The following is a 57,671-nucleotide window of genomic DNA, read 5'->3' as shown; positions in this document are numbered from 1 at the left end:
GTGGCGCAGGATGCTGAAGTAGAGTGCCGTGAAGAAGTCGGCGCAGCCCAATGAGCCTCCAGGGTGTCCGCTCTGGCAGGCATGCACCTGCCGGACGATATCGCGGCGCACCTGTGATGCGATGCGCTGGAGCTCGGCGACGGAAACGCTGGCGGATTCGGCCACAGCAGGAATGGGGTGCATCGTGGAGGCGCCTCAAAAGTAGCTGGGTGCCTCGGCGGGCTTGGTCGTGTGAAGAACTTTTGAAAAGAGGCGGAGTGCCATAGGTGCGCTTTCGAGCCGCCGCAGGCAACGCGGACCATGGGATGAGTGGTCATGGCCTTGTCCGGTGCTAGTGGTTTTGGACCGGTTCGTCAGGAAGCGGGGGCCTACGGGTTCCCGCTTCTGCTTTTGGTCACTGGCCAGGCGCACCGGCCACGGTGGGCCGATGCGCCCTGAGGGCCCGGAACGCAACAGCCCCCGCGCTGTTGGGCGCGGGGGCTGCGATCAGTTGCGTTGGCCGAGCTTACTTCTGGATCACCAGTCGCTCGTTGTAGCTATCGGCGCCTGCGGTGATGCTCACCATGTACAAGCCATTGGCGAGGCTGCCGTTGAGGTCGAGCACGGTGTTCACGAAGCCGTCCTGCACCGCGATGGTGCGGGCCATGGCGCGCTTGCCATAGGCATCGAAGATGTCAACGCTCACGGTCTCCACGCCTTCCTCCACGCTGCTCACGCTCAGGATGAGCTGATCGCCGCGGTTCGGGTTCGGGTACATGCCCACGGTGCGCTCGGATTGGCTGGCTTCACCTGCACCGCCGTCCTCCTGCGCCATGCCGAAGCTGCAGTTCGTGGTCAGCAGGCACATGTCGCCCCAGAGCGGATCGGTCACGCTGTTCGGATCCGGGGTCACCACGCACCAGGTGCTGCCGTTGTTGAAGCTGACGCGCACATCCACCTCGTAGGTCTTGTTGCAGGTGAGCCCAAGGGTGTTCACCCAGTACTGGCCGGTGGCGCTGGTCTTGATGATCACCACGTTCTCGGCCGGCAGGCGGAAGCGGAACTGGTAGCGGTTCGCGTTCACCCAGTTGCAGTTGGCATTCCGGCGACGCACGTTGCGGGCATGCACGAGCTGGGTGGAGCCGATACCGCGGCTCTCTCCGCAGCTCAGGTATTGGTTGCCGGGCAGGTCCATGAGCTTGGTGCGCGGGCACGCGGCCAGTGCATCATCCACGATCAGGCGGCAGGCAGAGCCCCAGTTGTTGTACACGCCGTTGATGCGGCCGCGCACCTTCACGTTGTACAGCACGTTCTGCTGCAATTGGTTGCCGGCCCAGCCGTTGAGCAGGAAGTGAGCGGCGCGGGTGGCGCTGGCGGGCAGGCCGTTGCTGGTGTTGTGGCTCTGGAAGCGCTTGAAGCTGTAGCCGCCGTTGGGGGCGTACCACCAGGCCTGATAGCCGCTGTTGGCATTGTTCACGCCGTATTGGGCGCTCACGGCCGCATTGTCATTGGCCACCATGTACTCGCCGCCGCAGGGGCTCACCCTCCAGTCGAGCTTGTCGCAGCTGGTGTAGATCAGGCGGTCATCGCCCAAGGGCAGGCAGAATCCTTCGTTGCCCGCGATCTGGCTCACGCTGCCGCTGGTGAAGCCGCCGTTGCCGTACTGGTCGCGGCTGTTGTCGATGATGCGGCGCAAGGCACCATCTCCTTCGCGCAGCACGTAACCGCCGCCCAGGATGCCATCACCACCGGCGTCCATCACCACCAGGTAGTAGCAACCGTCAGGCAGGCAGTTGAGGTTCGATACCACCGCGTTGCTCGGCAACGAATTGGGGCCCACGTAGTACATGAGGGTGTTGGTGCCCTCCTGCCGGAACTCGTAGGAGATATCGTCGCCGTTCGCATCGGTCTGCACCTCCAGGGTCACCTCGTTGGTACCGTAGTACACGGTGATGTCCTCGGTATCGGTGCAACCCAAAGAGCTAACCTCGATGTTATAGGTCGTGGTGGCATTGATGTCGATGGCCGTCACGCTGGGCGTATTGTCAATACCGCCCAGGAAGGAGCCGCCGGTCCACGCGTACACCAGCTGGTCCACGCCGCCCGTGATGTTGATCACGTAGTCCTCCGTCTCACCGAAGGATCCAAGCGCACAGGGGTCCACCTGGGCGTAGGTGGTGCCATAGACGCAACGCACACGCATGCGGGTCGGGCCATTGAATGCCGTGAGCGGGATGGTCACGTTCCCGGTGGTGGTTTGCGCAGGGGGGGCAGGCTGTACCACAAGGCGCTCCAGCACGCGCTCCGTATTCTCAAAAACACCGTTGCGGTTGTAATCGATCCACACCGAGAGGTTCTCATCGTCACCGTCTGTGGTCACGCTGATGGGATAAATGGAGCCAGCGACCACGTTGCCCTGCGGCGTGCTCAGGTCGATGTACCCAGGGGCGTTATCGCAGAGTGAGGTCCGGTTGATGCCAGCGAAGTTCACGTTCGCCACATAGTCAGGGAAGGTGCAGCCCGTGACGCCGTATGTTGGGGTGCAATACGTCCCGCTCGGCATTGTCGCGGTCACGCTCAGCACACTGTTGTCACCTGGGCAGACCGTGATGGGCTGCGCTCCGAAGCTGGTGATGGTCGGTGCTGGATTGGCCGTGAGGGTGTAGCCCGCAGGCGCTGATGGGCAGCCATTGAAGGTGGCCACTACGCTGTACACACCGTCGTTGGCGCTGGTGATATCGTTCAGCGTCACGCTCTGCGTGGTCTGCCCGCCAATGGGTGCAGGTCCGCTCCAGAGCCAGCTGGTCGGTGTGCCCGAGACCGTGTTCGCCGTGAGCACGATGTCGTAACCAGCGCAGGTAGGCTGATCAGGAGTCACGTTCACAACCGGGGTCTCAATCGAACTCACCGCTGCAGTGGCCAGGAAGCTCGCGCCGCAATCATCGGACACCAGGCAGGTCCAATCGCCCACGATGTTGGCCGCCTGCGTCTGCGCGGTGCCCATCGGGTTGTTGACTGGATCGTACCACTGGTAGGTGAAGGGTGCTACGCCATCGTCGGCATTGGCCGTGAGCAGCACGCTGCTGCCTGTGCAGTAAGAAGCCGCGCCCGGTGTGATGCTCGCTGAGGTCAGCGGGTCGCCCACGGTCACGAGCACATCGGTGCTGCCCGGGCAGGGGAAGGCATCGCCTGTGGCGGTCACCGTGAAGTTGGTCGTCGCCGCCACACCGCTGGCCATTGGGTTGCTGATGAAGGCATTGTCCAGGTCATCAGCAGGCGTCCAGCTGTAGCTCGCACCGGTGATCTCTGGTGAGCGCCAGCGGAACACGGTCCCCACCACCGGTACCGTCACCGATGAATTGAAGGTGCAACGCTGCGCGTTGGTCGCACCAGCGGTGGTGGTGTTCCAGTTCGTCGTTGTCGTACGGTTATTGAACTGCGTGTTTACGGTTCCGCCCAAGCCTACGTCGGCCGTGTTCGAAGTGGCGTTCCATGTCATCGGGCCGAAGTGCACCTCGACGAAATTGGTGCTTTCGTGCAAGCGGATCTGGAAATTGATGTTGTCACCGGTTCCACCGGTTCCGAACTTCTTATAGCCGAGGAACTGGATCACGCACACCTGATTGGGCGAGGTGCCAATGGTCTCCACACGGAGCGACGCGCCGGCTTGCGCCTGAATGTCTCGGCCGAAGCCCGCCACACGGTTGCGCAAGTGGGTAGGCGTGGTGACAGCGGTGCTCGCGAGCGGCGTGTATGCACTCGTCGAGTTCATGGCCACCGACGGTGTCAAGGTCGATTGGCCGAAGCTGATCCAGCCGTTGTTATTCACTCCAATGCGGTCGTACACCGTGCCGTTGAAGGTGAAGCTGAATCCGATCGGCGTTCCGGGACCGGTGACGGCGCTTGTCAGCGGAGTCGCAGGGTTGGTGAAGTACTGGTCATCCGAAGTGGTATTGCCGAACAATACGCCACCGCTGACCGGCGTCCAGCTTCCGATGAACTGCTCGAAGGCATAAGCCGGTACCGCGGGCGGCGTAGCGCTCACGGCGGTGGCTTGCAGCTGCGTGCTGCCACCGGGGCAGATCACGGCGGGATCGGCGGAGGCGATCACCAGCGGAGGCGCCGGGATGGCCAGGATGTTCGTGACGCCCAGGTTGCGGATGCACGCATCGTCATCCTCGTTCACCAGCCACACCTGCACGGCATCGCCCGGCGCGAAGGGCCCGAGCACTTCCACGTGCGGCGCGTTCAGGCCCGAGATGTCGATCGGGGTGCCGCCGTTCACCGCGTAGCGGATCCCCGCGGTGGCGCCGGTGCCGTCGAAGTCGAGGCTCACCGTGATCTCGCTCGTGCAGACATCATAGGTGGCCGTGCCATCGGGGTTCACGCAGGGCGGGGTGCAGATCACCTCGAACTGCCAGGTCGTCTGCTGGTTGTCCTGGCAACTGTTGCTGCCATCGGAGTCGATCACCAGCATGATCGTGTCGGTGCTTGATTCGATGGTGAGCTGCGGGGTTCCCAGGTCCGCGAAGGAGCCGGAGACCAGGCCCGGGCTGAAGTTCTCATCGGTTCCCGCGTAGGTGCGGATGATGTCGTTCGGGTCCATCGTGCCCGCGATGAAGGTCATCGTCAGGGTCTGGAATTGATCATCGGCGATGAAGATGAACACGCGCGGATCGTTGTTGCCGTAGCAATGGTTGATCGATACCGTGTTGCCGCAGACCACCTCGATCGGGCAGTTGCCGAAGAAGGTGCCCAGATCGAGTTCCGCGATCGTTCCATTGGTCACCGTGATGGAGACCGCATCGCCCGCTTGCAGGAAGCTTCCAGATGTGGGGATGATGTTGGTTCCGAGCGAGGCCGGGACGACCACAGGCGGCCCTGCGTTCACGGAGTACACGATGTCGGCGCTGGAGCCGCTGCCGAAGCTCGAGAGGTTCACATCGATGGTGAAGGTTCCCGCGCCGCAATCGTCGATGATGCTCACCGAGGCTTCAGCCGGTTCGGGAGGTGGTTGCACCGTGAAGCAGTAATCCTCGGTCTCACCCCAGGTGTAGGCCGTGTGCGCGTAGTTCGTAGCGTTCGGGAAAGTTGCTTCCACCAGCACCACGCGCATCCGGGTAACGCCGAGCGTGGCCGTAAGGGGAACCGTGAAACTGCCGGTCTGCACGTTCACGCCACTGGCGGCAATGGGTTGCGAGAAGACCTCTTCGTCAAGATCGAGCCAGTCGCCATCCTGGTTCCAATCCACATAGATCTTCACGCCATTGCCCCACGTTCCACCGCACAAGGTTCCCTGGCCGACGGTGAAGGGCACCGAGGTGCCTTGGCCTGCGACAGGACCTGCCACAGCGCCCGTGAAATTGCTGTATAGGCTGGCAGAAGAGCCAAGGCCTGGAGCAAGCGCATTGCATAGTGTGGGGTTCGACATGGTACCCACCGTGCAAACGGTGATGTCCTCATCAGCCGTGTTGCCGGCAATGCCCACCAGGTTATAGGTGCCGCAGACGCACAGGTCGCTGACCAGGTTCACCAGCACCGAATTGCTTGGCGTAGGGCCGCCGCCCGGGTTGTTGCACGTGATCACGCACCGGTAGTACTGGCTGGCGGTGGTGAGAGTGGCTACTTGCGTCGTTCCGGTGCCCAAAGCCTGCAGGTTGGTCGTGAACCCGGCGTCGTCGGCGCTCTCCCATTGGTAGGTGAAGCCGGTGCCGCTGATGGGGTCTTGCAAGCTCAAAGTGAAATTCGTTCCGGCGCATGCACTGCTCAAGGTACTGAGCGCGGTATTCACAGCCGGCGGCGCATCGCACGGCACTGGAACGGTCACCGTGAAGCAATAGTCCTCGGTCTCACCCCAAGTGTAGCCCGTGTGGGCGTAGTTCGTTGCGTTCGGGAAGCCGGTTTCCACCAGCACCACGCGCATCCGGGTAACGCCCGGAGTAGCGGTCAAGGGCACGGTGAAGGTGCCGTTCTGCACGTTAATGCCGGATGCGGCTGCGGGTTGGGAGAAGACTTCTTCATCCAAATCCAGCCAATCGCCGTCCTGGTTCCAGTCCACGTAGATCTTCACGCCATTGCCCCATGTGCCTCCGCACAGGGTGCCTTGTCCCACACTGAATGGCACCGTGGAACCTTGGTCCGCAACAGGGCCAGCAACGATGCCTGTGAAATTGCTGTACAGACTAGCAATGGAGCCCGCTCCCGGAGCCAGTGCATTGCATACTGTGGGGTTCGACATGGTACCCACCGTGCAAACGGTGATGTCCTCATCGGCTGCGTTCCCGGCTATCACACCTGTGACGGGATAGGTACCGCATAAGCACACACCCGTAGCCATATCCACGAAGAGCTCCGTGGCAATGGTCTCATCGAGGGTCGTGCTGCAGGTTATGGTGCAGCGGTAATACTTCGCCGAGGACTGGTTGGTCACTTGGGTGTTGCCCGTGCCCAAGCTGGCCAGGTTCACGGTGAAGGCGGCGTTATCGGCGCTCTCCCATTGGTATTCAATGCCGGCCTCTGCGTATGCATTCGCCAAGCTAAGCGTGAAGTTCACCCCGTCACATGCCGCGCCCGGTCCGGTAACGGTGTTGGCAGCAGGCGGTCCGGCGCAGATGGGATAGGTGCTGTACCAAGCGAAGTACTCATCGCCGCTGGCGATCGGGCCAGGAGCCGTGGTGGCGGTGGTGCGGTTGCCGGATGCGGCCAATGGGCCTGCGCCGGTGGCCACGCTACGCGGCGTCCAAGGGCCGGTGAGCGCATTGCTCTGTGCAATGAAGAGGTTCGGCTGGTCGGCGAAGGGCCCCAGGTTATCCACGGCGTTGTAGGCCATGCGCAAGCTGGGGTTGTTCCCGAAGAGGCCGCCGTTGGTCTCCACGCGCATGGCGCGCGTGCCAATGGCATTGGTGCCGCTCGGTGCGCCCACGTGCGTGGCCTTCACCGAGGTCACGGTGGAGCCGTCCGTCGCTTGCGTACCAGGAGCAACCGTGCCCATGTTCAGCAGGTTGTTCAGGAAGCCGATTCCGTCGTAGCTGTTGAAGGGGAAGTTGCGCGTAAGGGCGGTGGTGGATCCGAAGAAGCGGTGGGTGATGGAGCCGTCCTCCACATAAGCGGCAGCGCTACCGGCGGTGCCTGCGTAGGTCGGGTGATCGAAGGCCAGCGTGTTGCCGTTGAGGTCGATCGGTCCCGTGAAGGTGGGCATCGGAGCAGAAGCGTACAGGGTCAGGTTGTCCGTCAGGCTCAGGCCCAATCCAGCTGAGTTGGTCAGGCTATGCGCGTTGATGCGCCGGTTGGTGGGGATGAAACTGCTTTCGGTATGGGCCACGTTCGTGGGCGCCGGGGCGAACCAGTTATGGATCAGGTTGTAGAGGCTGGCACGTGAAACGAGCGTAGCGTTGGTGGTGGCGCCGCCGGCTCCCGTGGCCGGGTTCAGGCTCACGGTGGGAGCAGCCAAGTAACCGAAGCCAGGGTTGGTGGTGGTCACGCTCACCAGCATGCCCGTGGTGGCATCGATGTTCGCGCTGAAGGTGGGAAGCGCTGAGGCTGGGAATTCAGCCGTAGCACCCGTGCCACCGCCACCCGTGATGGTGATGGTGGGCGGGGAGAGGTAGCCGGTGCCGCCACCGGTGATGCTCACCGAGGTGACTTGGCCGCGGGTCACCACAGCAGTTCCAGTGGCTTGGGTGATGGCACCACCACCGCTGAAGGTCACCGTGGGGTTAGACGTATAGCCGCTGCCACCAGCGGTTACCAGGTTCAAGAACAAGGTCGGTAGCGCGACACCGATGTTGGGCGCCGAGGTGTAGCCCACGCCACCGTTGGTGACCGTGACGCGAACGCCTTGGTCTGAGGGAATGTTGATGCCGCCGGACACGGTGCCCATACCGCTCTTCTGGCCTTGGCAAATGGTGCCGAACATGTAGCTGCTCCTCAAGTGGGCTACAGCCGTGGCGCCTGAGCCGGTGCCGCCTGCGATCGTCACCGCAGGGGCCACCCGATACCCGTTGCCGGGATCCGTGATGGTGATGGAGCGGAGGGTGCCGGTCACATCATCGATGTTGGGCGTGGCAGTAGCCGTGGTGCCGCCGGCCGGGGCGGCCGTGAAGGTGATCGTAGGGGGGGTGGCGCTGTTGTACCCGGTGCCCATGGCGTTCACCACCACGGTTGATACGCTGCGGTTGATCAAGGCGCCGTTGCTACGGGCCGTGTTGTCGATGCTGATCTTGCCATTGGTGGTGAGCGTGCCGGCCGTGTGGCCGAGGTTGTTCGTCACCAGGTCCTGGGTGGTGGTGATCTCGCTATTTCCCGTAGTGGCGAAGAGCAGATTCGGGATCATGCCGCGGCCATCGAGGTCGCTCATGAATGTACCAGTGCCGGTGAAGGTCTGCGGGCCACCGGAGCCGTTGAACCAGAGCACGGTTCCACCGGCTGCCAGATGGCAGAAGCCGTTGTTCGTGAATGTGCCGAGGATGTTGATCGTGGCGCCGCCCGTGGTAAGCGCTGCGGTTCCGCCGCCGGTGTTCGCGATGAACTCGCCACCTGGATCAACCGTGAGGTTGGTCGCAGTGAACGTATTCACCGTGGCAGAAGGAACCGTGGTCGTGAGCCATTGCAGCTTGCCGGCCACCGTCACGTTGCCATACACGAGGCTCTGGTTCACCACCATGGTGGAACCAGCGGGAATCAGCACATCGTTGCCGCCAGCAGGCACCACACCGCCCACCCAGCTGTCTGGGCTGTTCCAAAGGCCTCCTGGAATAGCAGCGGTAAAGGCACCGGGCACGTCTGAGGTCATCAGCACATTGTCAATGGCATGCGGGACGGCCGTGCCGCAGCAGAAATCGGTCTTCCAGGAAATGAACACCCTGAATGTGGTTCCGGCAAGCGCGGCTGGGAAAGTCGCATTCAGTGTATTCACCGTCCCAGGCAAGGATCCACCGACCGTGTTCGCCACGAAGGTGGCACCGGTGATTCCTGGCGGTATCGTGTTGTTCCCGTTCACACCATAACCATTATCGTTCGGGGTCAGGCTGGTTGGTCCATAGAAGACCTGCACCATGTCATATCCCGATTCACCACCACCATGCCAGTTGAAGGACATGGAGATGATCGACTCGCCAGCGGGAACAGTCACATCACGGTATATGAAGGCTGCCGCTTCCGCCGTGAGATCATAGGTGTAGTTCGTCACTACCCCATCGTTGTTGGCCCAAGCGCAATTGTTGACGAATGGGGGCGCCGTGAGCGGATAAGCGATCGTTGGTTGGGTGCCAACGATCCACTGGTTGTTGGCCGCATTGAAAGTCGACCAGTTGTTCGCGGCCATTGAAGGCCCTAAATCGAAATCACCGCCGTTGAACGGTCCGATGAGGGTGGTCTGCGCGAAAGCAGGGCTAAGGAGCGCCACGAAGGCCAGCAGCGAGGCGATCCTCGTCCACCATGCCTTGCGTGTTGAGGTAATGTTCGGAGTCTTCATTGGTTTTGGTTTTGTCGTCCAGGGCTTGGTAAGGGGTCAGCGGGGTTATTCGGGAGTGGGTTCGGCCAGCGGCTCAGGTTCGGTGAACACTTGCAGCGATACAGGGCCCTTGTGCTCCTTGGGCTCCTTGGGTTCTTCTTTGCGGGCCGGGGCATCGGGCGATGAAGGGGCCTTGCTCAGGTCCTGCTTCACCTCGCGGTTCAGCGCAGGCGCGCCACCCTCTTGGTCGAGGGCCGGTTGGTCAGAATCCGCTTTCGCGGGCGAATCTTCTTCGGTGCGGCTTTGGGCCATGGAGGCACCCGCCATGAATAGCAGGGCTGCTGCGAGTGCAGTGGGTCGAAGGGTGCCGGGGTGCGCGAGGCGAAGGAGTACGGCTTTGATCATTCGGGTCTTGGTTTGGGCTGAATGCGCGGTTACACGTTGGGACTGCCGCTCGAGAAGATTCCGGTAACGTCCATCAAGGGGACGTGGCATGAGTGCCGATGCACCTGCGCTGCGTTCAGTTCGCGATTGGCCATTCGGGGTGGTCAATATTAGAAGTTGCTTACGCCAGTACCAACAAGAATATTTTTTTCAACCGGAGGCAACTCATGGGCAATGGCTGATTTCCCCTGCCAACAGCGGCGGCGGGACCGGATCGCTCCAGTCCCGCCGCGCCATTGGTTCATCTGTTCCGCCCTAGGGCTGCACCACCACGCGTTCGGTGAAGGTGATTCCCTGAACGTTCAACGTGGCCATGTAAAGCCCTGCGGAAAGCCGGCCGTCGAGGGAGACGGTGCTGTTCAGCATGCCCTCTTGCACCGGGATCGTGCGGCTCAGCACCAGCTTGCCGAACGCATCGTGCATCTCGAAGCGGACCTGTTCCGCATCCGCAGGCAGTCCACTGAAGCTCACCACGAGCTGATCGCCGGTGTTCGGGTTCGGGTAAAGGCTCATGCGCTGCTCCGTGGCCGCCGCGCCGCTGCCTTCCTGGGCCATGCCGAATGCGCAAGGCACGGTGAAGAGCTCGCACACATCGCCCCAGGCCGGATCGGTCACGCTGCTCGGGTCAGGCGTGTTCACGCACCAGGTGGATCCGTTGTCGAAGCTCGCACGAACGTCCACTTCGTAGGTCTTGCCGCAGACCAGGCCTGCGGTGTTCACGAAGTATTGTCCGGATGGGCTGGTCTTCAGGATCACCACGTTCTCCGCCGGGATCCGGAAACGGAACTGGTAGCGGTTGGCATTCTGCCAGGCGCAATTGTTCTTCATGCGGCGCACGTTTCGGGCATGCACGCGATAGCTGGTGCCGATGCTCCTGGTCTGGCCGCAGCTCAGGAACTGGTTGCCGGGCAGGTCCATGAGCTTGGTGCGCGGGCACTGGGCCAGCGCATCGTCGATGATCAGGCGGCAGGCATAGCCCCAGTTGCTGTACACCCCGTTGATGCGGCCGCGCACCTTCACGTTGTAGAGCACGTTCTGCTGCAGCTGATTGCCCGTCCAGGCATTCAGTTGGAAGTGGCAGGCGCGCACCGCGTTGTTGGGCAGGCCGTTGCTGGTGTTGTGGCTCTGGAAGCGCTTGAAGCTGAAGCCGCCATTGGGCTGGTACCACCACATCTGGTAGCCGCTGGTCGCTGCATTCGGTCCGCCGTACTCGGCGCTTACGGCTGCATTCTCATTGGCCACCACGAATTCCCCGCCGCAAGGGTTCACCTTCCAATCGAGCTTATCGCAGCTGGTGACCACCAGGCGATCGGTGCCCAAGGGCAGGCAGAATCCTTCGCCGCCCGCCACCTGGCTCACGCTGCCGCTGGTGAAGCCGCCGTTGCCGTACTGATCGTAGAGATTGTCGAGCAGTCGTGCGCCGTTGAGCACGCGCAGCAGGTAGCCGCCACCGGTGATGCCGTCGCCGCCATCATCCTCCACGCGCAGGTAGTAGCAGCCATCGGGCAGGCAGGTGCCCACCGAGAGGTCGCTGGGGCCGGGCAGGAACTCCACGCCGCTCTGCACCAGGATGTCGGTGCCTTCCTGATGGAGGAACCAGCTCACGGTGCTCACGCCATCGAGCTGCAGCTCCAGGGAGAGGTCGGTGGTGCAGACCTGCCCCGCGCAAACGCAGTTGGCATCGTACGCATCGAGAACCGTGTTGGCATTGCCATCGTCGCATGCGGTGCCCGGGTTGGCGCCCCCGCCGAACACGCCGTTGCAATCGGGCTCTTCCACGCAGATCGTGAAGTCGCCGTTAACGCCCGCCCAGCCATAGACGCGCACCAGGTAGGTCTCCCCGATGTTGAGGCTGCCCACGGTGAGCACCTCGGTCTGGCCGTTCACGGTGGCATCCACGCAGGCTACGGTAGTGCCGTTGCACGCACCGCTGCGCAGGTCAACGATGGCATCGAATGCCACCAGCCCAGCTACCGTTACGCGGTGGGTGATGCGGGTGGCCACGAAGCTGTACCAAACGTCATTGGCGGCCGAGCTGGTGAAGGTTGAGCAGGTGCTGGGCGCTGCGCTCTGGCTGGCGCCGATGGTGGAGCCCGGAGTGGGCACACAGGTGGCGCCGGGGGTGAGCCCGATGGCATTGGCGCAGTCGTCGTTCGCCGGAGCGGGGATCGGGCAAAGCACCTCGAAGGCCACGGTGCGGCCTGTGGTGTTCTCCGGATCCCAGAGGATGTAGTAGGTGTTGCCGGCCACGAAATTCAGCGGCACGCCGCCCAAGCCCACATCGGCGGCCACGTTGCCGATCCCGGCCAAATCGCTCAGGTAGTTCCAGCCGGTATTGTCGCAAGTGCCCACCTGCTTCCAGTAGAAGTCGATGAAGTTGCCGCCGGTGTACTGGATCACATTGATGATGTGGACCCCGGTAACGGTGGCGCTGAAGGTGAAGATGCGCTCGACGCCGGGCGTCTGGTAGGGCCCGCCGAGGGTGTTGTTGCTCCAAGCCCCGGTCCCTGATGGCGCGGCAACCGGTCCCGTGCTCACGCCGCAGGCCGCGATGTTGGCGATGCTGGCGCAAGGATCAGGCGGCGGCACGCCGGCGCTGACGCAGATGGTGAAGTTGCCGCCCTGCGGCGCAACCGACGCCATGCGCAGCCAGTAATCGGTGTTGGGGGTCACCACGAACGAATTGCTCAGGGCCGACCCGCCCAAGGCGCAGTGCACCGATGTGCCCGCGCATCCGCCCTCGAACACTTCGACCAGCAGGCTCGCGAACGTGAATGCGGTGAAGGAGTAGGCGATCGCGCTATTCGCGCCGGAATTGAAGCGGTACCACTTGTCCTCGAACGGACCGACGCTGGCGCTGCAGGAGAACAAGCCGCCATCCTGTGTTGCGCCGGTATTGCTTCCCGGCGTTCCACCAGCCGGGCAGCCACCCAAGCCGTTCACGCTCAACAGGATCGCGCCCACGCATGCCTCACCTGGGATGCAGGTGTTGTCGTCGCTGTAGTTGCCCAGGTTGCGGTCGCAGTTGCTGTCGGTCTCATGCAACAGGCGGATGTTGATCACATCGTCGATGGCGAAGGGCCCCAGGTTCTCGACGTTGGTATCGACCAATCCGGGGATGTCGATGGGGGTGCCGCCATTGACCGTGTAGCGCAAGGTGGTGGTGGCGCCACTGCCTGTGGTCAGGATCTCCACGTCGATCGTGAAGTCATACGTGCCGCAGTTGGTGGTCACGGCCACGGCACCATCGGGATCGAGGCATGCGGGCGTGCAATCCACCTCGAACTCCCAAGTGGACTGCTGCGCATCCGTGCAGCTATTGCTGGCATCGCTGTCGATCACGAGCATGATCGTGTCCGTGGTGGATGCGATGATGAGCTGCGGCACCCCCAAGTCGCTGAAGGAGCCAGAGGTGAGCAGCGGGCTGTTGTTCTCGTCGGTTCCGGCATAGACCCGGATGATGTCGTTCGGGTCCATGGTGCCGGCGATGAAGCTCATCGTCAAGGTCTGCTGGTCATCGCTCGCGATGAAGATGAACACGCGCGGATCGGTATTGGTGTAGCAATGGGTCATGGTGACCACGGAGCCGCAGGTCACGGTCACCGGGCAATTGCTGAAGTGCGTTCCGAGATCAAGCTCGCACACGCTGCCGTTCGATACCGTAACGGACACCTCGGTGCCTGCTGGGAAATCGGGCAGGGTATTCAAACCCAAAGCAGCGGGCTGGCTGCCCGGGCCTCCGGGCGTGGCCACCCAGTTGATGGTGAGCGAGCCCTGCGGATTGCTCGTGATGTCCACCTGGATGGTGAACTCATCATTGGCACAATCGTCCGCAACGGAAGCCGTGGCAGTGGGAGCGCCGCAAACGTTCACGGTGTAATCATGGGTCTGCCCGAATGGCGCCGTGCCGCAGGGTGAATTCCAGCCGAAGCCCGGGGTCATGTTCACGCGGCGCACGCGCATGCGCTTATCGCCCGGCGAAGTGCCGTTGGGGATGGTGATGAAATCGTTCAGCGGGTCCGGGAAGAGCGCGGGCGAAGTGTAGACGAGTTCTCCAGGATCGCTGAAATCGATGTCGTCGTTCAGATCCACCCAGATGAACAAGGAATCCAGCGGATAGTCGGTGGATCGGTCGAGCGTGAACGCGGTGGCTGCACCGGGTTCAACGAATGCCGTCTGTGCGGTGAAGTTCAAATAGCCCGACGTTGCCGCGTTGACGTTATTGATGCCCGCGTAGGTGAACTGGGTGATGACGGGGTCGTTATTGAAGGGCGCATCGGTCGCACAGTAGTCCTGGAGATGCGAGAACGGTCCGACCCAGGGGCTGAGGTTGCCGCCGCCGCAATCGGCGCGCACATACACTTGGTAGCTCTGTCCGAAGGTGAGGCCGGTAGCAACAATAGTGAGTGCTCCTGTGCTGCCAGCGAAGGTCTCCCCGCCGCTGCCGGGCGCACCGCCCTGGCGCAGCTCCACATCATAAGTGACCGCGCTGGGCGCTGCCAGCCAGGAGATGTTCGCGGTGGTGGTGGTGGCCACGGCTGCAGCCAGGCCCGATGGGAGCCCGCAGGTTGGCGGAGGCAGCACGTTGAGGCCATAATCCTCCACTTCGCCATAAGAGGCGTTTCCGCAGGGGTCGAGCAATGGGCCGAAGGCCGTGTCATGCAAGCGGATCCGCATGGTCGTGCGTCCGAGCGTTGCACCCGAGGGCACAAGGATCGTGGCCGTGAATGGACCGGTGCCTGTCGGCGAGGTGTACATCAGCTCCGAAGGGTCATTGTTGAAGACGCCGTTCTGGTCCCAATCGCACCAGATCAGGACCTGATCGCTGGCAACGGCGTTGCTGATGTTCACGGTGACGTCGAACGAGTTGTTCTCGAGCACGTCGCCTACCAATCCGCGGAAGTTCTGGTACGTTCCGATGTGGTCAGCAGAATTGTTGTTCACCGTGTTGCCGGTTCCATAGGCCACGTTGTCGATCTTCTCGAAGAAGAAGTGATCGCCCGCATTGACCCCGGCTGCGCAGAGCGCGCACAGGTGGCCGGGTGCCGTTGATACGAACAGCGGATTACTGGCGACTGCAGGCGGGCTCGATGGGCAGCTCACCAAGCAGCGGTAGTATTTGTCGGTGGTCTGAGAGGCCCATTGACTCGGATGGGTGCCGAGGCTCACGACGTTCAAGGTGAAGGCCGCATCGTCGGCGCTCTCCCACTGATAGGTCACATCCGGTCCGGGCGTGGCATTCTCCAGGCTCATGCTGAAGAAGGTGCTCGGGCAGCCGCTGCCCTGCACGAAGAGCGTGTTGCCAGGAGTAGGCGCCCCGCTGCAATTGGGCTCGCCTATGAGTTGGATCGCCGCACGGAAGGTGGATTGCGTGAGCGTGGAAACGCCTACGACCGGGGCTGCGGCGTTATTGTAGCGCCGGCAACTATTCACGCCGGTGGTGACGGCCGCATAGAATGAAGTGCCCGTGTGAGCGACTGCGTCGGCGCGTACCACGAGCAGCTGCAGGTTGCCGGAGGCCTGTGAATAGGCGAAGGGCGTCTGGAGGTCCGCACCGCTCCATCCGCTCTTGCTCCAGACGATCGGGCCGGAGTACACCAAGGTGTATCCACCTGTGCCGGCGTAGAGTGCTGTCGGCAGTGTGGTGAGGGCCGTATGGCGCAGGTAAAGGCTCACGTTGCCATAGGCATCGGCATTGCTGCCGGCCATGATCGCATTCTTGAAATTGATGCGTGTAATGGTGAGGTCCTGGGCGATCTCCGTGGAGAAATAGAGGTATTCGCCGGCATGGTGCGCTAAGGTGCCCATGGGGCCGAGGCCCGAGATGCTGCCGCCATCGATGGTGGCGGTCTGCGCTTTCGATTGGCTGATGCTGAATGCCAGCAACAAGGCCATTGCGGCCGGCAGCCATCGATTGGCTCGTGTTGCCGCGCTCATGAAGGGTTGCATGAAGCTCATGGTTCAGGTCGGTGTTTGGTTCGGTTCAGGGTTCCTTGTTGCCGGTTGCGTCCTCCGGGTCCACTTGATGATGGCTCGCGCCTTTCACCGGGATGATCATCGGTTCACCTTGCACGGCCATGCCCGGTGTGCCTGGTTCTCCGTTCTCCTTCGCATTTCCTGGCACGGGCACTGGCGTGGCGATCTTCTGCTCGCTGACTGCCTGCTTCACCTGTACAGGCTGCGCCTTGGCTTTCGGTGCCGGGGCTACCGTGATCTCCTGCTCGATGGATATGCTCTGTGCCTGCGCGCTCCAATGCACGCTGAGCAGGATGGCCAACGCGCTCATGCGCAGGGCGCCTCTTAGGACGGTGTTCGCTTTCATATGACTGGTTGGTTAGGGTTTCGAAGGGGGGTATGCACGATGCCGAATGGACCGGGGCACGCGCCAATGCGCATGACACCGATACGGATCAGCAAGGATTCAGCGTGTGGGAGGGAGGGTGCCGGGTGGCAAGGGTTCTGATTCGGTTAGGTAAGGGGATGCCGAAAGTATCGGGTCGAATGGTGTGATGCAAGGGTTGTGGAAATCTCGTGGCTGAAACCTGGCAGGGCGATTCGGGCAAGCGGGCATGCGGGTACTTTGGCGGCATGACTGGTCATGACAGAAAGACCCCATCGATCCTGCAATCGGTGCTTCCGCTGCTATTGCTGGTCGGTTTGCTCGCGCTTAATGTGGCGGTATTCGGAGATAGCGGCCTTGACGGTCCCAATCAGCTTGCGTTGCTCTTCACGGCTGCCGTGGCCATCGGCATCGGCCTATTCAATGGGCGGTCGTTCGCCGATCTGCTCGATCACATCGTGCGCGGGATCACCACCGCGCTTGGCGCAGTGCTCATCCTGCTGCTGATCGGTGCGCTGGCTGCTACCTGGCTCATCAGCGGCATCGTGCCGGCCATGATCGATCACGGCCTGGCGCTGCTCTCGCCGAAGATCTTCCTGGTAGCGGCATGCCTGGTTTGCTGCGTAGTGTCCTTGGCGACCGGTTCATCGTGGAGCACGGCCGCCACGGTGGGCATCGCGCTCATGGGCATCGGCAAGGCATTGGGATTCCATGAGGGTATGGTGGCTGGTGCGGTGATCAGCGGCGCCTATTTCGGCGACAAGCTCAGCCCGCTCAGCGATACGACCAACCTGGCGCCTGCCGTGGCGGGCACCGATCTGTTCACGCACATCCGGTACATGCTCAATACCACCCTGCCCAGCATCGGCATCGCCCTGCTCGCTTTCACCGGCATCGGCTTGTTCGGTGCGCCCGAAGGCGGCATCGAAGGCGTGGCGGAGCTGCAAGCGGCCATCCGCTCGCGATTCAGCATCGGCTGGTGGCTCTATCTGGTGCCGATCGCCGTGGTGGCCATGATCTGGCGCCGCATGCCGGCCTTGCCCGCGCTCTTCATCGGCATGCTCCTCGGGGCCATTGCTTCGCTGATCTTCCAATGGCCCTTGCTCACCGAACTCGCGGGCGGATCGTCCTGGAAGGCGATATACAAGGTGGTCATCAACGCCATGGGCTCCGGGACGGCCATCGAGACCGGCCACGCAACGGTCGATGAACTGCTCACCGCAAAGGGCATGTCCGGCATGCTGAAGACGATCTGGCTCATCCTCTGCGCCATGGCCTTCGGTGGTGCCATGGAAGGGGCCGGCCTGCTGCAACGGCTGGCCGCAGCGATCCTTTCGATAGCGCGGACGGATGGGTCGCTGATCGCTGCAACAGCAGGAAGCTGTGTGCTGGTGAATGCCACCGCTTCCGATCAGTATCTGAGCATCGTGGTGCCCGGCCGCATGTTCTCCTCCGTATATGCCGATCGCGGCCTTCAGGCCAAAGTGCTCAGCCGCACCCTGGAGGACAGCGGAACCGTGACCAGCGCGCTGGTCCCTTGGAACACCTGCGGGGCGTACATGAGCGGCGTGCTCGGCGTGGCCACCATGACCTACCTGCCCTTTGCATTCTTCAACCTGGCCAGCCCGTTGATGACCGTGCTGCAGGGCGCCCTGGGTTGGCGAATCGCGCGCCTCAAGGGATGAGCGGTTAACCTTCTTGCAGCCTTCGTCGTACGAAGCGCCCGATGAACGGACAGCGCGTGCTCATCCTCTGGGGGGGGCTTCTACACTTGATGGTTTGCGCGGCACAGCCGGATACCCTGATGCTGGCCGCGGATGAACACTACGTGATGGGCGATCCAGGGGATGATCCCGCACCCGACCTGAACGCGTACGAGCGCTTCAATCCGATCACCAATGGCGATAGCGTTCGCTACTGCAACGGGTTCCCGTGCATGGGGTCGGTGGAGGACAAGTACCCGAACGGCGATCTGAAGCACAAGGGCTACTACGATAACGGATTGCTGGTGCTCTACAAGAACTACCACCCCAACGGACAATTGGAGCGTGAGTTCAAGCGCACCGATGACGTTCGCGCCATTCAGCGCTCATGGCATCCGAATGGCCAGCCCCGCAGTGAGATCCGTTACGCAGAGGGCCAGGTGGTCTGCTACAAGGACCATTACATCAATGGCGCAGTGCGCTACGCTGAGGAGCGCCAGCGCAACGGCGGCTGCTTCTCGCGCATGGAACTATTCGATGCCGAGGGCCGTGCGGTCAGCTCGCTCGTGCTCACCGACAAGAGCAAGGGCCTCATCGATATCAGCGAATTCCATCCGGGCGGCGCGATCAAATGCAAAGGCCGCGCGCGTTGCGATAAGCGCTCGCTCGAGACGACGCGGATCGGCACCTGGACCTATTTCGATCCCACGGGCGCCAAGGTGCGCGAGGAGGACTACATCGACGGCAAGGTGCACACGGTGCGCTGAGCACGGGAAGCGATTTGGAATGAACGAGCCCCGCTGATCAGCGGGGCTCGTTGCATGGTTCTAATCCGACGGCTGTTTCGGCGCTGGTGCCCGGCAAGTCGGTCCGGAATTGCCCAACCCTTACTTGCTGTCCTTCACCTCCTCGAAGTCCACATCCTTCACTTCAGGGTCCGAGGTGCTGGTGGGGCCTTGCGCGTCGCCATTGGCCTGGGCCTGCTGGGCTGCGTTATACATCTCCTGGCTCGCGGCCTGGAATGCGGTGTTCAATTCAGCCATCAGCTTCTCACAGGCGTCCGCGTCCTGGGCCTTGTGCGCGTCCTTCAGGCGGGCTAGCGCATCCTCGATGGGCTTCTTCTTCTCATCGGGGATCTTGTCTCCGTAATCCTTCAGGCTCTTCTCGGTCTGGAAGATGAGGCTATCCGCAGCATTCAGCTTGTCCACCGTTTCCCGGGCCTTCTTATCGGCATCGGCATTGGCTTCGGCTTCCTTCTTCATCTTCTCGATCTCGTCCTTGCTCAGGCCGCTGCTGGCCTCGATCCGGATGCTCTGCTCCTTGCCGGTGGCCTTGTCCTTGGCACCTACGTGCAGGATGCCGTTGGCGTCGATATCAAAGGTGACCTCAATCTGCGGTACACCGCGTGGTGCAGGAGGAATGCCATCGAGGTGGAAGCGGCCGATGGTGCGGTTCCCGTTGGCCATGGGACGCTCGCCTTGCAGCACATGGATCTCCACGCTCGGCTGGCTGTCGCTGGCCGTGCTGAAGGTCTCGCTCTTCTTGGTGGGTATGGTGGTGTTGGCTTCGATGAGCTTGGTCATCACACCGCCCATGGTCTCGATGCCCAGGCTCAGCGGGGTCACGTCGAGCAGGAGCACGTCCTTCACATCGCCGGTGAGCACGCCGCCTTGGATCGCGGCGCCGATGGCTACCACTTCGTCCGGGTTCACGCCCTTGCTGGGCTCCTTGCCGAAGAACTTCTTCACCGCCTCCTGGATAGCCGGGATGCGCGTGCTGCCGCCCACGAGGATCACCTCGTCGATATCGCTGGTCTTTAGGCCGGCGTTCTTCAGCGCGCTCTCGCACGGGGCGATGGTTCGCTTGATCAGGCTGTCCGCGAGTTGCTCGAATTTGGCGCGGGTGAGGCTGCGCACGAGGTGCTGCGGGATGCCGTCGACCGGCATGATGTAGGGCAGGTTGATCTCGCTGCTGGTGGTGGAGCTGAGCTCGATCTTGGCTTTCTCAGCGGCTTCCTTCAGGCGTTGCAGGGCCATGGGGTCCTTGCGCAGATCGATGTTGAATTGGCCCTTGAACTCATCGGCGAGCCAGTCGATGATCACCTGATCGAAGTCGTCGCCGCCCAGGTGCGTGTCGCCGTCAGTGCTCTTCACCTCGAAGACTCCATCGCCCAATTCGAGCACGCTCACGTCGTGCGTGCCACCGCCGCAGTCGAAGACCACGATCTTCTGGTCCTTGTGCTTCTTGTCGAGGCCGTAGGCAAGGGCCGCAGCCGTGGGCTCGTTGATGATGCGGCGCACTTTGAGGCCCGCGATCTCTCCGGCCTCTTTGGTGGCCTGGCGCTGCGCATCGTTGAAATAGGCGGGCACGGTGATCACGGCCTCGCTCACGGTGGTGCCGAGGTAATCCTCGGCGGTCTTCTTCATCTTCTGCAGGATCATGGCGCTGATCTCCTGCGGGGTGAAGTGCCGGTCGCCGATGGCCACGCGCGGGGTGTTGCTGGCGCCGCGCTCCACGGTGTAGGGCATGCGCGCGATCTCCTTCGCGCATTCATCAAAGGAGTTGCCCATGAAGCGCTTGATGGAGGAGATGGTATTCTTGGGGTTGGTGATGGCCTGCCGCTTGGCCGGGTCGCCCACCTTGCGCTCGCCGCCCTCAACGAAGGCCACGATGCTGGGGGTGGTGCGCTTGCCCTCGCTATTGGCGATCACAACGGGCTCGTTGCCCTCCATCACGGAGACGCAGCTGTTGGTGGTGCCCAGGTCGATGCCGATGATCTTGCTCATGCTTCAGCGCCGATGCCCGGCGCAGGTGTTGGTGTGGTTGAGTGTTTGAATTGCGGGGCGCCGGGATCAACCACTATGCCATCTGGGAATTGCCCGGCTTGGCTGACACGAAGCCGCGGACCAAGCACCAAGCCTGGCCGATGCGCTGTCAGCTTGGCATGTCAGGGGCAGGGGAAGGCGTCCTGCGGGGAGCAGAAGTGCAGGTCGCCGGTATAGGGGCCGTTGATCAGTTCCTGGAATGACTGCGTGCTGAGCCGCTTGCCGCGGGTGGTCTTCTCGTAGCGGCTGCCCCAGACGCCAATGGCGTTCTCCAGGTTGCTGTAGGCCGGCCGATCGTTCACGATGCCGGTAACGGGCTCGGTCAGGGTCAAATAGGTGTGGAGATCGTCGTTGGCTACGGAGACCACGAAGTCCATGCCCCGGAAGATGCGGCGCTCTACGCTCTGCCAGCCGGACTGGCTCTTGATCAGGCTCTCCACGGCGGGATAGAAGGTGGTTCCGGAGAGGCGCACCGCCATATCCTCATTCACGAAGGAGGAGACCTTGGGGGAGCCAATCTTCTGGCTGATGCTGCGGGCCACGGTGTCTGTTCCGGTTACTTCGTCGTAGCGCATCCTCCAGGAAACCACGAAGCGCTTGCAATCGGCGCGGGAAGTCCAATTGAACTCGTAATCGGAGTAGTTGTCGCCAGCGATGTTGCGCAGGTTCACGCGTGCGCCGTTGGCCACCGTGTCCTGGTCCACGGGGTCCACCTTGAAGTCGTTGGTGATCGGTGTTTCAGCCGTGATGGTGCTGCCGTTCACGACCAGCACGAGACGGTAGCTATCGTCCTGCCAGAGGTACATCGGCGTTCCAAGGGATCCCGGAGGGAGCACTTGGGTGAACGAAGTGGTGAAATACTTGAGCTTCTGCACCGGCGCGTAGAAGGTGCCCGGCTCACGGTTCACCACGGTGGTATCAAGCAGGGGGAATGAATCGAGCAAAGCGCCGGAGCTGCTCACCCGGAAGACCTTGGCGTATGAGATGGCCTCGCCGCTGTACTCGCTGGAATCCTGCACCAGGGCCATGTCGAGCGCATTGCCCTCGCCGAGGAAGGCCTTGTTGATCTTCACGAAATGAACGGAGTCCTTCTGATTGAGCAGCCCGTAGACGATGGTGATGTCCTTGTACGGCTCGTTGATATCGAGCTCGGTGCTGCAAGCGGTGAGCAAGGAGGCGGCCAGGAGCGCGAAGGGGATTGAACGGTGCATGCGTTTGCCGATGGAGGCGGCCAAAGATAGCCGGGCGATCTTCGGAGGCTGCGCGGCTTGACCAACGGCCAGCTGCGGGCCATGAGCGGCGCGGGCTAGCTTTCGCCACCCATCCAATGGAAGCATGAGCACCGGATCCGCCGACGCCAAGCGCGTCACCACGCACACCTTGCAGGAAATGAAGTCCGGAGGCGTGCCCATCGCCATGCTCACGGCCTATGATTACTCGCTCGCGCGCCTAGTCGATGCGGCGGGCATCGATGTGATCCTGGTGGGCGACAGCGCCAGCAACGTGATGGCCGGGCACGAGACTACGCTGCCCATCACGCTTGATCAGATGATCTACCATGCAGGCGCCGTGGTGCGCGGCTGCCAGCGGGCACTGATCGTGGTCGACCTGCCCTTCGGCACCTATCAAGGCAACACCAAGGGTGCGCTCAACAGCGCCATCCGCATCATGAAGGAGAGCGGCGCGCATGCCGTGAAGCTCGAGGGCGGGCGCGAGGTGATCGGCTCTGTCGAGCGGATCCTAACAGCGGGCATCCCCGTGATGGGCCATCTCGGACTCACGCCGCAGAGCATCTACAAGTTCGGCACCTACGTAGTGCGCGCCAAGGAGGAGATCGAAGCGCAGCGCTTGCGCGAGGATGCCAAGCTCCTGGAAGAGGCTGGTTGTTTCGCACTCGTGCTCGAGAAGATTCCTGCCAAGCTCGCGGAAGAGGTGGCCAAGAGCGTGCAGATCCCTGTGATCGGCATCGGCGCTGGCGGCGGTGTCGATGGCCAGGTGCTGGTGCTCCACGACATGCTCGGCATCAACAAGGAGTTCAATCCACGCTTCCTGCGCCGCTACGCTGACTTGCACACGGTGATCTCCGATGCCGTGGTTGGCTACGTGCACGATGTGCGCAGCAGGGATTTCCCGAGCGCGAAGGAGCAGTACTAGCGTTTTGCCATTCCGGGCTCGACCCGGTGTCGCGAGTATCATGGCCTCATCATCGATCCCGGTTCTCTTCAGCGATCCATGGCTGCTTGCCGTATGCAAGCCCGCCGGCATGCCCGTGCAAGCCGATCCCACTGGCGATGAGGACCTGCTCACGCTGTTGCGGCGCGAGCGCAAGGAGCTTGCGCTGGAACTCGCGCACCGCATCGACCGGCCGGTGAGCGGACTGGTGCTGCTGGCGCGAACAGCGGAAGCGAACACCGCCTTGCAATCGCTCTTCCGGGAGCGGCGCATGGATAAGCGCTATTGGGCGATTGTGGAAGGACGTGTCGAAGTGGTGCAAGCAGAGTTGCGTCACGGAATCGCGCATGATGCGCGCAGGCACAAAGCGATCGTATCGAAGACTGCGGAGGGAGAGGAGGCCGTCACACGTGCGCGTCTTCTTGCACAAGGTGATCGCTACGCCTTGGTGGAGTGTTTGCCTGAAGGCGGCGCCTTCCATCAGATACGCGCGCAACTAGCGGCATGGGGCCATTGCATCATGGGCGATGTGAAGTACGGCGCGCGCCGCGCGATGAAGGATCGCAGCATTGGCTTGCATGCACGGTCGTTGCGGTTCACGCATCCGTTCACGAATGCTGAAGTGCTCGTTGAGGCGCCTTCGCCGAGCACGATGCCATGGCCTGCGCTGGTATCAATGGCCCATCCTCCACCTTCGGATCAACAAGGTTGATACATTGAGCGGCCAAACCCTGCCGCCAATGCTTCGATACGTACTCAGCTGCACTGTCACCGCCTGCGCATTCGCCCTCAGCGCGCAAACCCTCATCAGCGATTCGCTGCTGATCGCCTACACGCCCGCCGAGTTGGCCGCGCAAGGGATCCAAGGCGCCGATTACACCATCGAAGCGCACCGGCTCATCTATCATACTGTTGATCCTTTCGGTCAACCGACCATCGCCAGCGGCGCCGTGGTGGTTCCTGTTGGTTCAGTTTGTGAGCATGCCATGGCCACTTATCACCACGGCACCATTCTCAACCGGGAAGATGTGCCCTCGCGAATCAGCTCGGAGATGGTGGTGGGTTACTACCTCGGCGCCGATGATTACGTGGCCGTGCTGCCCGACTACCTCGGACTGGGCGACAGTCCCGGACCGCATCCTTACGTCCACGCTGCGTCTGAGGCAACGGCCAGCCGTGATATGATGCGCGCCGCGCGGGAGTTCTGCGCTCAGCAGGGCGTGCAGCTCAATGGCGAGATCTTCCTCATCGGCTATTCGCAAGGCGGCCATGCCTGTGCGGCCACGCACAAGCTGCTGCAGGAGCAGCATGCCGATGAGTTCACCGTCACTGCATCAGCCCCATGCAGCGGGCCGTACGATGTGAGCGGCGTGCAGGCGCAGGTGATGGTCTCTCCGGATCCCTATCCCGCACCGTACTACCTGCCTTACGTGATCCTCTCATACCGCTATGTCTATCCCTGGCTCTTCGGCGAGGTGAATGAGATCATCGAAGAGCCTTGGGCCACCGAGCTGCCGCCGCTCTTCCAAGGCAACAATGGCTCCGGGGTGGTGGACGACATCATGCCCGACGCGCCCAGCGAGATCCTCATCGACTCGGTGCTGCAGGCCTTCATCGATGACCCGGATCATCCCTTCCGCCAGGCGCTGCGCGATAACGACCTCTACGACTGGGCGCCCGCCTGTCCTACGCGCATCATCTATTGCGAAGGCGACGATCATGTGTTCTACCAGAACAGCACCGTCGCCATCGCCGCCATGCAGGGCAACGGCGCACCGGCCGTGCAAGGGCAGAGCGCGGGCGCCGGACTTGACCACAGCGGTTGCGCCTTCCCCGCGCTGCTGAATGCGAAGTCCTTCATCGACAGCCACCGCACGCCTTGCAGCTTCATCGGCATCGCGGAGAACGGGCGCACGCAATGGAGCATCGCACCGAATCCGGCGTCGGAGAGGGTGCGCATCGCCCGCGACAAGGCCGACGGTGCTGCGCAATGGCGTCTGGGTACGGCGGATGGGCGCATCATCATGAGCGGCCGTTTCGCTGCTGGTGCGGTTGAGCAATGGCTCGAGATCGCAGATCTCGCGAACGGGTTGTACGCAATCGAATTCGAAGGCGAACAGCAGGGCGCGGTGCTGAGGTTGGCGGTGGAGCGGTAAGCGCTCACACCGGATCCACATCCGCCACGAGCTGCACGGCGCGGTGCTCGGGCAATGCGAACACGCGGTCGATGCATTCGCGCACGAAGGCCTTCTCTTCGTGGTGCGCGCTGCGTCGCAGCTTCACCAGCAGGTTGCGGATGTGGCGGTCCTTCACCCAGGCCACGGCGGGGATATCGGGACCTAGCACGCGATCTCCCAAGTGCTCGCGGAGTGCTGATGCCAGATCCGCTGCGGCGGCGGCCACGCGCTCTTCGTTGCGGTGGCGTAGGGTAAGCGCCAGCACACGCAGGAAGGGCGGGTAGCCGTGGGTGCGACGGTGCTCGATCTCGCGCTGGTAGAAGCCTTCCACATCGTGCCGCGTCACCAGGTCGAGCACGGGATTGCGAACCTCATGCGCTTGGATGATCACGTTACCGGGCTTGTCCCTTCGGCCCGCGCGGCCCGCCACTTGCGCCATGAGCTGGAAGCCGCGTTCGTGCGCGCGGAAGTCGGGGAAGCGCAGCAGGCTGTCGGCGCTGAGGATGCCCACGGTGGTCACCTGATCGAAGTCGAGGCCCTTGGTCACCATCTGCGTGCCCACAAGGATGTCGATGGCGCCTTGCGCGAAGCCGGTGAGGATGCGATCGAGCGCCTGCCTTCCGCGCACGGTGTCCTGATCCATGCGGGCGATGCGCGCCTCAGGGAAGATCTCCGCGAGCTCCTCCTCGATCTTCTCCGTGCCGAAGCCGATCATGCGCAGGCGGTTGCTGCCGCATTGTGCGCACTGCGTGGGCGGCGGATAGGTCCTTCCGCAGTAGTGGCAGCGCAGCTGATGCAGCTTCTTGTGGTAGGTGAGGCTCACATCGCAGTGGTCGCAATTGGGCACGAAAGCGCAGCTCTCGCATTGCCACACGGGCACGTAGCCCCGCCGGTTCTGGAAGAGGATGGCTTGCTCGCGCTTCTTCAGCGCGGCATCGATCGCATCGATGAGCGGCTGGCTGAAGTGCCCGCGCATCTGCTTGCGGCGCTGGGCATCGCGGAGGTCCACCAAGGTGATGGCGGGCATGGCCACATCGCCATAGCGCGTGAGCAGCTCGGCGTATGCGTACTTGCCTGAATGCGCGTTGTACTGGCTCTCGAGGCTGGGCGTAGCGCTGCCGAGCAGGGTCTTGGCGCCATGCAAGGCGGCGAGCACGATGGCCATGTCTCGCGCGTGGTAGCGTGGCGCCGGTTCGTGCTGCTTGTAGCTGGGGTCGTGCTCTTCATCCACCACCGCAAGCCGAAGGTCATTGAAGGGCAGGAAGAGCGCCGAGCGCGCGCCCACGATGATCGGCGGCGCGTCCTTGCCATGAGCCATGCGCACCCAGAGTTCGGTGCGATCGCGTGCGGACATGCGGCTGTGGTACACCGCGATGCGCTCTCCGAATCGCGCGCGCAGCCGCTCGATGATCTGCGCCGTGAGGGCGATCTCCGGAAGCAGGTAGAGCACCTGCCCGCCATCGCGCACCGCCTCGTCGATAAGGGTGGTGTAGACCTCCGTTTTTCCGGATGAAGTGACTCCGCGCAGCAGCACGACATCCTTATCGGCGTGCCCGGAGCGTACCTGATCCAGCGCTGTTGCTTGCGCGGCGGAGAGCGTTGGACCGGCCTTGTCGATGAGCGCTTGCGCGGGCAGGCCGGCTTCGCGCTCATAGGTCTCGAAGAGGCCTTTCTCGATCAAGGGCTTCAGCGCAGCGGGGGAGGAGCCGCTGAGGTGCAGCAATCTGTTCTTCTCCACTTCGAGCGGATGGTCGCTCATGCAGCGGCTCAGCTCCACATAGCGCATGAGCAGGTGCAATTGCTTGGGCGCCTTCTTCTCCAGTTTGTCGAACCATTGGTGCAGCGCCTCTTCGCTGTGCGCCGCATCGGTGAGCTTCACGTAGGTCAGGGTCCGGGGCTTCCACGTTTCGCGCAATTCCTCTTCCACGATCACCACGCCTTCATCGATCAGGCGCTTGATCGCAGGCATGGGGTCCTTCAAGCCGAGCAGCTCGCCAGCTTCTTTCATGCTGAGCGCTTCGCGTTCGAGGAGTGCGGCGATCAGCACGCCAGAGCGATCGGTTCGCACTGGCTCTTCCGCGATGAATGGATTCACGACGATGCGCGTCTCGCTGCTCAGGGTGAGCTGCCCGGGCAAAGCCGCGATCATCACTTCGCCCAGCGTGCACAGGTAGTGCTCGGCGATGCGCTCCCACAGGAGGAATTGCCGCTCGGTGACGATGGGCGCGGCATCGAGCACGGAGAGGATCTCGCGGGTGCTGGTGAGGGGGGCTTCATCATGTAACCGGCGCACGAGCCCACCGTAGAGCTTACCGCCACGTCCGAAAGGCACGGCCACGCGCATGCCTGCAGCCACGGCCGCACCTTCTGGCAGGCTGAAGGTGAATCGTCCCGGTACGGCCAGCGGCAGGATCACATCAGCGAATCGCGGCATCGTGCAAAGGTGGGCGTGGAGCGCATGCCTTAGGGTGTCGGTCATGCAAGTGTCAGGGTGCTTGTGCAGATCTGCTCTCCAGGGCAACAAAGCGGACGATTCGATTGTCTTGTGGGCATGGCACGCATGAATGGAACCAAGACGAAGCGTGAGGTGCCCAGCGAAACGTTGAGCGCCTCGGTGTATGAGCAGCCCACGCCGATGTGGAACCGTTACTATCAGGCCATGCGCAAGCGGATCCGGTTCCCACGTTACTACAAGCGCGCGGTGAACTGGTGAGGATCGCACACGCGGCTGTTGGTGGAGGACCGTGAGGACCGGGCGCGGTGGACAGCGCCCGGATACTTTCACCGCCGAATGAGCCAGACCGCGCGCAGCACCACTACGGCAATCGTCGTTTTGGGGGCCTTGTTCTTCCTTTTCGGATTCGTCACCTGGATCAACGGGCCGCTGATCAGCTACCTGAAGATCGTCTGCGAACTGCGGAAGGGAGCGGAGCCGTTCTACGTCACGCTGGCATTCTATATCGCATATGCGGTCACCGCCTTGCCGATGGCGATGGTACTTAAGCGCACGGGCATGAAACGGGGCATGATGTTCGGCCTCTGGGTGATGGCGCTCGGCGCGGTGCTCTTCGTTCCAGCGGCGCTCGGGCGATCCTATCCGCTCTTCTTGTTGGGCCTGTTCGTCATCGGCACTGGTCTTTCGCTGCTGCAGACCGCGAGCAATCCGTATATCACGGTGGTTGGGCCCATTGAAAGCGCAGCTGCACGGATCAGCATCATGGGCATCTGCAACAAGATAGCCGGGGTGGCGGCGCCTTTCATCCTCGGGGCGGTGCTCCTTGGCGATGCCGATGCGCTGCAAGCCGAGATCGATGCGCTGGAGGGGCCTGCCCTTGCGGGCCGGCTCAATGAGGTGGCGTTGCGGATCCTCCAGCCGTATGCCGTGATGGCCGTCGTCCTTTTCGCGCTCGGGCTGCTCGTGCGTTTCGCGCCGTTGCCGGATCTGGATCCCGAGGTGGACTCCACCACGGAGCAAGGTGATGGGCGCACCGTGCTGAGCTTCCCGAACCTGGTGCTTGGCGTGGCGGCGCTCTTCCTGTACGTGGGGGCCGAAGTGATCGCTGGCGATACGATCGGGGTTTATGCCGGAACGCAGGGCGTTCCGCTCTCGGAGGCCAAGCACCTGACCTCTTATACCCTCATCTGCATGGTGGTGGGCTACGTCATCGGCATCGCACTGATTCCTCGATTCATCTCGCAGGCCAAGGCTTTGCAGGCTTCAGCGCTGGTGGGCTTGGCGGGCACGTTGGCCGCCGTTACCATTCAAGGATACGGCTCGGTGCTGTGCATCGCTTTGCTCGGGCTGGCCAATGCGCTGGTATGGCCGGCGATCTGGCCCTTGGCGATTGATGGACTCGGCCGCCATACGAAGACGGCGAGCGCGCTTCTGATCATGGCCATCGCGGGTGGAGCATTGCTGCCATTGGCATATGGGGCATTGGCGGACGCTCCTAGGCTCGGCCCCCAACTGGCTTATCTGATCCTCATCCCGTGCTACCTCTTCATCGGTTGGTACAGTGTGCGCGGATGGCGCTTGAAGAGCTGGTGATCCCGGCCTTGAATCAATACGTGTTGAAAACTGGATGGCAAGGGCAAGAAGGCCTCGGAACCATGATTCTACCTTCGGTGCCGTTAACACACCGGGCAGCATGTCATTGAAACGATCCCTACGAGCCTTGCCGGCCGTGGCCTTGCTCTCATTGGTCTCCGCCTGTGGAGGCGGCAGCAGCGATGGCCAGCAACAAAGCACCGATTCGCTCACCACCCAGGCCACCGATAAGGAATCAGAGCTGATCGGCATCGGCGGCAAGTTCTTCAGCGTGCCCTCGCCGGTGCAGGCCGCGCTGGCGGTGAAGAAGGCCGGGCTCAAGTACCAGAAGGACCTCACGGCGCCCTTGGAGAAGGGCGATGCGATGACCGCCCGCATGGCGCAAGCCCTGATGCTGGGCGTCTATGGCGCGGACATGTCCTACGCCACCGTGCATCGCGACCCCCAGCGCGCTTTGGCCACGCTTGAGACCATCGAGAAGCTGGGTGGCAAGCTCGAGCTCAGCAATGCCTTCGATAAGGCCCTGGTGGAGCGTTTCAAGGCCAACATGGGCAGCGAGGACAGCCTGCTTCGCTTCAGCGGCATGGCTTTCCGCGCCGCCGATCAATACTTGAAGACCAACGACGCGCTGGATGTGAGCGCATGGGTGCTGGCGGGCGGCTGGGTAGAGGGCATGCACCTGACCCTCGCGGATCCAGCAGCTGCATCGAACGCTGATCTCATGGCGCGCATCGGCGAGCAGAAGGGCACCCTCGATGGGCTCCTCACAGTGGTCGATGGCATCAATGCCGACGGCGCGAGCGATGCCCTGATGAAGGGCCTGAAGGAATTGCGGCGGGAGATGGATGGCGTGAAGACCACTTACGTGTACGAGGCTCCGGTGACCGATGCCGCGAAGATGACCACCTACATCAACAGCAAGAGCACCGCGGAAGTGAGCGCTGAGCAGCTCGCCGCCATCGCCGCCAAGGTGGCCGCCTTGCGCAACATGATCCTTGCCTGACCATGAAACGCACCCTATTAGCACTTCTGCTGGTTTCCGCCGCCGCCTCCGCTGGCGCTCAGGGCATCTGCCAGGGCATCGCGGCCCGTTGCGAGCAGCACATCGCAGCTAATTACATTCCCGATGGCCAGTTCTACCGTGCGCTCTTGCAGGGCGATGAGGTGGCCGAGTTCGGCCTCACGTTGTTCGGCGGCACCACGTACCGCGTCGCTGCTTGCAGTGGTGACACCGATGGGAACCTGATCTTCAGCGTGTACGACACAGCCAAGGAGCGGAACCTGCTCTTCACCAACAAGGACCACCGGAACGCGCCCTACTGGGACTTGGCCATTGCCAGCACCCTTGATGTGGTTGTGGAAGCCACCCTCGACCCGAGCAAGGCAGGCAGTGGCTGCGCGGTGATGCTCATCGGCTTCAAGCGGTAGCCCTCCTCCGGAACTTTTGGGCGCCCCTCCCGTTGAGAGGGGCGCTCTTTTTGGGACCTTCTCGGATCCCGGCGGGAGTGGTGCGCATGAGCGAGAAGATACTCAAGGCCTTATTGCAGCTGTTCGCGATCATCGCCAGGGGCGAGGCGGTGGGCTTGGGCGCCCGTCCAGAGAACGCCGCCATACTTGAGCGTTTCCTACGCAAGCAATTCAGTCCGGAGACCGCTGCTGCGCACATGGCCCGTTACCAGGCCTTCGTGCAGGCCTTCCATGGGAGCAGCAGTGGCAAGGCGGCCCGCAAGCGCACCTCGCTCAATTCGGTGAAGGTCCTCAAGATCTGCACGCAGGTGAATGAGGAGCTGAACCAGCGCCAGAAGTTCGTGGTGCTCCTGCACCTGCTGGAGTTCATCCACGCCGATGGCGTGGTGAGCCGGCAAGAGGATGAATTCGTGAGCATCGTGGCGGACACGTTCAATATCGCGCAGTCCGATTTCGCCCGATGCCGGGCTTTCGTCTGTGCGGAGGAGGAGCAGCGCCTCGACGCGGAGCAATTGCTCTACATCAATAGCGCTGCCACCTGCGGACTGGCGTCGGCCAAGCACCTGCACGCGCATGGATTGGATGGCGAGGTGCGGGTGCTGCACGTGCCCAGCGTTCACCTCTATGTGATGCGCTACAGCGGGCGCGATGAGCTCCTGCTCAACGGCCAGCGCGTGGGCTCCGGCGGGCATTACGTGCTTGAGAACGGAAGCAGCATGCGCCCGCCCAGCGGAGTGCCCATATACTACAGCGACATCCTGCAGGCCTTCATGGCCAAGCAGGGCCGGCCGCGCATCGTGTTCCGCGCCGATGGCATCGAGTACGAATTCCCCAACGGCCGCATGGGCCTGCACGAGCTGCACCTGGCTGAGACCAGTGGCAAGCTCATTGGGATCATGGGTGGCAGCGGCAGCGGTAAGAGCACGCTGCTGAACCTGTTGAATGGCAACCTGGTGCCCACGCGCGGCCGGGTTACCATCAACGGCATCGATGTGCATCGTGAGCGTGACCGGATCCGGGGCGTCATCGGCCACGTGAGCCAGGACGACCTGCTCATCGAGGAGCTCACCGTCTATCAGAACCTCTTCTTCAACGCTAAGCTCAGCTTCGGGGACCAGAGCGATGCACAGGTGGCCGAGCGCACCTTGCGCATGCTGCAGACACTCGGCCTCTACGAGACCAAGGACCTGAAGGTGGGAAGCCCGTTGGAGAAGACCATCAGCGGCGGCCAGCGCAAGCGGCTCAATATCGCCTTGGAGCTGATCCGGGAGCCCAGCGTGCTCTTCGTGGATGAACCCACCAGCGGCCTGAGCTCACGCGACAGCGAGAACATCATGGACCTGCTCAAGGAGCTCGCCCTGCGCGGCCGGGTGGTCTTCGTGGTGATCCATCAACCGTCATCAGACATCTTCAAGCTCTTCGACAAGCTCCTGCTCATGGATCAGGAGGGGCACCCCGTGTACAGCGGCGATCCCGTTGACGCGGTGGTGTACTTCAAGCGCGTGACCGGTCAGGTGAACAGCGAGCAAGGGCAATGCGCAGCGTGCGGCAACGTGAACCCGGAGCAGATCTTCAATATCCTGGAGGCTCGGCTGGTCGATCAGTACGGCAATGAGACCGATCAGCGCCGCATCGGGCCGGACGCCTGGAACGAGGTGTTCCGAGCGCAGATGGCCGTTCGCGTGGCGCAAGTTCCCGATGAGCGCAATGTGCCGAAGAGCACCTTCACGATCCCTGGCCGGCTGCGGCAGATGCGCGTGTACTTCAAGCGCGACCTGTTGAGCAAGCTGGCCAACCGGCAATACGTGCTGATCAATCTGCTGGAAGCGCCGGTGCTGGCCTTCTTCATGTCGTTCTTCCTGCGCTATGCCGGGGATGCTGGGTACGTGTACCGCACCAACGCCAACATGCCGCAGTACCTGTTCATCGCCGTGATCGTGGCGCTCTTCCTGGGCCTCACGGTGAGCGCCGAGGAGATCCTGCGCGACCGCAAGATCCTCGCCCGCGAGAAGTTCCTGGATCTGAGCTGGCTCAGTTACCTGATGAGCAAGCTCGGCATCCTCTTCGGCATCTCGGCCATTCAGACCGGGCTGTTCGTGCTGGTGGGCAACGCGGTGCTCGGCATCGAGGCGCTGGGCTGGGCGCACTGGCTGGTGCTGTTCAGCGCTAGCTGCTTCGCGAACGCACTGGGCCTGAATGTGAGCGCCACCTTCAGCAGCGCCAAGGTCATCTACATCCTGATCCCGGTGCTGATCATCCCGCAGCTGCTCTTCAGCGGCATCATCGTGAAGTTCGATCGCTTGCACCCGCTCTTCGCTTCAGAGAAGGGGGTTCCCTGGATCGGCAATGTGATGGCCAGCCGCTGGGCCTACGAGGCGCTGGCCGTCACGCAGTTCAAGGAGAATCCGTACGAGCGCGAGTTCTATGCGTGGGACCTGCGCATGAAAACGGCGAATTGGAAGAAGGACCTCTGGTTGAGTGAATTGCGCAACCACATCGACAGGGCCAAGGCCGTGATTGAGGGGCGTGCGGGAGGCCAGGCCGACCTCGACGCATCATTAGCCCTGTTGCGATCGGAATTGGAGAAGGAGGAGCGCCAATTGGCCGGTTTCAGCGTGCCTGGACTAGGGGGGCTCTCAGCCTCGACCGTTCGCCCGGAGGAGTTGCACGCCATCAGCGAAGCCCTGGAGACGCTCACTCAGCACTACCGCAGCGTTTACAAGGAGGCCGAGCGCGCGAAAGAGCGCCGCATCGCCGAGATGACGGCCACCCCAGAGCTACGAGCCGACTATTTCGACCTGCTCGACCGCTACCGCAATGACGGGCTGGCCGATGTGGTCACCAATAAGAATGACCTGCGCGTGATCGTGGAGAACCGTGGTGAATTGATCCGCAAGAGCGACCCCATCTACATGGAGCCGCTATCTGGAGGCCCGCTCAGCGCTCACTTCTATGCACCGGCCAAGCTCCTCTTCGGCGTGCGGGTGAGTACCCTGGCCGCGAACGTGGCGGTGATCTGGATGATGAGCCTGATGCTCTTTGGCGCGCTTTACCTGGAGCTCTTCAAGAAGGCCGGCAGGCTGCTGCCGAGGATGGCCAGCCGCGTCCGCTAATCGCCGCTGACCTCGGCGATCTGGATCATCTTGAAAGGCAGGTTGATGATCCCCGAGTAATCCTCACCCGCTTCGAGCATGTCCTCATCGTCGGCCTCATAGTGCCAGAGCACGGTGACCTCATTCCCGGCGCTGCGGATCGGCTCCAGCCGCTTGAACACATCGAGGATGCACTTGCTGCTGCTCGTGTTGAAGTATTCGAGCTGCACATGCAGCGCGGTCTTCGCATTCGGGTTGCGGCCGTACTTCTCGATCCAATCGATCAGCGGCTTGTAGAAATCGATGCTGTTCTCCGGGATGGAGCGGCCCTTGAGCTCGAGCAGTCCGGATGCGGGGTCGAAATGCACGTGCGGGGTCTTGGGGCTGCCTTCGAGGTGGAGCGGTTCCATGGCGTTCTGGTCTAGGTGTTCACGTTCACGTTCAGGCTGAAGAAGGCACTGTCCTTATCGTACGGAACGAAGGCATAGCCGAGCTTGCCCCCGCTGCGCCGAGCGATGTCGATCATGCCCAGCCCGCCACCGCCGGCTTCTGAATACTTGCCATCGGCCAGCTTGGCAAGGTACCATTCGCGGAGCGCTTCGGCGTTGAGCGAGTTGATCCGGTCCAAGTGGTTCTTGAGCATGTCCACATCGGCGCCGTGCATGAAATTGCCGGTGAGCACGGAATAGCCCGTGTCGGTTCGCGCGAGCATGACCACCCCGTGCGGATCGGAGGTGGTTTCACGTCCATCATGGGCCGCTCGCAGATGCCCGTTGTGATGATAGAGGTTCTGCAGGCATTCGACCACCACGTTGAATACGCGTTTGCGCGCTTTGGCGTCAGGCTCCATGCCTTCGAGCTTTCGCTCCACCAGATTGAGCAGCACGGTGATCAATTCGGGCGAAAGCCCTCCTTTGAACGAGAGCATCACGCGGTGCTTCTCCAATTCATCATACAGGTCGTGGATACGGTCGAGCAGGTCGGCCATGTGGCTTGGGGCGGAGAGCCTTACAAAACAAGACCGGCGGGGTCAGGGCCTCGTATAGCAGGGGGCGGAGTTATCCACGCCCGTATGTCAGCCCGCTTGTTTGCCCCGGCCTACATTCGCGCTCAGCAAATGGGCTGGTACAGGAACTGGTTCGGCACCCCGTACTACAAGCTGCTCTACGGCCACCGCGACGAAACGGAGGCCCGGGCTTGGGTCGAAGCAATCCAGAGCCGGTGGGCCCTTCCTGCAGGTTCTCGCGTGCTCGATCTGGCTTGCGGCCGCGGGCGCCATGCGCGGTATTTCGCGTCATTGGGCTTCCACGTGACCGGGGCGGACCTCAGTCCGGAGAGCATCCAGGAGGCGCGCGATGCGGTTCCCGAGGCGCGGTTCATTGAGCATGACATGCGCGATCCGATCAGGAATGCCCGGTTCGATGGCATCGCCTGCCTGTTCACCAGTCTGGGTTACTTCGATTCCCTCCTCGACGATCAGAGCGTGCTCGATGCGGTGGCGGCGATGCTCGCGCCCGGTGGGCGGTTCGTGCTCGATTTCATGAATGCCCCCTTGGTGCTCCGTGAACTGGTGGCGGCCGAGGAACATGAAGTCGGTGAGGTGCGTTTTGAGGTGACCCGGCATTGTGAGGGTGATGTGCTGGTGAAGCGCATCGCGGTCATTGATAAGGGATGCTCGCATCTGTTCGAGGAGCGCGTACAAGCCCTGAGCCCGGCCCAGATCGAAGGCATGGCCTTGAAGGCAGGCCTTTTCATTGAGGACCGCACCGATGGTCCGGTTCTCGAACCTTTCGACCCCGAGCGCTCGAAGCGCTTCGTACTCTGGACCCGTAAGCCTCACGCATGATTCCTTTTGTCGCGCTTCTCTTCTTCGCTTTGCCCATGATCGCCGGCGCGGCCGTTCGTGTGGTACGGCCTGATCAGAAATGGCTGCGATTGCTGCTCGGCTTCAGCGGCGCCTTTCTGGTGAGCGTGGTCTTTCTGCACATGCTGCCCGAGCTCTACGAGGAGGAAGGGGCCATGATCGGAGCGTGGGTGCTGGGTGGCTTCCTGCTGCAAGTGGTGCTGGAATTCTTCAGTGAGGGCATCGAGCATGGCCACATCCATGTGCATGCACGGCACGGTGCCAAAGCCGCCCTGCCCTGGCTCACCATGGCCAGTCTCTTCCTGCACTCCTTCACCGAGGGCATGCCCTTCGCCGATGAGCGTGTGGCCAGCAATGCTCCATTCCTGACTGGCGTGGTGCTGCACAAGGTTCCCATGGCCATCGCCCTGGCCACCGTGCTGCTCAAATCAGGCGTGCCATCGGGCTCAAGCTGGCTCATGCTGGTGCTCTTCGCACTGGCCGCACCGTTGGGCATCGGTGCCGGCACCCTTGCTGGCGGTTGGATGGATGGCCACTTCCTGCACCGCATGCTGGGCCTGGCCATCGGCATGCTGCTGCACATCGGCACCACCATCATCTTCGAGAGCGCGCCCGATCACCGCTTCAACGCCGCGCGATTCGCTGCCGTGATCATCGGGGTGGTGCTGGCGGCTTTGGCCGTGCATTGATTTTTTCTGCGGAACGCATACGGATCGCGATCGCGCCCCGTTACTTTGCAGCGCAAAGAGCTTTGCACATGAACCAACAGGAGCACCTCGACGAGCTGGCCCGCATCCGCGGCCTAATGGATCGCAGCACCCGATTCCTGAGCCTCAGCGGGCTGAGCGGGGTGATTGCTGGCGTTGCGGCGCTGTTCGGGGCCTTCGCGGCGCGCGAGCATCACCTGGCGCTGGTTTGGAGTCGCGATTACACTGGCTATTCCGGCGAGACGATCGTGCTGGGCCCAATGAGCCGACAGGATGCGTGGTGGGACCATGTGACCTTCCTGTTGGCCGATGGCGCCCTCGTGCTCGCGGTGGCGCTGCTCGGAGCGTTCTGGTTCACTTGGCGGCGGAGCAAGCGCACGGGACAGGGCCTGTGGGATGCGAGCGCGCGGCGCATGGTGGCGAACCTGTTCCTGCCCTTGGTCGGTGGTGGGCTCTTCTCCCTGGCGCTCATCCTGAACGGTGCCGTCCAGCTGGTGCCAGCTGCAACGCTGCTCTTCTATGGCATCGCGCTGCTCAATGCGAGCAAGTACACCCTTGACGAGATCCGCTGGCTCGGCCTGAGCGATATGGCCCTCGGCGCGGTGGCCGCTTTCTGGGCCGATGCCGGCCTGCTCTTCTGGGCGCTGGGCTTCGGCGTGCTGCACATCTTCTATGGCGGCCTCATGTGGCTGCGTCACGAGCGTGGAGGTGAGAAGGCATGATAGAAGGGCTCCATAAAGCATTCGAGAGCCGGGTGCGCTTGGGCATCATGGCCGTGCTCGCCGTGAATGAGTGGGTGGACCATGCGCAATTGAAGGAGCTCCTAGGCGTTACCGATGGCAACCTCGCCAGCCACTTGTCCGCCTTGGAGGAATTGAAGTACGTGCAGGTGCGCAAGCGCTTCATCGGCAAGCGCCCCAACACCAGCTACAAGGCGACCGCAGCCGGCGGGCGCGCATTCCGTGATCACCTCGACGCCATCGAGCGCCTCATACCCAAACCTTGACCCATGAATGCCATCGCCTCCTGGATCCGATCCCGGTCCGCACTGATCATCGCACTGCTCTCGGCCTTCATCTTCGACCGGCTCTTCTTCCAGATGGGCATCGGTTTGAATCTTGCGCTCTTCGCCGTGCTCATGGTGGTGCTCATTGCGCACCGCATCGGGTTGGAGGCCTTGAGTCTGCCAGCGCGCTGGGCGATGCTCGGCACCGTGGTGGCCGCCTTGATGGTAGCGGTCCATGGCAGCGTGATCGCGCCGATCATGGCGGTGCTCGGTTTGATCTGGTCGAGCGCGATGGGCCATGAGCGCACGCTCCGGAGCATCCCGCTCGCCTTCTCGCAAGCCCTCGCGAACTACGTGTCGCTGCCCATTGCCACGCTCGATGGCACCAATGAGCTCCTTCCGAAGCGTGGCGCCGCGCGCACCGGTTGGCGCTGGGCACGGTTGAGCGTGATCCCGTTGCTCGTACTCGCGATCTTCTTCCAGCTTTATCGTGTGGGCAATCCGAAATTCGATCACCTCACGGCCGGATTCCTCGACGGCATCTGGCAGGTAGTCGCTCAGTTCTTCGAGCTGGTATTCACGGCGCATGCCCTTTTCTTCCTCTTCGGCCTCTTCGTCTGCGCGGGAATGCTATTCCGCTTCGCGCCCAAGCTGGTGGCGCAATGGGAAGAGGGGATGAGCGACGCCATGCGCCGGATCCGCGTAAATCGCCCGCATTGGCTCGCGCCGTTGGCGATGGATCCATTGGAGCGCGAGCGCCGTCGCGGGATAGTCCTGTTGGCCCTGGTGAACGTGCTGCTGTTGGTGGTGAATATCATCGACATCGATTGGGTGTGGTTCGGCTTCACCGTGCCTGAGGATTTCAGCCTGAAGCAGTTCGTGCATGAGGGCACATGGGCGCTGATCTTCAGCATCCTGCTGAGCATCGTGGTGGTGCTCTGGTTCTTCCGGGGCAATCAGAACTTCTATTGGCGCAACGCCTGGCTTAAGCGCCTCGCCCTGCTGTGGGTGGTACAGAACGGCATCCTGGCGGTCTCCGTGTTCCTGCGCAACTGGCATTACATCGGTTTCCATGGCCTGGCCTACAAGCGCATCGGCGTGATCGTGTTCCTCGCGCTCGTGCTGGTCGGGCTGGTCACCTTGTTCATCAAGGTGCGCGAGCGGCGCACGCTCTACTACTTGGTGCGGGTGAACACCTGGGCCGCCTTCGCCATGCTGATCGGCCTCACCACGGTCGATTGGGACAGCTTCATCGTGCGCGTGAACCTGAGGCACAGCAACCCGGGCGAGATCGACATCGACAATTACCTCGCGATGAGCGACAAGGTGCTGCCGCTGCTCTATGCCAACATTGGCCTTGTGGAACAGCAGATGGAACGGCACAAGAGCAACCGCGTCCGTTGGGTCGGTCATTTGGAGCCGCAGGCGTTCCGGACTGCCCTTGATGCGAAGCGCGACCGATTCATGGAGCGCATGCAGGCCCAGCACTGGCAGGAGTGGACCTGGTCGGACGCGCGAACACTTAGCTGTCTGAAGGAGAAGGCGGTCGTAGCTGTGCGATGAACGACCTGCGCTACATCCGCCGCTGGCTCGCCTTCTTCATGGTAGCGCTGGTCATCAGCGGGCTCACGGCCGTGCCCTTGGTCTGGCTCACCGGCCTGTTGCAGGCCTGGACCGCGCCGATCGGCGGCGTGGTGCACCAATGGGCTTCGCATGCCGCTGAGGCCGTGGCGCACGTGGATGCCACCTATCCGATCCTCTTCTATGGCACCGACTGGCTGGCCTTCGCGCACGTGGTGATCGGCCTGGCCTTCATTGGCCCTTGGCGCGACCCACTGCGCAACAAGTGGGTGGTGGAGTGGGGACTGTGGTGCTGTGCACTGGTGTTGGTGCTGGCCTTTGCATGGGCGCCCGTGCGCGACATCCCGTTCTTCTGGCGATGCGTCGATGCTTCCTTCGGCGTGTTCGGCGCGGTGCCCTTATGGCTGGTGTTGAAGCGGATCAACAAGCTCGAAAGGGAACAGCGAGCTCAACCATGAATCATCGCCGCCAGCTATTCATCACCTCGCTGCTGCTCGCGCTCGCGTGCGGACTGGCTTTCGCGCCCGATGCCTATTTGCCCATGTTGGCGCGCGCCTTCGCGCTCTGGTGGGCCGTGGCGTTCACGGCAATCTCACTCTTGCTGCTGCTCAAGCGCTGGTGGTGGCCGGCATCGGCCGCGATGCTTGGCTCGCTCATCGTGCTGCAGCTCCTGCAAGTGCCCAGCCAGGACCTGATCGCCCCAAGTGAGAGGCCTCATCTGCGCATTGCTCACTTGAATGTGCTCCAGCCGAATACACGTCGCAGTGCGGTCCTCGCCGAGATCCTCGGGGCCGATGCCGACCTGGTGAGTGTGCAGGAGGTCAGTCCGGAATGGGCGCTGGCGCTGCGCGAGGGCTTGAAATCCGAGTACCCGCACCAGGTGATCGCGCCCCGCACCAATTGCTATGGCATCGCGCTATTCAGCCGCGTGCCCTTGCACCATGCGGAGGTCGTTGTCATGGCCGGGGCTCCGTTCATCGAAGCCGAGGTGGGAACTGAAGCAGGCCCGGTCCGCGTCTTCATCGCGCACGCCACGTCGCCGGGCAGCCCTGGCCAATTCGCGCGGCGCAATGCCCAACTGCGCGCACTTGCCGATCGCATCGCACGGAGCGAATTGCCCACCGTGCTCATCGGCGATCTGAACACCGTGCATTGGGACGATGCCTACCGCAGGCTTTGCGCAGGCAGCGGACTCCGCTCCTTGAATGATCCGGGCATGGCTACGTGGCCATCCATCGGACCGATCGCCTTCATCCCTCTCGATCATGCCTTGGTGCGCGGGCCGTTGCGCGCATCAGCGATCGGCAGTTTCAGTATTCCTGGCAGCGACCACCGCGGGTTGCTCGCCCAACTCCACATCTCCCATGCGCACTGACATCCGCCGCGCATTCGCGTGGATGAGCGCTTTCTACATCGCCATGGCCTTCCTGGAGAGCGCGGTGGTGGTTTATTTGCGCGCACTGTATTACCCAGAGGGCTTCGATTTCCCGCTGGTCCCCATGGATCGATCGCTCATCGGCACCGAGATCGGTCGTGAGCTGGCCACCTTGCTGATGCTGCTTGCGCCAGCCGCATTGATCACAAGGTCGGCCTTGGAGCGCTTCGCCTGGTTCTGTTTCGGCTTCGGCATGTGGGACATCTTCTACTATGCATGGTTGAAGGTGATCCTCGGCTGGCCTTCGAGCCTCCTGAGCCGCGACCTGCTCTTTCTGATTCCAGTGCCTTGGGTGGGGCCGGTGTGGGCGCCGTGCGCGATCTCCTTGGGCCTGATCATACTGGCCTGCGTGATCCTGCTCGGCCGGTCAAGATCCGCTTCCTTCCGGGTCGATGGCCGCTCATGGGCGATGCTGATCACCGGCGCCTTGCTCATGATCATATCATTCACCATCGACCCTTTGATGCGCGTTGAGGGGCTCGACGCCCTCACGAGCGTTACCTCTATGGGCGACGCTGGTGCAAAGGCCCTCATGCAGGGCCGGGACTATATCCCGAATCGCTACCCATGGCCTTGGTTCCTGGCTGGGGCTGCAGTGGCAACCGCAGGAACCATGCGCGCGTCTAGGGGAATTGGTGCCGTGAGGCCTGGGTGAGCGTGTTGAAAATATTGTAACCGGAGGGGACGCAACCCCGTTGAAGCGCTGCGTCATCCCCATGGAAAACAAGACCAAGATGCTCGCCGAGGCCCGCCTCTTCATGCGTTTGGGAGTCCTATCCACGCTGGGTTTCATCTTCTATTACGCGCACCTGTTCTTCGGCCTGTTGCAGAATGTGGTGCTCTTCAAGGTGCTGGCGATCACCTTCCTGCTGGCAACGATCCCCCTGCCGATCATCGCCATTAACAACAAGCTGCTTTTCCCTGAGCTCTCCAAGAGCGGCAAGCAGATCCTGGCGCTGGCCGCAGCCATGCTCCTCGTGCATCACTTCCTCATGACATTCATCTTCGTCATGTTCCTGCGTGGCGAATCGGTGCTGTGAGTTCCGTTCGTGCTGCCCGTAGCTTCACGGCGTGTGCCTCATCGCCTTCGCTTACAAGACGAATCCGCGCTATCCGCTGATCGTGGCCGCGAATCGCGACGAGTTCCTCGATCGGCCCACGGTCCCTGCGCACTTCTGGCCGGACCTGCCCGGGATCCTGGCAGGCCGCGACGGCAAGGCACTGGGCACCTGGGTGGGCATCACCACGAATGGGCGGTTCGCCGCGGTGACCAATTTCCGTGACCTGCGCCGGGCGCCGGTGAATGGGCCATCGCGCGGGCTATTGGTGCGCGACGCCTTGCTCGCAGAGCCGCCTCCTGATCAAGAGCCGATGGACGGGTATAACCTATTGCATGGAACAGTGGAGCACCTCCGATTCCGGTCGAATATCTCTGGTGCGGATGAGCGCATCGCCCCTGGCGTGCATGGCCTCAGCAATGCCTTGCTCAACACGCCTTGGCCCAAAGTGCGTCGCGCTGTGAGCGCCCTCCAGGATGTAGCTGCGATGGAGGAGCCCGGCGTGGAGGCCATATTCAGCATCCTGTCCGATGAACGCAGTGCAAGCGATTCAGAGCTTCCCGACACCGGTCTTGACCTGGAAAGGGAGCGGGCGCTGAGCAGCATACGGATCGCGATGCCGGGCTATGGCACTCACTGCTCAACCGTGATCCTCGTCAGCCATAATGGGGAGGTGCGCTTCGAGGAGCGTACACATGCCACCGGGTTTGCCGTGCGAGAGCGTTTCGTGATCCAGTGATCGCAACATTCGGCACGATGCTCGCGTTGCAGGTTCAGGTCCGGTAAGGGACCAACGGCATATCCGGTCACAAGGGGCGAGGCCCAACGGCGTTTGAAGCCCCCTTCCAGGCCCGTAAGCCAGGAGATCGGAATACCCAGGAACCCGCCCCGTAAGGCGGGTTCCGCCGTTTCAGCGGATCACCTTTACGACCCCATCGGACAGTGCGACGAGCAGGAGCCCGGTCCATTCGCCGGCAAGCACCAGTTCGCTGCTTGTGCCGAACGCGTTGATGAGCGTTCGGCCCTGGGAATCGAACAAGCGCACGGTACCCACAGGGATTCCGTCGTATCGCCGGATGAGGATCCCATCCAGAACCGGGATCACCGAAGCGTTCATCACCGGTAGCACAGCCATGCCATTGGTACCGTCGATGCAAGGTTCATGCACCGCGAAATCGAGCCCGATGGGCAGCGACCACGAGACAGGCCAAGCTTCGGTGCTCTGCCAGCCATCGGCCACAACCATGTACATGGGATTGCCTCCTGCAGGAGGACCGAGCGGATTCACTTCCATCACGTAATTGCCCGGAGGCAGGCAGATCGTGTCGGCATCTGATTGCATCTGATCGGCCAAGTTGAACTGGCCCATGGCGGCCACGATGGGCCCGTTGAAGATTGCCCAGTCATAACTGGCGGTGATCAACGCGCCGCCGAAATTCCCGATGCTGGGGTACAAGGTCACGCAAGGTGGCGGCGGGCACAGGTCGAGCTCCAAGTCCCACGAGCAGGCCATTGCCGTGGTGAAGCCGGTCCACAGTTCCAGCCTGCCATTGAACGGTGAATCAGGCACCTCCACCCCGTCCATCACGCGCATCACATGCCAGCTATCCTCGCCAATGCCGAAGAAGTACACGGCCTCTTTGGCGAGCGTGTCGCCCTGCGCATCGAACAGGATGAAATTGGGGTAGTCGAAGAGCTCGGCCACCGGGTTCGTGTTCATCACATGCACAACGATCGCGGTATCCGAGAACGGGTGCCATTGCACGGACACAAGGTCGAGATTCACGCAAGGGTCTCCTCCGCCCGCAACGGTGAAGAGGTGCTGAGGCGCCGGAGCACCGTCGAGGATCCCGATGGAATTCAATGTGAAAGCGATGGTATGATCGCCAGCGGGCAATTGTCCCAGCAAGATGGTCTCCGTATGGGGCACCAGTACCGTGAGGCCGCCATTGCTTGCCGCGATCACGGTGAGACCCACGATGCCGGCATTCACTTGGGCCGTGGCGCTTACGATGTAGGAGCCGGTGCTGCTGAGGTTTCCGATGAGATGGATGCTTACCTCATCGCTGGTGGTGGGGTTGGCGGGCACCACGGCGATCTGGTCGATGTAGAAGTAGGTCTGGGCCTTCAAGGCCGTGGTGAGCAACAGACCGAAGAGGGTGAGCTTGGTTTTCATGGGTATGCGGTGATGCCATGACGCTGCTGAGGGACCTGCCGCTGCCTCAGGTGATGATCGAGGTGATAAAGGCCGTGAGCCCGATGGAAAGGCCGAGCAGAAGCACATAAACCACGAGGAGGAGCACGGCTGCGGCCACGGTGCGGACCCATGGTCGTTGATAGGCCGTGCGCATCATCCAAGGCAAGGAAGCGAATCCTGAGATGATCGCGATCCGTAAGGCCCAATCGTTAGTGCCGAACGCAGCCATGAACGCCGCATCGAGGAGGCTGGCGCAGAGAAGAAGGATGAAGAAGGCGGAATGGTAATTCAGCGCGAAGACCAGGTGCTCGGTGTAGAAGCGCTTCTGGCGGAGGCAGATCAATTTGAGCAAAAGCGCGAAGAGCGGAACCAGCACGAACATGGCCGTGCTGAAGTTGCGGCGCAGCTGCTGCGTGAATGACCGGCTCGCTGCACCTCCCGCGTGCTGCTCAGCCGCGGTTCGCAGCAGCCGCCGAGTGATGAAGCCGGGCTCGTCGCCGCCAATGGAGATGACACTGTCGAGCACGGCATCGGTGAGCTTGCCATCCCGCGCCAGGCGCGCCAAGGCCTCGTCGAGCGAATCGTTGCCCGCCGTGAGATTCACGCCCTTCACATCATCAGTAGCCGAGTCGCGCCCATTGTCAGGGAGCCAGGCGATTGCCACGAAGTACAAGAGGCTGGTGAATAGGTATAGTCGGAGCGGCGGCACGTAGCGCGCCCGCTTGTTCTCATTGAAATTCCGGGTCGCCAGGCCGGGCGGCCAGAACAGGTCGCGAAACGTGCGCAGCAGCTTGGTGTCGAAGTTGAACAGGCCGCCGAGCAGGTCCATGATGAAATGCCGCACCGGGATCTTGTGCGTGTGGTTCTCTTGGCCGCAACGCGCACAGTAATTGTCCTCTTCGCGCAGGCGCAGCCCGCAGTTGGGGCATTCGGGGCGCTTCTGCCGCTTGCGGGCCATGCCTCAGCTCTTCATGTTCTCGAATTGCAGGGGCAGCTCGAAATCCTGCTGGCGGCACAAGGCCATGACCGCCTGCAGGTCGTCGATCTTCTTGCCGTTCACGCGGATCAGGTCGTCCATGATCTGCGGCTGCACCTTGAGGCCGCTGTCCTTGATGGCCTTCACGATTTTCTTCGCAGTTTCCCGCTCGATGCCCTGCTTCACCTTGATGATGCGGTAGAGCGATTTGCCGCTTGGCACGGGCTCTTCCTTCAAGTCGTAGCTCCGCACATCCACTTTCTGCTTGCCGCTTCGCTCGAGCAGGATGTCCACGATGGCATCGAGCTTCATGTGGTCTTCCGTGCTCAACTTGATCGTGAGTGCCTTCTTGTCGAGTTCCACGGTGCTGTTGGTGCCGCGCAGGTCGTAGCGGTTCTCGATCTCGCGCTTCACCACGTTCACGGCATTGTCGAGCATCTGCAGGTCGACCTTCGAGAGGATGTCCAAGCTGGGCATGGGTTCCGGGTTGCAACGCCAAAGATGCGACAGGCGCAAAAAGCGAGCGGCCGCATCAGAAGATGCAGCCGCTCGTTGCAGGAGTGGAGCGCTTACTTGTTCAGTTGTACGCGGAACTCGGCGGTGCGGCCGTCGTCGTCGGCAACTTTGAACACGTACATGCCATTGGCCAAGCTGGTCATGTCAACCGTGAGCGTGCCATCGCTGCCCACCTGGGCGCGCTGCTCGATCACACTGTTGCCTTTGGCATCGAAGGCGCTCAGGCCGACGGCGCCATTGATGCCCTTGAGCGGGATCCGGACCCAGTGCGCGGTCGGGTTCGGGAAGGGCGTGGCCTCCAGCACCGCTTCTTCATCAATGCCGATCGTCGTGGCATCCACAGCGGCGATGGTGAGGGACGGGGCTCCATCGAGGCCGGTGAAGCCATTGTACCACGTACCGTCTGCGCGGATCATGGAAATGGGCTCGCCCACAATCCCCTGAGTGCGGTCGAAATTGAGCGTGCCGGCCCAACCGTGCCACACGTTGCCGCTGTAACTGTCGAGGCAGAGCAGGTAGCGCGTGTTGTCCACCAAGGTCACGTTCTCGTCGAAGGGCACGTAGATCGGGGTATTGGTGAGGTCACTGGTGAAGGTGTACACGCCGAAGGTGATCGGGGATAGGTCCGTGCCATCAGGGAGTTGGATCGGGTCGGTGACGTTCGCGGTCCATTCGAAGAGGGTGGCCTCCACCAATTCGTCATTGAGCACGGCGGTCGAAGGACGGCTTGCGGTGAACCAGAAGCCCGTGGCTGCCAGCCGTGATGCGTTGGGGTCGCGGAAATGCACGCAAGAGCGCCAGCCGGCCGTGTTATTGGCGGGCACCACGTGCGTGCTGCTCTGGATGGCTTGCGTGGCCGCGTCGCAGATCGCGTACGTGAACTTGTCGTTCACCACGGTCAGGTTGATCGTGCGAGTGTCATTCGAGGTGAACTCGTCGGGCTGGTCTCCAAGTACGCTGTACACGATCTCGTAGCTGCCCGAATAGCTCGACTGGCTGAAGGTGGGCAAGGTCACGTAAAGGCTGTCACCCGAGAGGATGTCGGCGCTTGCCGAGGTCTGGTCGTACACCACGCTGGCCCCAGGTTGCTGGGTGATCACGCAGCGCGCACGTGCATTCGGCATGGTCTGCGCCCCGTAGTTGTGGATGTTCACGCCCAGATCAACGCTATACTCCGCTGCGTTGGTATGGATCACGCTGTGGATCGCGCCTGTGCGAGGCACCAGGATGTCGCCGCCATCGAATCCCAGGTTGTACTGGTAGAAGCCTTGCTGGCTGCCGATGAAGAGCTCCAGGTCGTTGCATGTGAGGATGGCATCGCGCAAGGTGGCACCGGCCTCCTGCGAGATCATCACGGCCGGTATGGTCACATTCGGTCCTACAGCGCCGGCTCCCATCACGACCGGCGCACCGGGCTGGTTATTGATCACCACCACGGCGATGGCTCCAGCATCCTGCGCGTTCATGCTCTTCATGCCGAACTCGCATACTCCGCGGTACACCACGGCGATCTTTCCTGCGATGCTCGCACCATTGACCAGTGCGTTGCAGCCGAGGCTATCCTCAGCGGTGCCGTCATCCACGAAGCAGGCCTGGCCCACGATATTGTTCGCCGGGTCGTTCATGTCGGGCATGGCGCCCCACTGGTTCCAGGTGAATTCGAGCGGCCCTTCCAAGGAGGGCGGTTGCTGCACGTACACGGTGAGCTGCGCGTGCAGGGCGGCAGCGCTGGCGAATACCGCTGCCAGGGTGAGTAAGTTCTTCTTCATGCGTGTGTGGTTTTGGGTTACGGATTGGCGCGCACCGCACTCAGGCACGCAGGGCAATGTTAATCACAACGGTCACAAGTCCAACGGTCCGCCCCGGCACAACGGGGAAGCCATTCTTGCCTGCGAAGAGGGCTGCTGAGCCCCACTTTCGCAGCATGGGCTTCTTCATCCGCCCGATCGCCCGGGGCGAATCGCTCCGTGAGTACCTGCGCGTGCCCAGCCTGGTGAACGACCGCCCGAACCGCGTGCTGCCCTTGTTGGCCGATGAGCGCGCATTCCACGACCCGCGGCGGAACACCAGTTTGGCCAAGTGCCTGGTGGCCCGCTTCATGGCCTGGCAGGACGAGGTTCCGGTCGGAAGGATCATGTGCATCATCCACCCTGGCCACAACGCCGCGCACAAGGAGCATACAGCCCGCTTTTACCAGCTCGATTGCACCAACAGTCCAGCCATTGCGCAGGCCCTCTTGCAGCGCGCCGAAGCTTGGGCTCGCGAACGTCGCATGCTCCGCCTTATCGGGCCATTCGGATTCAGCGACAAGGACCCGCAAGGCTTACAGGTCGAAGGGTTCGAGCACCTGCCGGTGATCGCCACGCCGTCCAATCCGGATTGGATGCCGCCCTTGGTTGAGCGATGCGGCTACCGGAAGCTCATCGATGCTGTCTCCTACCGCGTGGACATTCCGCCAGCGGCCCCCGATCTCCATGAGCGCATCGCGGAGCGCGTTCTGCGCAATGGCCGGTTCCGGCTGCTGCATTTCCGGTCGAAGCGCGAGCTGAACCCGTGGATCGTGCCGGTGCTGCGCTTGGTGAATGAGACGTACACCGCGCTGTTCGGCTTCGAGCCGATGAGCGAGCTGGAGATGCGCGGCTTGGCTGCGCAGTACATGCCCCTGCTCGATCCTGATTTCGTGCGGGTGATCGTCAATGCGCAAGATGAACCAGTTGCCTTCGTGGTGGCTGCGCCGGACATGAGCGAAGGCCTCCGACGCGCGAATGGCCGCCTGCTCCCGCTGGGCTGGTGGCATATCCTGCGTGCCATGAAGAGGAGCAGGCAGCTAGACCTCTTCCTGGGTGCGGTACGCTCGGACCTGCAAGGGCTTGGCCTAACCTGCGTGCTCGGCATCGCGCTGATGAAGGCTGCCCGGCAGCGTGGGCTCACGCACATGGACAGCCATCTGGTGCTGGAGACCAACCATCGCATGCGCGCGGAATTGGAGCGCCTGGGCGGAACGGTCTGGAAGCGCTACCGGATCTACCAGAAGACGTTGTGAGCCGCGGTCGCTAACCTTGCAGCATGGATGTCTCCATCGTCGTTCCCCTGCTCAACGAGCGCGAGTCGCTGCCGATCCTCATCGATCGGTTGCATCGGGTGCTTGGCAGCATGGGCGTGGCTTACGAGGTGATCCTGATCGATGATGGCAGCGCCGATGGCTCCTGGGCGGAGATCCAGAAGGCCTCCAAGGCCGATGCGCGGGTGAAGGGGATCCGCTTCGGGCGGAACTTCGGCAAGAGCCCGGCCCTCAACGAGGGATTCATCGCCGCGCAAGGCGAGGTCGTGATCACCATGGATGCCGACCTCCAGGATGATCCGGATGAGCTGCCCGGGCTGATCCGCATGGTGCACGTGGAAGGATTCGACCTGGTGAGCGGCTGGAAGAAGAAGCGCTTCGATCCGATCAGCAAGACCATCCCCACCAAGCTCTTCAACTGGACCACCCGGCGCGTGAGCGGCGTGAAGCTGCACGACTTCAACTGCGGGCTGAAGGCTTACCGGAAGGAAGTGGTGAAGAGCATCGAGGTCTTCGGCGAGATGCACCGCTACATCCCGTTCATCGCGAAGAAGGAAGGATTCGGCCATATCGGGGAGAAGGTGGTGAAGCACCATCCGCGCAAGTACGGCAAGAGCAAGTTCGGGCTCGATCGCTTCATCAACGGCTTCCTCGACCTGCTCACCATCACCTTCGTGTTCCGCTTCGGGCGCAAGCCCATGCACTTCTTCGGCGCGGTGGGCACGCTCATGTTCGTGGTGGGCCTGCTCAGCGCATGCTGGGTGGTGGGGGAGAAGCTCTACTTCGTTTATGCCCTTGGCAAGGCCGCGCCGCGCGTGAGCGACCAAGGGCTCTTCTTCGTGGCCCTTACGGCCATGGTCATCGGCGTGCAGCTGTTCACCATGGGCTTCGTGGCGGAGCTGGTGCGCCGCTACAGCCCGGAGCGGAACGTGTACCGGGTGAAGGAGCGCGTGGGATTCTGACGCCGCGACGCGGATCATCTTTGACGCATGCCGCGCGCGCGCACCGTGATCACCTTGCTGCTGGTGCTGGCCCTCGCGCGCTACGCGGCGGTGTGCGGCTTCATCCATCCCTTCGCCGACGACCTCAGCTATGCGTCCATCGGCATGCGAACGGAGCTCCTGCCCCGACTGGCCGATGAGCACAGGAACTGGAACGGACGCTGGTGCAGCAATCCGCTCACGCTGCGCGGCCCGCTCGTGCTCGGCGCTGATCCGGGCTTGTGGCTGTACCGTTGCGTGCCCCTGCTGCTGCTCGTGCTCACCTGGACCTGCGCGCGCCGCCTGATCCGCGCAGCGGCTCCCTTGCTCACACGTCGCGATGCCTCCATCGGTGCAGGCTTCTTCCTCTTGCTCTTCCTCCAGCTCATGCCCGATCTCAGCGAGGGCATCTATTGGTACACTGGCGCCGTGAGCTACCTGCTGCCGGGCGCGCTGGTGCTCTGGTTGCTGGCGCTCCACCTTGAGGCCTGGTCCGATCATTGGCGCATCTCCTGGCGCCGCGCCATGGGCATGGGAGCGCTGGCCGTGATCATCGCTGGATTCAATGAGCTGCACATGATGCTGGTGGTCGGTGCGCACATCACGCTGCTGATCATCCGGTGGCGCAAGGACCGCCGCTTGCATGGGCCCCTGCTGCTGGTGACCGCCTTGGCGCTCGCTTCGGGCCTGGTCATGGCCGCCGCGCCGGGTAACGCTGTGCGCGGGGAGCTCTTCCCGCTGCGGCACGACCCATGGCGCACCGCGTCGGGGGCTGCCTTGCAGACCACTCGCTTCGCGCTGGTGTGGCTGTTCTCGCCGGCCCTGCTGCTCTCCAGCGCGCTCTTCCTGGCAAACCTGCGCGCATGGATGCAGGCTTCGACAGGGATCCTTGCGCGGCTTCCCCGGCCCTTGCTAGTCGCGTTCATGCTCGCGGTCATGCTCCTGGCCTGCATGGCCTTGCCTTTCTGGGCCACTGGGCTGCTCGGTCAGCACCGTACCGTGAATGCAGCGTTGCTCGCACTGCTTCCAGGCTGGTTCCTGTTTCTGATTTCGGTGCGGGCGGAGATGTTGCGGCGATCGGGTAGGCCTTGGCCGCCGATGAAGGAGGGCATGCAGCGCTGGGCGCTTGGCCTGCTGCTGATCACCTGCCTGGCCACAGGGAGCGGCGGGCGATTGACCGCCGATCTCTTGAGCGGGAGGCTCGCGCGCTTCGATGTCCAACTTCGGACTCGCTACGAGGACATCGGACAGGCAAGAGCCATGGGCTCGGAGCTGCTCGAGGTACCGGCGCTGGTGGATCCCCCGCGATCACTGCGCTTCCTCGATGCCACGGATGATCCTGAGCACTGGATCAACAGGTCCCTCGCGAATTACCTGCAGGCCGATTCGGTGCGCATCATCGTGCGATGACCAAGCGTTGCGCACCGGCAGCCGTGATGACCAGGTAATAACCCGGCTCGAGGCCATCAGTGGCCAAGGTTGCCGAGCCGGCGCGGATCGCCCCTGAAGCCTGCTCACGGCCCTGCGCATCGATCAGCCGCCAATGGGAGCCGCAATCCTTGGCCTGGCAAGAGAAACGCACGAGAGCATCGGCTGGGTTCGGCGCGATGGAACACGCATCGGGGTTCAACAGATCCGGGACCTCCGTGCTCATTTGATGGAGCCATCGCATCGCGTCGAGGATATGCTCCCGGAAGATCGCGTCATCAGTATAGTTGGAGAGAGCATGGCCCAGCGCCGTATAGAAGACGCCGCTCCCGGAAGGCAGCTCGCGGTACCAGCTCATCGGGCGAGGCGCATCGTAGCTGTTCACCAGGCCGTTCGGGCCAAGGGTCTCCTCCACGCGCAGCACCTCCGCGTTGTCCGGCCCGAAATAGCCGCCCTCCCAGTAGTAGTACTCCTCGTTCTTCAGCCAAGGGTCGGGCACGTCGTCGGTGGAAGGATGCGCATCGGCATGCGAGAGCGCGTACTGCGGGGTACCGTCCACGTGATTCGGATTCTCCTGCACGCTGGCGCCGATCAGTTCCGCGTAGAAATCCCACGTGCCCGTGTTGCCGCCATTGGCCGTGCTATGACGGTAGGTGTCGGTGGCGGCATGGATGCCCAGCACGCTCCCGCCGTTGGCCACCCAGATCTCGAAGTTGGCCCGTTGCGGCGCGCTGAGGATGTTGTTGCCGCTGGTGTTGCTGAATACGATGATGCTGTACTGGCTGAGCGTTGCTGGGTCGCTGAACGGGTCGCCGGTGGCGTCGTCATCCACTTCAAGGCCCAATTCCAAGCCGATGGTTTGGAACATCGCGAAAGAGGCCGCGCGCGTGTTGTGATCGTAGCCGGAAGTCTTCGTGAAATGAAGTACCCGGTTCTGGGCCGGGAGGGTGAAGGCCTGGATCAGGCCTGCAACGAGCAACGCACGCATGGCCGAAGGTATTCCCTCAGCGATCGAACCCGGGAGCCAATGCCGTGTACCGCATGTGCAAATCGCCCTTCTTCCGCATCTCAGCGGAAAGGCCCAAACGCACTAGCCATGAAAAAGCATCTCTTCGTCATCGCCGCACTTGCCGGCGCAGCAGGCATCGCGGCCCTGTTGGTCTCCTTCAGAACGGCAGGTACGCCGGACTCAGTCCGGGCCGGAACCGATCCGGTATGCTGCCACGCGCCCAAGCCCAAGCCCAAGGGCTGCGTGTTCATGACGGTGTATGAAGGCGACGGCCTCGATAGCGCCTTCGCGCTGAAGGCCCCGACCGCTGTGCTGCAGAGCGAGCAGCGCGCGTTGAGCTGGCTGGTGAAGGCACAGGCCAGCGATGGCGGCTACGGTGCGGGGACGCATTCGCGGCAGGACATCACCGATCCGCATGCCGTGAGCACGGATCCGGCAACCTCGGCCATGGTGGCCATGGCCGTCATGCGCATGGGCAGCACGCTCGATGATGGTCCGTACGCCCAGCAGCTCTCTCGCGTGACGGAGTACCTGCTCAAGCAAGTGGAATCTGCGCCGAAGAACTCGATCAACATCACGCAGCTGCAGGGCACGCAGATCCAGGCAAAGCTCGGCGCCAACATCGATGTCGCCTTGACCGCGCAATTCCTGAGCAATCTTGTGGCCAAGCTCGACGAGCAGCACCCGAAGCGCCTCCGGTGCATGCGCGCGCTGAACACTTGCGTGGACATGATCCAGCGCGGGCAGAACGCTGACGGCAGCCAGCGCGGCGATGGCTGGGCGGGCGTGCTGCAGAGCAGCTTCGCAGCTAGTGCCTTGGAGAGCGCCAAGTCGCAAGGCGCCGTGGTGGACGACGAATCGCTCAAGCTCGCGCGCGACTTCCAGAAGAGCAACTTCGACGCCGGCAAAGGCACCGTGGCCACGGAACGCGCGGCGGGCGTGACCCTTTACGCCGTGAGCGGCAGCACGCGCAACAGCGCCGCTGAGGCACGCGAGTTGAATGAGGTGGTGATCCAGGCGAAGAAGGAAGGGCGCATCGCCAAGAATGCGCCTATGACCGTTGAGACCTTGGAGAAGGCCGGCGTGTCGCGCAGCGAGGCCGAGCGGCTGAATACCGCCTATCAGGTGTATGAATCCGCCAAGCAGCAGGCGCAGCGTGAAGATGTGATCAGCGGATTCGGCAACAACGGAGGCGAGGAGTTCCTCAGCTTCCTGCAGACGGGTGAGTCGCTGGTGATCGCCAAGGACAACGGCTGGAAGAACTGGTACCAGCAGACCACCGGCCGCCTGGTGAGCATCCAGAATCAGGATGGCAGCTGGAACGGACACCACTGCATCACCAGCCCGGTCTTCTGCACGGCCACATCGCTGTTGATCCTCAGCATCAACAACGACATCGAGCACCTGCTCGCACAAGGCGCGGTCAAGTACAAGTCAAAATAGCCCGATCCACGAGCGGCTGTCTGGTGGTGGCTGCGGTGGATGGGAAAGGGGAGGGGTCCGGACCTTTGCGCCGGACCTTTCTCCATTCACCTCTTGCGATTCATCCAACGCATGCTCTGGATACTGCTCGGCCTTCTGGCTGCTTTGGGCCTCGCCCTATTGCTCTACTTCTCCTTCGCTCCGCGCATCGGCGCCAATCCCGTAGGCGGGCGCTTGGAGCGCATCAAGCTCTCTCCCAATCAGGTTGATGGCAAGTTCCAGAACCTGATGGAGACGGATATGGACATGCCCATTGGCACTATGCTCGGTGTGTTGTGGGAATTCGCGAAGGGCGGCAAAGGGCGCGAGCCGATGGATTCAATCCCAACCGTTGAGTTCGATCCGGCAGCATGGGCGGCGGTGCTCGACAGCGCGATCGCCATTTGCTGGTTCGGCCATTCGTCGCTGCTCATCAAGGTTGATGGCATCACCTTCCTCACGGACCCGGTGTTCGGCGAGCGTGCCAGCACCTTCAGCTTCGCCGGGCCCAAGCGCTTCAACTACCAGCAGCACATGCGGGTTGATCTTTTGCCGCAGGTCGATGTGGTGCTGCTCTCGCACGATCACTACGACCACCTCGACCATGAAACCATCCTTCAATTGAAGGATAAGCACTTCATCGCGCCGCTCGGCGTGGGCGCGCACCTGGAGCATTGGGGCGTGCCCGCTGGTTCCATCACCGAGAAGGATTGGTGGGAGGGCGTGGCGCTGGGGTCGGTGAAGCTCACGCTTGCGCCGTCGCGCCACTTCAGCGGACGGGGCATGACCAATCGCTTCAGCACGCTTTGGGGCTCATGGGTGATCGAGGGCGAGCGGAAGAAGGTCTATTTCGGCGCGGACTCCGGCTATTCCCCCACCTTCAAGGAAGTGGGTGAGCGCTTCGGGCCGTTCGATCTGGCCTTGCTCGAATGCGGTGCCTACAACGAGCGCTGGTCCAATATCCACATGATGCCCGAGGAGACCGCTCAAGCCGCCTTGGATGTGAAGGCGAAGGTGCTCATGCCCATCCACTGGGGCAAGTTCAGCCTGGCCATGCACGCGTGGAAGGAGCCCATCGAACGGGTCTCGGCCAAGGCTGCGGAGCACGGCGTCAAGTTGCTCACGCCGCGCATCGGCCGCATCGTGAATGGGCCCGACCTGAACCTGAGCGAGCGCTGGTGGGAGGAGGTGCGCTAAAGCGAAACGCCGCTCCGGGGAGCGGCGCTTCAATACCCAAGGAAAGGTGGCTCAATGTGCGATCACAACGCGCTGCTCGGTAAGCAGGTCCCCTCGCTGATCCGTCAGGCGCAGCACATAGGCGCCGGCAGGCACCGCAGCAACATCCAAACGGCCATCAGTGGCCATGATCTGGCGAAGGATTTCGCGGCCTTGCGCATCGAAGAGCTGCGCCACCGCGCCTCCTATGGCGCCTTCCATGATCAAGAAGCGATCGGCCGGGTTCGGGAAGACAAGCACCTGGGGCACAGGCTCAGCATCGGCTACATCGGTATTCACTTCCACCACGATCCGACCCTTCATGCCCATGCTGGCGTGCGGAACGCACACGTAGTAGTAGGTGCCTGGCGTGTTGAGCGTGAGCTGGTGCGTGCCTGCGTTGAAGTTGAATCCGCCTCCGAGCGGCGTGTTGCCGTTGGCATTCCACGTGGCCTCACTCACCTGTGTGAACGTGTGCGGAGCGCCAATATTGATCGTGATCTCCGTCCCAGCCTGTACGGTGAGCAGGTTGGGGTTGAAGGTGAAGTTCGACTGGTTGATGACCTGCGATTGCACCATGAAGGCTGGAAGCAGGAGCAACGAAGCGGCGAGTGTTCTCATGAAGGGATCGGTGTTTGGTGCATTAGACACGGCAAGCACATGATTCGTTGCCGCGATGGCGAAATTGCGAATCCCTGGGCAAGATCCGACGGCATCCTCGGAGCCCCGCGTCCCTTGCGCTCGGCATGGATCCGTTCGCATCAAGACATGCGGTAGGCCGTGCGGATTCGAAGGCCCAATCATTCCGACTCGTAGGGATTCGGACTTGATCACGCCATGGCGTAAAGGATGGCACCTATCACCCAGGTGAGCAGGAAGACGATGTAGGCCATTCGCAGCGGCCTGTACTTGGAGCGTGCGATATAGAGGCCGTGCGAGTGCAGTTCGTCCAGGATCGCATCGTGCGTGCGCGGGGGCGACGAGAGCACCATGTGCATGCGTTGCTTGTAATCCTCCGGAGTAAGGGTGATGAAGGAAGTGAAGAAGAGCAGATTGAAGCCTTTGGGCAAAGGACCGTTCTCTTTGATCCGCTGCTTCATCGATGGTGCCTTGGGCAGGGTGGCGTACGCGCAGAGCAGAATGGTGACCAACGCGCCGATCACCATGACCCAATAGTGGGCTTTGGGTCCTGTGAGCGCATGGTCGCTCACCTTACTAAGGGCGAACTGCAGCAGAACTGCGCTCAGTGTGAGCATCAGGTTCGCCTTCAGGTCGCTCATCTGGCTGATGGCCATCAGGTTCACCCGGCTCTGGATCAGCAGATAATCTCGATGGTCCGCCGTATAGGGGTCCACATCCTCGTAGCGCACCGGGGGCAGCTTGGGGGTCTCCTGCTTCTCGATAACCGGCGGCACTTGCCTTTGCTCTTCTTCCATGGTGGCCAAGGTATCAATGGCCGTGCAGCGGGGTCCCCAAGGTCGGGAGCGCTGGAGGTGCCAAATCCACTGCAAGCATCAAGCTCAGGCTACGCACCCATCTTTGCCGCTCATGGCTACACACCTCGTCACCGGCGGCTGCGGCTTCGTGGGCCGCAACATGGTCAAGCGCCTTTATGCCCAAGGGGCCAAAGTGCTCTTCATCGACGACCTCAGCGTGGGCACCCACCCCGACACCTGGATCGGCAAGCCGCTCAACTTCGAGCACCGGGAGCTGCGCATCTACGGCGACGATGAGCGCCTGCTCTTCATCCAGGCCGACCTGCGCGATGTGCTGCGCGAACTGAACAAGGACCCGCAATATTTCCAGAAGCGTTATGGCCTCAATGTGGCCCTATTCGACGACATCTTCCACTTCGCGGCCATCGTAGGCGGGCGCAGCAAGATCGATGGCGACCCCATGCTCGTAGCGCAGGACCTCAGCATCGATGCCGAGATGTTCCTCTATGTCTGCCGCAACAAACCGCGCCGATTCCTCTACCCCAGCAGCAGCGCCGCATACCCCATCGACCTGCAGACCGAGAGCAACACGCTTCAGCTGAAGGAAAGCGACATCGACTTCAGGCGGATGGGCGAGCCTGACATGACCTATGGCTGGAGCAAGCTCACCGGCGAGTTCCTGGCGAAGATCGCGGCCAGCCACTACGGCGTGCACGTCACCTGCATCCGCCCCTTCAGCGGATATGGAGAGGATCAGGACCTCAGCTACCCCGTGCCCGCTATCGCCGCGCGCGCTGCGAAAAAGGAGAACCCGTTCGAGGTCTGGGGCACCGGCAAACAAGGCCGTGACTTCGTCCACATCGACGACGTGCTCGACCTCACGCTCCTGGCCATGGATAAGATCAGCGACGGCCGCGCCATCAACATCGGCATGGGCAGGCTCACCAGCTTCCTGGAACTGATCGAGGTCTTCACCGGCTTCGCTGGCTACAAGCCCACCATCAAGCCCTTGCTTGACAAACCCGTTGGTGTTCACAGCCGCTACTGCGACATGACGTGGGTGGAGGAGAACCTGGGGTGGAAGGCGAAGATCTCCATTGAAGAAGGGATGCGGAGGGTGTATGAGGCGGCGATGAAGAAGATCTGATCGCAGGTGAATGGAATTTGGCGAATGGTGAATGGAAAATGCCGCATGCCAAAGAGCCGCTCCAGTCGCCACTGACCATTCGCCATTTGCCCCGATGAATTCCCCGCACATTATCTGCTTCGGCCCAGGCCCCAAGTTCAAAGGCGGCATCGCGCAGTACAACACGGCGTTAGCGCGTTCGCTGAAGGATGAGGGCGCGCAGGTCACCATCGTCAGCTGGACGCAGCAGTATCCCGCGATCATCCCGCGCGAGTTCGTGGACAAGGCCAGCCGCAGCGACTTCCTGGAGGGCTACGACATCCAGGTGCATTACCTCACCAACTGGAACGCTCCCGGCACTTGGTGGAAGACCGCGAAGGCCATCACCGCACTGAATCCGGACAAGGTGATCATCCAGTGGTACAACCCCACGCAGGGCATCCCGCTCAATACCATCGCGAAGTACCTGCGCAAGCACACGCAAGCCGAGATCCTCTTCGACCTGCACTTCGTGGCTGCCAAGGAACAAAGCAGCCTCGACGCGCGGCTCACGCGCATGGCCCTTCGGCACGGGCACAGCTTCATCGTTCACGCGTACAAGACGGCGGAGGAACTGAAGGCGCTTATGCCAGAGACGAAGTTCGATATGACGTTGGATGGGCGCTCGGAGGCGCGGTCTTTGGTCCAAGGTCCCAGGTCTATGGCAGGAACTGGCCATGGACCTGGGACCAAAGACCTGGGACCAAAGGCCATCCTCAAGCTCTACCACCCCATCTACTCCCTTTTCAAGCCCGATCCATCCTTCGACAAGGAATCCTGGAAAGCGCAGCACGGATTACGCAAGCACGTCTACCTCTTCTTTGGCTTCATCCGCAAGTACAAAGGGCTTCATTACTGCATCGAGGCTTTTTCGGAAC

At 62.3% G+C, this 57,671-nt stretch carries 44 protein-coding genes (2 of these 44 only partly in view); 27 read left to right on the top strand and 17 right to left on the bottom strand.

Features of this window, described 5'->3' with window-relative positions; translation table 11 throughout:
* The 5 genes from IPM12_14130 to IPM12_14110 form a co-directional block, all read right to left on the bottom strand.
* On the bottom strand, nt 1-183 hold the 5' portion of the coding sequence (locus IPM12_14130; GenBank protein MBK9148943.1) for a transketolase. Its footprint begins 696 nt before the window's first position; only the first 183 of its 879 coding nucleotides appear in the window; it begins with the start codon at nt 181-183; the stop codon falls past the left edge of the window.
* Nucleotides 184-505: 322 nt separating this feature from the next.
* A complete protein-coding gene (locus tag IPM12_14125; GenBank protein ID MBK9148942.1) occupies nt 506-9,451 on the bottom strand; it encodes a T9SS type A sorting domain-containing protein in 8,946 nt (2,981 codons plus the stop codon).
* A gap of 45 nt (nt 9,452-9,496) precedes the next feature.
* Nucleotides 9,497-9,835: a hypothetical protein gene (locus IPM12_14120; GenBank protein MBK9148941.1), complete on the bottom strand. Its 339-nt coding sequence runs from the start codon at nt 9,833-9,835 to the stop codon at nt 9,497-9,499.
* 294 nt (nt 9,836-10,129) lie between these two features.
* Nucleotides 10,130-15,823, bottom strand: a complete 5,694-nt coding sequence (locus IPM12_14115; protein ID MBK9148940.1) for a T9SS type A sorting domain-containing protein — start codon at nt 15,821-15,823, stop codon at nt 10,130-10,132.
* A 34-nt stretch (nt 15,824-15,857) separates the two neighbouring features.
* Entirely contained in the window at nt 15,858-16,196 is a 339-nt protein-coding gene (locus IPM12_14110; protein MBK9148939.1) for a hypothetical protein, read from the bottom strand.
* A 266-nt stretch (nt 16,197-16,462) separates the two neighbouring features.
* Between IPM12_14110 and nhaC the strand changes: the two genes are divergently transcribed.
* Complete coding sequence (gene nhaC / locus IPM12_14105) at nt 16,463-17,899, top strand: Na+/H+ antiporter NhaC (protein MBK9148938.1); 1,437 nt, start codon at nt 16,463-16,465, stop codon at nt 17,897-17,899.
* 41 nt (nt 17,900-17,940) lie between these two features.
* Nucleotides 17,941-18,684, top strand: a complete 744-nt coding sequence (locus IPM12_14100; protein ID MBK9148937.1) for a hypothetical protein — start codon at nt 17,941-17,943, stop codon at nt 18,682-18,684.
* A 120-nt stretch (nt 18,685-18,804) separates the two neighbouring features.
* Here the strand turns inward: IPM12_14100 and dnaK are convergent, their stop codons facing one another.
* Together dnaK and IPM12_14090 are read right to left on the bottom strand one after the other, a co-directional pair.
* Nucleotides 18,805-20,703, bottom strand: coding sequence for a molecular chaperone DnaK (gene dnaK / locus IPM12_14095; protein ID MBK9148936.1), 1,899 nt, complete (start codon nt 20,701-20,703; stop codon nt 18,805-18,807).
* A 161-nt stretch (nt 20,704-20,864) separates the two neighbouring features.
* Nucleotides 20,865-21,953, bottom strand: coding sequence for a DUF4249 family protein (locus tag IPM12_14090; GenBank protein MBK9148935.1), 1,089 nt, complete (start codon nt 21,951-21,953; stop codon nt 20,865-20,867).
* 124 nt (nt 21,954-22,077) lie between these two features.
* Here IPM12_14090 and panB point away from each other — a divergent pair, with 124 nt between their 5' ends.
* From panB to IPM12_14075, 3 genes are read left to right on the top strand one after another with little or no spacing between them, the layout of a single operon-like run.
* Nucleotides 22,078-22,896: a 3-methyl-2-oxobutanoate hydroxymethyltransferase gene (gene panB / locus IPM12_14085; protein MBK9148934.1), complete on the top strand. Its 819-nt coding sequence runs from the start codon at nt 22,078-22,080 to the stop codon at nt 22,894-22,896.
* A gap of 40 nt (nt 22,897-22,936) precedes the next feature.
* On the top strand, nt 22,937-23,626 hold the full coding sequence (locus tag IPM12_14080; GenBank protein MBK9148933.1) for an RluA family pseudouridine synthase: 690 nt from the start codon (nt 22,937-22,939) through the stop codon (nt 23,624-23,626).
* A 28-nt stretch (nt 23,627-23,654) separates the two neighbouring features.
* On the top strand, nt 23,655-25,070 hold the full coding sequence (locus tag IPM12_14075; GenBank protein MBK9148932.1) for an alpha/beta fold hydrolase: 1,416 nt from the start codon (nt 23,655-23,657) through the stop codon (nt 25,068-25,070).
* Nucleotides 25,071-25,074: 4 nt separating this feature from the next.
* Here IPM12_14075 and priA read toward each other — a convergent pair whose 3' ends face one another.
* A complete protein-coding gene (priA, locus tag IPM12_14070; GenBank protein MBK9148931.1) occupies nt 25,075-27,525 on the bottom strand; it encodes a primosomal protein N' in 2,451 nt (816 codons plus the stop codon).
* A 117-nt stretch (nt 27,526-27,642) separates the two neighbouring features.
* On the opposite strand from priA, the gene IPM12_14065 reads away from it, so the two are divergent.
* The 5 genes from IPM12_14065 to IPM12_14045 all read left to right on the top strand — a co-directional run bounded on the left by IPM12_14065 (nt 27,643) and on the right by IPM12_14045 (nt 33,719).
* Nucleotides 27,643-27,804 carry a hypothetical protein gene (locus tag IPM12_14065; protein ID MBK9148930.1) on the top strand — a complete coding sequence of 54 codons (162 nt, stop codon included), beginning with the start codon at nt 27,643-27,645 and terminating at the stop codon, nt 27,802-27,804.
* Nucleotides 27,805-27,882: 78 nt separating this feature from the next.
* Nucleotides 27,883-29,139, top strand: coding sequence for a sugar MFS transporter (locus IPM12_14060; GenBank protein ID MBK9148929.1), 1,257 nt, complete (start codon nt 27,883-27,885; stop codon nt 29,137-29,139).
* A gap of 100 nt (nt 29,140-29,239) precedes the next feature.
* Entirely contained in the window at nt 29,240-30,142 is a 903-nt protein-coding gene (locus tag IPM12_14055) for a hypothetical protein (protein MBK9148928.1), read from the top strand.
* 2 nt (nt 30,143-30,144) lie between these two features.
* Nucleotides 30,145-30,567: a hypothetical protein gene (locus IPM12_14050; GenBank protein MBK9148927.1), complete on the top strand. Its 423-nt coding sequence runs from the start codon at nt 30,145-30,147 to the stop codon at nt 30,565-30,567.
* An 86-nt stretch (nt 30,568-30,653) separates the two neighbouring features.
* The gene (locus IPM12_14045) at nt 30,654-33,719 is read left to right on the top strand and encodes an ATP-binding cassette domain-containing protein (protein ID MBK9148926.1); all 3,066 of its coding nucleotides are present in this window, start codon (nt 30,654-30,656) and stop codon (nt 33,717-33,719) included.
* Here IPM12_14045 and IPM12_14040 read toward each other — a convergent pair.
* Entirely contained in the window at nt 33,716-34,108 is a 393-nt protein-coding gene (locus tag IPM12_14040; protein ID MBK9148925.1) for a DUF1987 domain-containing protein, read from the bottom strand. The two genes, IPM12_14045 and IPM12_14040, sit on opposite strands and share 4 nt — an antisense overlap.
* Nucleotides 34,109-34,119: 11 nt before the next feature.
* Entirely contained in the window at nt 34,120-34,686 is a 567-nt protein-coding gene (locus IPM12_14035) for a hypothetical protein (protein ID MBK9148924.1), read from the bottom strand.
* Between the two features lie 129 nt (nt 34,687-34,815).
* Here IPM12_14035 and IPM12_14030 point away from each other — a divergent pair, with 129 nt between their 5' ends.
* From IPM12_14030 to IPM12_13985, 10 genes are all read left to right on the top strand, one after another.
* A complete protein-coding gene (locus IPM12_14030; GenBank protein ID MBK9148923.1) occupies nt 34,816-35,544 on the top strand; it encodes a methyltransferase domain-containing protein in 729 nt (242 codons plus the stop codon).
* Nucleotides 35,541-36,251, top strand: a complete 711-nt coding sequence (locus IPM12_14025) for a ZIP family metal transporter (GenBank protein ID MBK9148922.1) — start codon at nt 35,541-35,543, stop codon at nt 36,249-36,251. Before IPM12_14030 ends, IPM12_14025 begins: the two co-directional genes overlap by 4 nt.
* A 68-nt stretch (nt 36,252-36,319) precedes the next feature.
* Nucleotides 36,320-36,991, top strand: coding sequence for a hypothetical protein (locus IPM12_14020; protein ID MBK9148921.1), 672 nt, complete (start codon nt 36,320-36,322; stop codon nt 36,989-36,991).
* A complete protein-coding gene (locus IPM12_14015) occupies nt 36,988-37,275 on the top strand; it encodes a transcriptional regulator (GenBank protein ID MBK9148920.1) in 288 nt (95 codons plus the stop codon). The genes IPM12_14020 and IPM12_14015 overlap by 4 nt, the downstream gene beginning before the upstream one ends.
* 3 nt (nt 37,276-37,278) lie before the next feature.
* Nucleotides 37,279-38,838 carry a DUF4173 domain-containing protein gene (locus tag IPM12_14010; GenBank protein ID MBK9148919.1) on the top strand — a complete coding sequence of 520 codons (1,560 nt, stop codon included), beginning with the start codon at nt 37,279-37,281 and terminating at the stop codon, nt 38,836-38,838.
* Nucleotides 38,835-39,314 carry a hypothetical protein gene (locus tag IPM12_14005; GenBank protein MBK9148918.1) on the top strand — a complete coding sequence of 160 codons (480 nt, stop codon included), beginning with the start codon at nt 38,835-38,837 and terminating at the stop codon, nt 39,312-39,314. Before IPM12_14010 ends, IPM12_14005 begins: the two co-directional genes overlap by 4 nt.
* On the top strand, nt 39,311-40,231 hold the full coding sequence (locus IPM12_14000) for an endonuclease/exonuclease/phosphatase family protein (protein ID MBK9148917.1): 921 nt from the start codon (nt 39,311-39,313) through the stop codon (nt 40,229-40,231). Before IPM12_14005 ends, IPM12_14000 begins: the two co-directional genes overlap by 4 nt.
* Entirely contained in the window at nt 40,221-40,946 is a 726-nt protein-coding gene (locus IPM12_13995) for a hypothetical protein (GenBank protein ID MBK9148916.1), read from the top strand. Before IPM12_14000 ends, IPM12_13995 begins: the two co-directional genes overlap by 11 nt.
* A gap of 61 nt (nt 40,947-41,007) precedes the next feature.
* Nucleotides 41,008-41,331, top strand: a complete 324-nt coding sequence (locus IPM12_13990; protein MBK9148915.1) for a hypothetical protein — start codon at nt 41,008-41,010, stop codon at nt 41,329-41,331.
* A 31-nt stretch (nt 41,332-41,362) separates the two neighbouring features.
* Entirely contained in the window at nt 41,363-42,088 is a 726-nt protein-coding gene (locus tag IPM12_13985) for an NRDE family protein (protein ID MBK9148914.1), read from the top strand.
* A 171-nt stretch (nt 42,089-42,259) separates the two neighbouring features.
* On the opposite strand, the gene IPM12_13980 is transcribed toward IPM12_13985, so the two are convergent.
* The 4 genes from IPM12_13980 to IPM12_13965 form a co-directional block, all read right to left on the bottom strand.
* Nucleotides 42,260-43,525, bottom strand: coding sequence for a hypothetical protein (locus IPM12_13980; GenBank protein MBK9148913.1), 1,266 nt, complete (start codon nt 43,523-43,525; stop codon nt 42,260-42,262).
* A 46-nt stretch (nt 43,526-43,571) separates the two neighbouring features.
* Nucleotides 43,572-44,504: a DUF3667 domain-containing protein gene (locus IPM12_13975; protein MBK9148912.1), complete on the bottom strand. Its 933-nt coding sequence runs from the start codon at nt 44,502-44,504 to the stop codon at nt 43,572-43,574.
* 3 nt (nt 44,505-44,507) lie between these two features.
* The gene (locus tag IPM12_13970) at nt 44,508-44,999 is read right to left on the bottom strand and encodes a YajQ family cyclic di-GMP-binding protein (GenBank protein ID MBK9148911.1); all 492 of its coding nucleotides are present in this window, start codon (nt 44,997-44,999) and stop codon (nt 44,508-44,510) included.
* Between the two features lie 92 nt (nt 45,000-45,091).
* Complete coding sequence (locus IPM12_13965) at nt 45,092-46,807, bottom strand: hypothetical protein (protein MBK9148910.1); 1,716 nt, start codon at nt 46,805-46,807, stop codon at nt 45,092-45,094.
* A gap of 155 nt (nt 46,808-46,962) precedes the next feature.
* Here IPM12_13965 and IPM12_13960 point away from each other — a divergent pair, with 155 nt between their 5' ends.
* From IPM12_13960 to IPM12_13950, 3 genes are read left to right on the top strand one after another with little or no spacing between them, the layout of a single operon-like run.
* Complete coding sequence (locus tag IPM12_13960) at nt 46,963-48,081, top strand: hypothetical protein (protein MBK9148909.1); 1,119 nt, start codon at nt 46,963-46,965, stop codon at nt 48,079-48,081.
* 23 nt (nt 48,082-48,104) lie between these two features.
* Nucleotides 48,105-49,061 (top strand): glycosyltransferase family 2 protein, encoded by a 957-nt coding sequence (locus tag IPM12_13955; GenBank protein ID MBK9148908.1) that lies wholly within the window; start codon nt 48,105-48,107, stop codon nt 49,059-49,061.
* A gap of 27 nt (nt 49,062-49,088) precedes the next feature.
* Entirely contained in the window at nt 49,089-50,489 is a 1,401-nt protein-coding gene (locus IPM12_13950; protein MBK9148907.1) for a hypothetical protein, read from the top strand.
* On the opposite strand, the gene IPM12_13945 is transcribed toward IPM12_13950, so the two are convergent.
* A complete protein-coding gene (locus IPM12_13945) occupies nt 50,476-51,495 on the bottom strand; it encodes a ThuA domain-containing protein (GenBank protein ID MBK9148906.1) in 1,020 nt (339 codons plus the stop codon). The genes IPM12_13950 and IPM12_13945 overlap by 14 nt on opposite strands.
* Before the next feature lie 108 nt (nt 51,496-51,603).
* Between IPM12_13945 and IPM12_13940 the strand changes: the two genes are divergently transcribed.
* Together IPM12_13940 and IPM12_13935 are read left to right on the top strand one after the other, a co-directional pair.
* The gene (locus IPM12_13940; GenBank protein ID MBK9148905.1) at nt 51,604-52,959 is read left to right on the top strand and encodes a hypothetical protein; all 1,356 of its coding nucleotides are present in this window, start codon (nt 51,604-51,606) and stop codon (nt 52,957-52,959) included.
* A 39-nt stretch (nt 52,960-52,998) separates the two neighbouring features.
* Nucleotides 52,999-54,174: an MBL fold metallo-hydrolase gene (locus IPM12_13935; GenBank protein MBK9148904.1), complete on the top strand. Its 1,176-nt coding sequence runs from the start codon at nt 52,999-53,001 to the stop codon at nt 54,172-54,174.
* A gap of 51 nt (nt 54,175-54,225) precedes the next feature.
* Here IPM12_13935 and IPM12_13930 read toward each other — a convergent pair whose 3' ends face one another.
* The gene (locus IPM12_13930; protein MBK9148903.1) at nt 54,226-54,813 is read right to left on the bottom strand and encodes a T9SS type A sorting domain-containing protein; all 588 of its coding nucleotides are present in this window, start codon (nt 54,811-54,813) and stop codon (nt 54,226-54,228) included.
* 209 nt (nt 54,814-55,022) lie between these two features.
* Nucleotides 55,023-55,628: a hypothetical protein gene (locus IPM12_13925; protein ID MBK9148902.1), complete on the bottom strand. Its 606-nt coding sequence runs from the start codon at nt 55,626-55,628 to the stop codon at nt 55,023-55,025.
* 112 nt (nt 55,629-55,740) lie between these two features.
* Here IPM12_13925 and IPM12_13920 point away from each other — a divergent pair, with 112 nt between their 5' ends.
* Entirely contained in the window at nt 55,741-56,775 is a 1,035-nt protein-coding gene (locus IPM12_13920) for an NAD-dependent epimerase/dehydratase family protein (protein MBK9148901.1), read from the top strand.
* Nucleotides 56,776-56,869: 94 nt separating this feature from the next.
* Nucleotides 56,870-57,671, top strand: partial view of a glycosyltransferase gene (locus tag IPM12_13915; GenBank protein ID MBK9148900.1) — the 5' portion only. The gene runs 533 nt beyond the window's last position; 802 of the gene's 1,335 nt are visible here — the first part of the coding sequence; its start codon is at nt 56,870-56,872; its stop codon lies off the right edge, out of view.

It is taken from the genome of Flavobacteriales bacterium (genome assembly GCA_016716605.1).
Taxonomy (GTDB): domain Bacteria; phylum Bacteroidota; class Bacteroidia; order Flavobacteriales_F; family PHOS-HE28; genus PHOS-HE28.
This window is presented reverse-complemented; position numbering and strand designations above follow the sequence as displayed.

Bases quoted from the DNA above. Each gene is read 5' to 3' on its own strand.
- IPM12_14125 (MBK9148942.1), bottom strand. From the start codon at position 9,451: ATGAAGACTCCGAACATTACCTCAACACGCAAGGCATGGTGGACGAGG.
- IPM12_14120 (MBK9148941.1), bottom strand. From the start codon at position 9,835: ATGATCAAAGCCGTACTCCTTCGCCTCGCGCACCCCGGCACCCTTCGA.
- IPM12_14115 (MBK9148940.1), bottom strand. From the start codon at position 15,823: ATGCAACCCTTCATGAGCGCGGCAACACGAGCCAATCGATGGCTGCCG.
- IPM12_14110 (MBK9148939.1), bottom strand. From the start codon at position 16,196: ATGAAAGCGAACACCGTCCTAAGAGGCGCCCTGCGCATGAGCGCGTTG.
- nhaC (MBK9148938.1), top strand. From the start codon at position 16,463: ATGACTGGTCATGACAGAAAGACCCCATCGATCCTGCAATCGGTGCTT.
- IPM12_14100 (MBK9148937.1), top strand. From the start codon at position 17,941: ATGAACGGACAGCGCGTGCTCATCCTCTGGGGGGGGCTTCTACACTTG.
- dnaK (MBK9148936.1), bottom strand. From the start codon at position 20,703: ATGAGCAAGATCATCGGCATCGACCTGGGCACCACCAACAGCTGCGTC.
- IPM12_14090 (MBK9148935.1), bottom strand. From the start codon at position 21,953: ATGCACCGTTCAATCCCCTTCGCGCTCCTGGCCGCCTCCTTGCTCACC.
- panB (MBK9148934.1), top strand. From the start codon at position 22,078: ATGAGCACCGGATCCGCCGACGCCAAGCGCGTCACCACGCACACCTTG.
- IPM12_14080 (MBK9148933.1), top strand. From the start codon at position 22,937: ATGGCCTCATCATCGATCCCGGTTCTCTTCAGCGATCCATGGCTGCTT.
- IPM12_14075 (MBK9148932.1), top strand. From the start codon at position 23,655: ATGCTTCGATACGTACTCAGCTGCACTGTCACCGCCTGCGCATTCGCC.
- priA (MBK9148931.1), bottom strand. From the start codon at position 27,525: ATGCCGCGATTCGCTGATGTGATCCTGCCGCTGGCCGTACCGGGACGA.
- IPM12_14065 (MBK9148930.1), top strand. From the start codon at position 27,643: ATGGCACGCATGAATGGAACCAAGACGAAGCGTGAGGTGCCCAGCGAA.
- IPM12_14060 (MBK9148929.1), top strand. From the start codon at position 27,883: ATGAGCCAGACCGCGCGCAGCACCACTACGGCAATCGTCGTTTTGGGG.
- IPM12_14055 (MBK9148928.1), top strand. From the start codon at position 29,240: ATGTCATTGAAACGATCCCTACGAGCCTTGCCGGCCGTGGCCTTGCTC.
- IPM12_14050 (MBK9148927.1), top strand. From the start codon at position 30,145: ATGAAACGCACCCTATTAGCACTTCTGCTGGTTTCCGCCGCCGCCTCC.
- IPM12_14045 (MBK9148926.1), top strand. From the start codon at position 30,654: ATGAGCGAGAAGATACTCAAGGCCTTATTGCAGCTGTTCGCGATCATC.
- IPM12_14040 (MBK9148925.1), bottom strand. From the start codon at position 34,108: ATGGAACCGCTCCACCTCGAAGGCAGCCCCAAGACCCCGCACGTGCAT.
- IPM12_14035 (MBK9148924.1), bottom strand. From the start codon at position 34,686: ATGGCCGACCTGCTCGACCGTATCCACGACCTGTATGATGAATTGGAG.
- IPM12_14030 (MBK9148923.1), top strand. From the start codon at position 34,816: ATGGGCTGGTACAGGAACTGGTTCGGCACCCCGTACTACAAGCTGCTC.
- IPM12_14025 (MBK9148922.1), top strand. From the start codon at position 35,541: ATGATTCCTTTTGTCGCGCTTCTCTTCTTCGCTTTGCCCATGATCGCC.
- IPM12_14020 (MBK9148921.1), top strand. From the start codon at position 36,320: ATGAACCAACAGGAGCACCTCGACGAGCTGGCCCGCATCCGCGGCCTA.
- IPM12_14015 (MBK9148920.1), top strand. From the start codon at position 36,988: ATGATAGAAGGGCTCCATAAAGCATTCGAGAGCCGGGTGCGCTTGGGC.
- IPM12_14010 (MBK9148919.1), top strand. From the start codon at position 37,279: ATGAATGCCATCGCCTCCTGGATCCGATCCCGGTCCGCACTGATCATC.
- IPM12_14005 (MBK9148918.1), top strand. From the start codon at position 38,835: ATGAACGACCTGCGCTACATCCGCCGCTGGCTCGCCTTCTTCATGGTA.
- IPM12_14000 (MBK9148917.1), top strand. From the start codon at position 39,311: ATGAATCATCGCCGCCAGCTATTCATCACCTCGCTGCTGCTCGCGCTC.
- IPM12_13995 (MBK9148916.1), top strand. From the start codon at position 40,221: ATGCGCACTGACATCCGCCGCGCATTCGCGTGGATGAGCGCTTTCTAC.
- IPM12_13990 (MBK9148915.1), top strand. From the start codon at position 41,008: ATGGAAAACAAGACCAAGATGCTCGCCGAGGCCCGCCTCTTCATGCGT.
- IPM12_13980 (MBK9148913.1), bottom strand. From the start codon at position 43,525: ATGAAAACCAAGCTCACCCTCTTCGGTCTGTTGCTCACCACGGCCTTG.
- IPM12_13975 (MBK9148912.1), bottom strand. From the start codon at position 44,504: ATGGCCCGCAAGCGGCAGAAGCGCCCCGAATGCCCCAACTGCGGGCTG.
- IPM12_13970 (MBK9148911.1), bottom strand. From the start codon at position 44,999: ATGCCCAGCTTGGACATCCTCTCGAAGGTCGACCTGCAGATGCTCGAC.
- IPM12_13965 (MBK9148910.1), bottom strand. From the start codon at position 46,807: ATGAAGAAGAACTTACTCACCCTGGCAGCGGTATTCGCCAGCGCTGCC.
- IPM12_13960 (MBK9148909.1), top strand. From the start codon at position 46,963: ATGGGCTTCTTCATCCGCCCGATCGCCCGGGGCGAATCGCTCCGTGAG.
- IPM12_13955 (MBK9148908.1), top strand. From the start codon at position 48,105: ATGGATGTCTCCATCGTCGTTCCCCTGCTCAACGAGCGCGAGTCGCTG.
- IPM12_13950 (MBK9148907.1), top strand. From the start codon at position 49,089: ATGCCGCGCGCGCGCACCGTGATCACCTTGCTGCTGGTGCTGGCCCTC.
- IPM12_13945 (MBK9148906.1), bottom strand. From the start codon at position 51,495: ATGCGTGCGTTGCTCGTTGCAGGCCTGATCCAGGCCTTCACCCTCCCG.
- IPM12_13940 (MBK9148905.1), top strand. From the start codon at position 51,604: ATGAAAAAGCATCTCTTCGTCATCGCCGCACTTGCCGGCGCAGCAGGC.
- IPM12_13935 (MBK9148904.1), top strand. From the start codon at position 52,999: ATGGGAAAGGGGAGGGGTCCGGACCTTTGCGCCGGACCTTTCTCCATT.
- IPM12_13930 (MBK9148903.1), bottom strand. From the start codon at position 54,813: ATGAGAACACTCGCCGCTTCGTTGCTCCTGCTTCCAGCCTTCATGGTG.
- IPM12_13925 (MBK9148902.1), bottom strand. From the start codon at position 55,628: ATGGAAGAAGAGCAAAGGCAAGTGCCGCCGGTTATCGAGAAGCAGGAG.
- IPM12_13920 (MBK9148901.1), top strand. From the start codon at position 55,741: ATGGCTACACACCTCGTCACCGGCGGCTGCGGCTTCGTGGGCCGCAAC.